This window comes from Chitinophaga sp. (assembly GCF_036569185.1).
Taxonomy (GTDB): domain Bacteria; phylum Bacteroidota; class Bacteroidia; order Chitinophagales; family Chitinophagaceae; genus Chitinophaga.
In genome coordinates this window covers 1-57,671 of sequence record NZ_DATCRD010000077.1, presented here as the reverse complement: position 1 = coordinate 57,671, position 57,671 = coordinate 1, and the positions used below count along the sequence as shown (strand labels likewise).

General features: G+C 45.5%; 51 protein-coding genes and 1 tRNA gene (1 of these 52 running past the window's edge). 32 read left to right on the top strand and 20 right to left on the bottom strand.

Annotated elements, in window-relative coordinates:
- Positions 1-179, top strand: the 3' portion of a protein-coding gene (locus tag VIM72_RS05995) for a thymidine kinase (protein WP_142685891.1). 391 nt of this gene lie to the left of the window's left edge; 179 of the gene's 570 nt are visible here — the last part of the coding sequence; the start codon falls outside the window, past its left edge; the stop codon is at positions 177-179.
- A 33-nt stretch (positions 180-212) separates the two neighbouring features.
- On the opposite strand, the gene VIM72_RS05990 is transcribed toward VIM72_RS05995, so the two are convergent.
- Entirely contained in the window at positions 213-695 is a 483-nt protein-coding gene (locus VIM72_RS05990) for a GtrA family protein (protein WP_209863133.1), read from the bottom strand.
- Between the two features lie 76 nt (positions 696-771).
- Positions 772-2,262 carry an acetyl-CoA carboxylase biotin carboxylase subunit gene (accC, locus tag VIM72_RS05985; protein ID WP_332001958.1) on the bottom strand — a complete coding sequence of 497 codons (1,491 nt, stop codon included), beginning with the start codon at positions 2,260-2,262 and terminating at the stop codon, positions 772-774.
- A gap of 128 nt (positions 2,263-2,390) precedes the next feature.
- Between accC and VIM72_RS05980 the strand changes: the two genes are divergently transcribed.
- The 4 genes from VIM72_RS05980 (at position 2,391) to VIM72_RS05965 (ending at position 5,564) form a co-directional block, all read left to right on the top strand.
- Positions 2,391-3,059 carry a heme exporter protein CcmB gene (locus VIM72_RS05980; RefSeq protein WP_332001957.1) on the top strand — a complete coding sequence of 223 codons (669 nt, stop codon included), beginning with the start codon at positions 2,391-2,393 and terminating at the stop codon, positions 3,057-3,059.
- 145 nt (positions 3,060-3,204) lie between these two features.
- On the top strand, positions 3,205-3,867 hold the full coding sequence (ccsA, locus tag VIM72_RS05975; protein ID WP_142685895.1) for a cytochrome c biogenesis protein CcsA: 663 nt from the start codon (positions 3,205-3,207) through the stop codon (positions 3,865-3,867).
- Between the two features lie 29 nt (positions 3,868-3,896).
- Positions 3,897-4,100, top strand: a complete 204-nt coding sequence (locus VIM72_RS05970) for a CcmD family protein (protein WP_332001956.1) — start codon at positions 3,897-3,899, stop codon at positions 4,098-4,100.
- Positions 4,101-4,145: 45 nt separating this feature from the next.
- Complete coding sequence (locus tag VIM72_RS05965) at positions 4,146-5,564, top strand: Glu/Leu/Phe/Val dehydrogenase (protein WP_332001955.1); 1,419 nt, start codon at positions 4,146-4,148, stop codon at positions 5,562-5,564.
- Positions 5,565-5,787: 223 nt separating this feature from the next.
- Here the strand turns inward: VIM72_RS05965 and VIM72_RS05960 are convergent, their stop codons facing one another.
- On the bottom strand, positions 5,788-6,192 hold the full coding sequence (locus VIM72_RS05960; RefSeq protein WP_332001954.1) for a type I restriction enzyme HsdR N-terminal domain-containing protein: 405 nt from the start codon (positions 6,190-6,192) through the stop codon (positions 5,788-5,790).
- A gap of 132 nt (positions 6,193-6,324) precedes the next feature.
- Between VIM72_RS05960 and VIM72_RS05955 the strand changes: the two genes are divergently transcribed.
- The 4 genes from VIM72_RS05955 to VIM72_RS05940 all read left to right on the top strand — a co-directional run bounded on the left by VIM72_RS05955 (position 6,325) and on the right by VIM72_RS05940 (position 10,757).
- Positions 6,325-7,095: an AMP nucleosidase gene (locus VIM72_RS05955; protein ID WP_332001953.1), complete on the top strand. Its 771-nt coding sequence runs from the start codon at positions 6,325-6,327 to the stop codon at positions 7,093-7,095.
- A gap of 20 nt (positions 7,096-7,115) precedes the next feature.
- Entirely contained in the window at positions 7,116-8,864 is a 1,749-nt protein-coding gene (locus tag VIM72_RS05950) for an ABC transporter ATP-binding protein (RefSeq protein WP_332001952.1), read from the top strand.
- A 98-nt stretch (positions 8,865-8,962) separates the two neighbouring features.
- Positions 8,963-10,012 carry a tRNA preQ1(34) S-adenosylmethionine ribosyltransferase-isomerase QueA gene (gene queA / locus VIM72_RS05945; RefSeq protein ID WP_079470851.1) on the top strand — a complete coding sequence of 350 codons (1,050 nt, stop codon included), beginning with the start codon at positions 8,963-8,965 and terminating at the stop codon, positions 10,010-10,012.
- A gap of 67 nt (positions 10,013-10,079) precedes the next feature.
- The gene (locus tag VIM72_RS05940; RefSeq protein WP_332001951.1) at positions 10,080-10,757 is read left to right on the top strand and encodes a 2-C-methyl-D-erythritol 4-phosphate cytidylyltransferase; all 678 of its coding nucleotides are present in this window, start codon (positions 10,080-10,082) and stop codon (positions 10,755-10,757) included.
- 31 nt (positions 10,758-10,788) lie between these two features.
- Here the strand turns inward: VIM72_RS05940 and VIM72_RS05935 are convergent, their stop codons facing one another.
- Genes VIM72_RS05935 through radC form a run of 3 tightly spaced genes read right to left on the bottom strand, consistent with a single transcriptional unit; the run spans position 10,789 to position 12,912 of the window.
- A complete protein-coding gene (locus VIM72_RS05935; RefSeq protein ID WP_332001950.1) occupies positions 10,789-11,115 on the bottom strand; it encodes a hypothetical protein in 327 nt (108 codons plus the stop codon).
- Positions 11,116-11,171: 56 nt separating this feature from the next.
- On the bottom strand, positions 11,172-12,158 hold the full coding sequence (locus VIM72_RS05930) for a Gfo/Idh/MocA family oxidoreductase (protein ID WP_332001949.1): 987 nt from the start codon (positions 12,156-12,158) through the stop codon (positions 11,172-11,174).
- 46 nt (positions 12,159-12,204) lie between these two features.
- Positions 12,205-12,912, bottom strand: a complete 708-nt coding sequence (gene radC, locus VIM72_RS05925; RefSeq protein ID WP_332001948.1) for a RadC family protein — start codon at positions 12,910-12,912, stop codon at positions 12,205-12,207.
- A 275-nt stretch (positions 12,913-13,187) separates the two neighbouring features.
- Here radC and VIM72_RS05920 point away from each other — a divergent pair, with 275 nt between their 5' ends.
- The 4 genes from VIM72_RS05920 (at position 13,188) to VIM72_RS05905 (ending at position 16,122) form a co-directional block, all read left to right on the top strand.
- Entirely contained in the window at positions 13,188-14,159 is a 972-nt protein-coding gene (locus tag VIM72_RS05920) for a ribose-phosphate pyrophosphokinase (protein ID WP_332001947.1), read from the top strand.
- Positions 14,160-14,196: 37 nt separating this feature from the next.
- Positions 14,197-14,787, top strand: a complete 591-nt coding sequence (locus tag VIM72_RS05915) for a 50S ribosomal protein L25 (RefSeq protein WP_332001946.1) — start codon at positions 14,197-14,199, stop codon at positions 14,785-14,787.
- A gap of 87 nt (positions 14,788-14,874) precedes the next feature.
- Positions 14,875-15,456: an aminoacyl-tRNA hydrolase gene (gene pth, locus VIM72_RS05910; RefSeq protein WP_209863117.1), complete on the top strand. Its 582-nt coding sequence runs from the start codon at positions 14,875-14,877 to the stop codon at positions 15,454-15,456.
- Positions 15,457-15,510: 54 nt separating this feature from the next.
- Positions 15,511-16,122 carry a fumarylacetoacetate hydrolase family protein gene (locus VIM72_RS05905; protein ID WP_332001945.1) on the top strand — a complete coding sequence of 204 codons (612 nt, stop codon included), beginning with the start codon at positions 15,511-15,513 and terminating at the stop codon, positions 16,120-16,122.
- A gap of 224 nt (positions 16,123-16,346) precedes the next feature.
- Here VIM72_RS05905 and VIM72_RS05900 read toward each other — a convergent pair whose 3' ends face one another.
- Positions 16,347-16,781, bottom strand: a complete 435-nt coding sequence (locus VIM72_RS05900) for a MarR family winged helix-turn-helix transcriptional regulator (RefSeq protein WP_332001944.1) — start codon at positions 16,779-16,781, stop codon at positions 16,347-16,349.
- Positions 16,782-16,860: 79 nt separating this feature from the next.
- Here VIM72_RS05900 and VIM72_RS05895 point away from each other — a divergent pair, with 79 nt between their 5' ends.
- Positions 16,861-18,990 carry an alpha-ketoacid dehydrogenase subunit alpha/beta gene (locus VIM72_RS05895; protein ID WP_332001943.1) on the top strand — a complete coding sequence of 710 codons (2,130 nt, stop codon included), beginning with the start codon at positions 16,861-16,863 and terminating at the stop codon, positions 18,988-18,990.
- A gap of 97 nt (positions 18,991-19,087) precedes the next feature.
- Here the strand turns inward: VIM72_RS05895 and VIM72_RS05890 are convergent, their stop codons facing one another.
- The 8 genes from VIM72_RS05890 to VIM72_RS05855 all read right to left on the bottom strand — a co-directional run bounded on the left by VIM72_RS05890 (position 19,088) and on the right by VIM72_RS05855 (position 30,439).
- Positions 19,088-20,719 carry a RagB/SusD family nutrient uptake outer membrane protein gene (locus tag VIM72_RS05890; RefSeq protein ID WP_332001942.1) on the bottom strand — a complete coding sequence of 544 codons (1,632 nt, stop codon included), beginning with the start codon at positions 20,717-20,719 and terminating at the stop codon, positions 19,088-19,090.
- A gap of 20 nt (positions 20,720-20,739) precedes the next feature.
- Positions 20,740-23,715, bottom strand: a complete 2,976-nt coding sequence (locus VIM72_RS05885) for a TonB-dependent receptor (protein ID WP_332001941.1) — start codon at positions 23,713-23,715, stop codon at positions 20,740-20,742.
- A 556-nt stretch (positions 23,716-24,271) separates the two neighbouring features.
- On the bottom strand, positions 24,272-25,669 hold the full coding sequence (locus tag VIM72_RS05880; RefSeq protein ID WP_332001940.1) for a hypothetical protein: 1,398 nt from the start codon (positions 25,667-25,669) through the stop codon (positions 24,272-24,274).
- A gap of 292 nt (positions 25,670-25,961) precedes the next feature.
- A complete protein-coding gene (yiaA, locus tag VIM72_RS05875) occupies positions 25,962-26,381 on the bottom strand; it encodes an inner membrane protein YiaA (RefSeq protein ID WP_332001939.1) in 420 nt (139 codons plus the stop codon).
- Between the two features lie 148 nt (positions 26,382-26,529).
- Positions 26,530-26,601, bottom strand: a tRNA-Met gene (locus tag VIM72_RS05870).
- A gap of 258 nt (positions 26,602-26,859) precedes the next feature.
- Positions 26,860-28,509, bottom strand: a complete 1,650-nt coding sequence (locus VIM72_RS05865; protein WP_332001938.1) for a family 2A encapsulin nanocompartment cargo protein cysteine desulfurase — start codon at positions 28,507-28,509, stop codon at positions 26,860-26,862.
- Positions 28,496-29,419: a family 2A encapsulin nanocompartment shell protein gene (locus tag VIM72_RS05860; RefSeq protein ID WP_332001937.1), complete on the bottom strand. Its 924-nt coding sequence runs from the start codon at positions 29,417-29,419 to the stop codon at positions 28,496-28,498. Before VIM72_RS05860 ends, VIM72_RS05865 begins: the two co-directional genes overlap by 14 nt.
- Before the next feature lie 249 nt (positions 29,420-29,668).
- The gene (locus tag VIM72_RS05855) at positions 29,669-30,439 is read right to left on the bottom strand and encodes an NIPSNAP family protein (RefSeq protein WP_332001936.1); all 771 of its coding nucleotides are present in this window, start codon (positions 30,437-30,439) and stop codon (positions 29,669-29,671) included.
- A gap of 98 nt (positions 30,440-30,537) precedes the next feature.
- On the opposite strand from VIM72_RS05855, the gene VIM72_RS05850 reads away from it, so the two are divergent.
- The 4 genes from VIM72_RS05850 (at position 30,538) to VIM72_RS05835 (ending at position 33,790) form a co-directional block, all read left to right on the top strand.
- Entirely contained in the window at positions 30,538-31,653 is a 1,116-nt protein-coding gene (locus tag VIM72_RS05850; RefSeq protein ID WP_332001935.1) for a suppressor of fused domain protein, read from the top strand.
- 144 nt (positions 31,654-31,797) lie between these two features.
- Positions 31,798-32,658, top strand: coding sequence for a TraB/GumN family protein (locus tag VIM72_RS05845; RefSeq protein ID WP_332001934.1), 861 nt, complete (start codon positions 31,798-31,800; stop codon positions 32,656-32,658).
- A 12-nt stretch (positions 32,659-32,670) separates the two neighbouring features.
- Positions 32,671-33,174, top strand: coding sequence for an RNA polymerase sigma factor (locus tag VIM72_RS05840; protein WP_332001933.1), 504 nt, complete (start codon positions 32,671-32,673; stop codon positions 33,172-33,174).
- Positions 33,164-33,790 carry a hypothetical protein gene (locus tag VIM72_RS05835; RefSeq protein ID WP_332001932.1) on the top strand — a complete coding sequence of 209 codons (627 nt, stop codon included), beginning with the start codon at positions 33,164-33,166 and terminating at the stop codon, positions 33,788-33,790. Before VIM72_RS05840 ends, VIM72_RS05835 begins: the two co-directional genes overlap by 11 nt.
- Before the next feature lie 31 nt (positions 33,791-33,821).
- On the opposite strand, the gene VIM72_RS05830 is transcribed toward VIM72_RS05835, so the two are convergent.
- Together VIM72_RS05830 and VIM72_RS05825 are read right to left on the bottom strand one after the other, a co-directional pair.
- Positions 33,822-34,718 (bottom strand): glycerophosphodiester phosphodiesterase family protein, encoded by an 897-nt coding sequence (locus tag VIM72_RS05830; protein WP_332001931.1) that lies wholly within the window; start codon positions 34,716-34,718, stop codon positions 33,822-33,824.
- A gap of 41 nt (positions 34,719-34,759) precedes the next feature.
- Positions 34,760-36,715 (bottom strand): glycoside hydrolase family 97 protein, encoded by a 1,956-nt coding sequence (locus VIM72_RS05825; protein WP_332001930.1) that lies wholly within the window; start codon positions 36,713-36,715, stop codon positions 34,760-34,762.
- Between the two features lie 1,028 nt (positions 36,716-37,743).
- On the opposite strand from VIM72_RS05825, the gene VIM72_RS05820 reads away from it, so the two are divergent.
- The 10 genes from VIM72_RS05820 to VIM72_RS05775 all read left to right on the top strand — a co-directional run bounded on the left by VIM72_RS05820 (position 37,744) and on the right by VIM72_RS05775 (position 51,224).
- Positions 37,744-39,522, top strand: a complete 1,779-nt coding sequence (locus tag VIM72_RS05820) for a type VI secretion system Vgr family protein (RefSeq protein WP_332001929.1) — start codon at positions 37,744-37,746, stop codon at positions 39,520-39,522.
- 20 nt (positions 39,523-39,542) lie between these two features.
- Complete coding sequence (locus VIM72_RS05815) at positions 39,543-41,042, top strand: zinc-dependent metalloprotease (protein ID WP_332001928.1); 1,500 nt, start codon at positions 39,543-39,545, stop codon at positions 41,040-41,042.
- A gap of 1 nt (position 41,043) precedes the next feature.
- Positions 41,044-41,529: a hypothetical protein gene (locus tag VIM72_RS05810; RefSeq protein ID WP_332001927.1), complete on the top strand. Its 486-nt coding sequence runs from the start codon at positions 41,044-41,046 to the stop codon at positions 41,527-41,529.
- 10 nt (positions 41,530-41,539) lie between these two features.
- Positions 41,540-42,487: a hypothetical protein gene (locus VIM72_RS05805; RefSeq protein WP_332001926.1), complete on the top strand. Its 948-nt coding sequence runs from the start codon at positions 41,540-41,542 to the stop codon at positions 42,485-42,487.
- Positions 42,488-42,493: 6 nt separating this feature from the next.
- Positions 42,494-42,976: a DUF4280 domain-containing protein gene (locus VIM72_RS05800; protein WP_332001925.1), complete on the top strand. Its 483-nt coding sequence runs from the start codon at positions 42,494-42,496 to the stop codon at positions 42,974-42,976.
- Between the two features lie 11 nt (positions 42,977-42,987).
- Positions 42,988-45,957 carry a hypothetical protein gene (locus tag VIM72_RS05795; protein ID WP_332001924.1) on the top strand — a complete coding sequence of 990 codons (2,970 nt, stop codon included), beginning with the start codon at positions 42,988-42,990 and terminating at the stop codon, positions 45,955-45,957.
- Positions 45,958-46,040: 83 nt separating this feature from the next.
- Positions 46,041-46,907 (top strand): hypothetical protein, encoded by an 867-nt coding sequence (locus VIM72_RS05790; RefSeq protein WP_332001923.1) that lies wholly within the window; start codon positions 46,041-46,043, stop codon positions 46,905-46,907.
- A 141-nt stretch (positions 46,908-47,048) separates the two neighbouring features.
- A complete protein-coding gene (locus VIM72_RS05785) occupies positions 47,049-47,516 on the top strand; it encodes a hypothetical protein (RefSeq protein ID WP_332001922.1) in 468 nt (155 codons plus the stop codon).
- A gap of 459 nt (positions 47,517-47,975) precedes the next feature.
- Entirely contained in the window at positions 47,976-48,536 is a 561-nt protein-coding gene (locus VIM72_RS05780; protein WP_332001921.1) for an RNA polymerase sigma factor, read from the top strand.
- Positions 48,537-48,869: 333 nt separating this feature from the next.
- Positions 48,870-51,224: a TonB-dependent receptor gene (locus VIM72_RS05775; protein ID WP_332001920.1), complete on the top strand. Its 2,355-nt coding sequence runs from the start codon at positions 48,870-48,872 to the stop codon at positions 51,222-51,224.
- A 46-nt stretch (positions 51,225-51,270) separates the two neighbouring features.
- Here VIM72_RS05775 and VIM72_RS05770 read toward each other — a convergent pair whose 3' ends face one another.
- The gene (locus VIM72_RS05770) at positions 51,271-51,621 is read right to left on the bottom strand and encodes a nuclear transport factor 2 family protein (RefSeq protein WP_332001919.1); all 351 of its coding nucleotides are present in this window, start codon (positions 51,619-51,621) and stop codon (positions 51,271-51,273) included.
- 150 nt (positions 51,622-51,771) lie between these two features.
- Between VIM72_RS05770 and VIM72_RS05765 the strand changes: the two genes are divergently transcribed.
- From VIM72_RS05765 to VIM72_RS05755, 3 genes are all read left to right on the top strand, one after another.
- A complete protein-coding gene (locus VIM72_RS05765; protein WP_332001918.1) occupies positions 51,772-51,936 on the top strand; it encodes a hypothetical protein in 165 nt (54 codons plus the stop codon).
- 32 nt (positions 51,937-51,968) lie between these two features.
- The gene (locus VIM72_RS05760) at positions 51,969-53,093 is read left to right on the top strand and encodes a DUF692 family multinuclear iron-containing protein (protein ID WP_332001917.1); all 1,125 of its coding nucleotides are present in this window, start codon (positions 51,969-51,971) and stop codon (positions 53,091-53,093) included.
- 151 nt (positions 53,094-53,244) lie between these two features.
- A complete protein-coding gene (locus VIM72_RS05755; RefSeq protein ID WP_332001916.1) occupies positions 53,245-55,620 on the top strand; it encodes an ABC transporter permease in 2,376 nt (791 codons plus the stop codon).
- 190 nt (positions 55,621-55,810) lie between these two features.
- On the opposite strand, the gene VIM72_RS05750 is transcribed toward VIM72_RS05755, so the two are convergent.
- Positions 55,811-56,170: a helix-turn-helix domain-containing protein gene (locus VIM72_RS05750; RefSeq protein WP_332001915.1), complete on the bottom strand. Its 360-nt coding sequence runs from the start codon at positions 56,168-56,170 to the stop codon at positions 55,811-55,813.
- An 88-nt stretch (positions 56,171-56,258) separates the two neighbouring features.
- Between VIM72_RS05750 and VIM72_RS05745 the strand changes: the two genes are divergently transcribed.
- Positions 56,259-57,140 (top strand): MBL fold metallo-hydrolase, encoded by an 882-nt coding sequence (locus VIM72_RS05745; protein ID WP_332001914.1) that lies wholly within the window; start codon positions 56,259-56,261, stop codon positions 57,138-57,140.
- Between the two features lie 31 nt (positions 57,141-57,171).
- Here the strand turns inward: VIM72_RS05745 and VIM72_RS05740 are convergent.
- A partial coding sequence (locus VIM72_RS05740; protein WP_332001913.1) for a hypothetical protein occupies positions 57,172-57,671 on the bottom strand: 500 nt, incomplete at its 5' end.

Genomic DNA, 57,671 nt, shown 5'->3' with positions numbered 1-57,671 from the left:
AGATGCCCTTCCTGCTGGCAAAGGCAGATTATATTACCAAGTTGCACGCTATTTGTGTAAAATGCGGGCATATTGCCAATTACTCTTACCGTAAATCGGCGTCTAAAGAAACATTGTTGTTGGGGGAGAAGGATTTGTATGAGCCAAGATGCAGGCATTGTTATTATGAAGAGGTATAAAGAAAAAGGAAGGTCACTGACCTTCCTTTTTCTTTATACCTGTTGTTTCACTTTAAAAGTAAATTTCTTCTGGGTAAGATAACTGAAAATTACTACCAGCGCGGTGGTAAATATTTTACCGATAGTAGGATAGAAGTGAAGCTGGTCCACAAATATCTTCATAAATAAATAGTTCAGCAGAATGCAGATGCCCACCAGCATGAAGTAGCGGAACAATTGTACGCGCCCCCGTAAATTGGATTCAGAGAACACCACATATTTACTGAGAAGGAAGCCGGTAGGAAACGTAACGGCCATTGCCATAAAGAGGGCGGCAATATGCGCGCTCATATCAATGGCGCCCAGGTGAACAATTTGCTTATGCAGCACCAGGTTATAACATATGGAATACAGCGCTATATCCAATACCGTATTGCCCCCGCCACATGCAAGGTAACGGAAGGTTTGCCAGGGCATTACCTTCGAAAAGGGCTGGTAAAAGAATTGCAGGATCTGTAAAATGATGTTACGTAACATAATTAAAATTGGCGCAAAGTTAGACGTTTTGGTGTTTTTTGGAAACACTTTAACGAAAGTTAACAACTGTTTGGGCTTATCTTAACATATTCCTTTTTTTCCAGGCCGATTCACGTGGATTACTGCTGACAGCCGCTTCCTGTAAATTTATATTGTTTTGCTGCCACACGTATGCAGCCAGTATGGCGGCCAGTTTACTCACGTCTTTTTCGTCTGTGAGCAGCGACTGTGGCGTAAAATATTTACTGATAAAATTAGTGTCGAAGTTGCCTTCGATGAAGGCTGGCTGCTGTAATGCCCAGTGGCCAAAAGGCAGCGTGGTTTTGATCCCCTTTACCTGGTATTCCTCAATGGCCCGGATCAGGCGGAGCCTTGCTTCCTCGCGGTTGCTGCCCCAGGCGATGAGCTTGGCAATCATAGGATCATAGTAGATAGGAATGTCCATGCCCTGTTCATATCCGTCATCAACTCTTACACCATAACCTTGCGGACGGATATAAGTTTCCAGTTTACCGGTATCCGGCAGGAAGTTATTGGCCGGATCTTCAGCACAGATGCGCAGTTCAATGGCATGGCCGTTTATTTTAAGGCTTTCCTGTGTAAAGGACAATTTTTCGCCACGGGCCACTTTTATCTGTTCTTTTACAAGGTCAAGGCCGGTGATCAGCTCTGTTACAGGGTGTTCCACCTGCAACCGGGTGTTCATTTCCAGAAAATAAAAGTTCAGCTGTTCATCCACCAGGAATTCCACCGTGCCGGCGCCATAATAATCACATGCCCGGGCTACGTCTACAGCACATTGTCCCATAGCCGCACGGATGGCCGGTGTTAAACAGGATGAGGGCGCTTCTTCGATCAATTTCTGGTGTCGCCTTTGAATAGAGCATTCCCTTTCAAATAAATACACACAATTACCATGGCGGTCGCCCAGTACCTGTATTTCTATATGGCGCGGAGAGCCCACATATTTTTCTATGAACACAGCATCGTCGCCAAAGGCGCTAAGGGCTTCACTTTTGGCCATCCTGATCTGTTCATCCAGTTCCTCCGGATTATTTACCACCCTCATTCCTTTACCTCCACCGCCGGCAGATGCTTTGATCAGGATAGGGAACCCTGTTTTCTTTACTACCTCCCGGGCTTCTTCCACGCTGCGTAAAGGCGTTTCAGTACCAGGCACCATGGGCACGCCGAATTTCTGGGCGGCCTGTTTTGCGGCCAGTTTGCTTCCCATTACCTCAATGGATGCCGCTGATGGGCCAATAAAAGTAATGCCGGCATCAGCTACCTGCTGCGCAAAGCGGGCGTTTTCACTAAGGAACCCATAGCCGGGGTGAATGCCATCTGCGCCTTTTTCAATGGCCACGGCAATGATTTTTTCACCCAGCAGGTACGACTGATTAGAAGGAGCAGGGCCAATGCAAACGGCTTCATCTGCATATTGTACAAAAGGCATGGTACGATCAGCTTCGGAATACACCGCCACTGTTTTTATCCCCATTTCACGCGCAGAACGCATGATGCGTAATGCAATCTCTCCCCTATTGGCAACCAGAATTTTCTTCATCGGCAGTTTGCTTTTAAAAAAGGCCCCTTTGCTATAAGGGACGTCATTTTTTTAATGAAGGGCTAAATATACTTAAAAATGAGTAACGGCTGAAAGCTGATTGCGAATAGCTATCTTTGCGCCTGATCATGAAAAAAAGTCATCCCATACATCAGACACTTACCCTTGTGAAAAAGGATCTAACACTGGAGCTCCGCCAGCAGTATGCTTTTTATGGGGTATTGCTCTATATCGTGTCTACCGTTTTTGTGATTAACCTGATGATGGGACGGCCGGACGATAAGGTATGGAATGCTCTTTTCTGGGTGATACAGCTGTTTGTAGCGGTAAACGCAGTGGCTAAAAGCTTTATGCAGGAAAGCCGCGGGCGGCTGCTGTATTTCTACTCCCTGGTGAATCCGCGTTGCTTTATTGCAGCAAAACTGATCTATAATGTGATCCTGATGACCCTCATGAGCATCATTGCGCTGGTTTGCAGTATTGCCTTCCTGGGGAATCCCATTATCAACCCTGTTTATTTTGTGGGGATGGTGCTGCTGGGCGGTACCAGCATCTCCCTGTTATTCACCATGCTGGCGGCTATTGCCGCTCAGGCCAACCACAATGCCGCGCTGATGGCAGTGATGGGGTTTCCGCTCATTATGCCTGTACTGATGCTGCTGGCCAACATCTCTTTATCTGCCTTCGTAACCGTATACCAGCCCGAACTTCCCAAAATGTTCCTGCTGCTCGGGGGGATGGATGTACTGGTTATAGCCCTGACAATGATCCTTTTCCCGTTTTTGTGGAAAGACTGATATTAGAAATATCAAACAAAAAGCTCACTTCTGTAAAGGATATTTAACAGGGAATTACAGCCGTTGGATAAACTTAAAATCCCCGAAAATCTTTGTGATTAGGTTTAAAACCTGTAGGTTTGCCCCCGAATATAGCTATTAAAAAATGGCCAGACATTGGTGGAAAGCATTAGCGATACTGCTTCTTTTATATGTAATTATCGCCGGGTTCACTGTTAAAATACCTATAATAGGAACCAACGGACAATCATCCCGCGGATTGTTCTTTCACGTACCGATGTGGATATGTATGTATACCATGTATACCATATCTCTCGTCAACTCGCTGCTTTATCTGTCGAAATATGATTTGAAGAAAGATGTTATCGCCTCCAGCGCTGCAGGAGTAGGCACTTTCTTTGGCGTGCTGGGATTTGCAACAGGTACCCTCTGGGCCACCTACACCTGGGGAGGAACGCTTACAGATGATCCGAAGCAGATGTGCACCGCCATTGCGATTCTTATCTATATGGCTTACCTGGTGCTACGCATATCCATACACGACCTGGACAAACGGGCACGGATATCCGCAGTCTTCAACATTTTTGCCTTTGCCTTGCTGATACCACTCACCTATATCATTCCCCGTATGGTGGATTCCCTGCACCCGGGAAGCGCTACCACACCCGGTTTTGCATCAAAAGATACCGATGGCTCCATGAAACTGGTATTGTATCCCGCCTTTATAGGCTGGACCCTGCTGAGTGTGTGGATATTCACGCTGGTAGTACGTTACAGGAAATTACAGCTTAAAAATATTTTTAAATGATCAACAGAGCGTTTTCATTTTGCCTGACCATGGTCTTGCTATTCATCTCGATACTGGCAAATGCACAACAGCAGAATACAGAGAAAGGACCGGTCAACGAATTCTTCCGCAGCAACGATAAAATTTATGTCATTGTCGGTGTTTTAGTGATCATCTTCTTAGGAATCGTGTTATTTCTTATCAATCTCGACAGGAAGATCGGTAAGCTGGAAGAAAAGGACAAACATAACTAACCCAAAAGCATTTAAAATCTAATCGTTATACCAAAACAATAATTTATGTCGCAAGATCAGCATTATAGCTTCTTCCAGAGTGTGGAGAAAAGCTTCGACAAAGCAGCTGCATTCACCAAATGGGATAAAGGTATCCTGGAGCAGATCAAAGCCTGCAACGCCGTTTACCAGATTAAATTCCCGGTGAGAATAGGCGATTCTGTACAGGTAATTGAAGCTTACCGCGTACAACATTCACATCATAAACTTCCCTGTAAAGGTGGTATCCGCTTCAGCGATGAAGTAAACCAGGATGAAGTAATGGCACTGGCATCCCTGATGACCTACAAATGCGCCATTGTAAACGTTCCTTTTGGTGGCGCCAAAGGCGGTTTGAAAATCAATCCCCGCAACTATACGCCTTTCCAGCTGGAAGCGATCACCCGTCGTTATACTGCGGAACTGGTAAAGAAAAACTTTATCGGCCCCGGTACAGATGTTCCCGCTCCTGATTATGGTACCGGTGAAAGAGAAATGAGCTGGATCCTGGATACCTATATGAGCTTACGTCCGGGTGAAATAGATGGCTATGGCTGCGTTACCGGTAAACCTGTATCACAGGGCGGTGTGCGTGGTCGTACGGAAGCAACCGGTTTAGGCGTGTTCTATGGTTTGCGCGAACTGTGCAATATCAAGGAAGATATGGACCGTCTTGGTCTTACTACCGGTATAGAAGGGAAAAGAGTCATTGTGCAGGGAATGGGTAACGTAGGTTATCATGCGGCCAAATACTTCCACGAAGCAGGCGCCAAAGTGATCTGCCTGATCGAGTGGGATGGCGCTATCTATAACGAGCAGGGTATGAACCCGGATGAAGTGCTGATGCACAAAAAAGCTACCGGCTCCATCGTCAATTTCGCCGGCGCTACCAACCTGAATAAAAATACAGATGGCCTGGAACTGGATTGCGAAATCCTGATCCCTGCGGCACTGGAAAATGTAATAGACAAGCACAATGCACCAAACGTTAAAGCCAAGATCATTGGTGAAGCCGCCAATGGTCCTTTAACACCGGAAGCAGACGAGATCCTGAATAAGAAAGGGGTGATTGTTGTGCCGGATATGTTCCTGAATGCCGGTGGTGTAACCGTATCTTATTTCGAATGGCTGAAAAACCTTAGCCATGTGCGTTATGGCCGTTTGGGCAAGCGCTTCGACGAAAATATGAACATTCACATCCTGCAAACCATTGAGGACCTGACCGGTAAAAAGGTATCCGATAAAGAACGGAAGTTTATTGCACATGGTGCCGATGAAGTAGACCTGGTATATTCCGGCCTGGAAGAAACCATGCACGCCGCGCTTCATGAAGTGCGCGATGTAATGATGGCCAACCCGCTGATCCATGATATGCGTACAGCCGCTTACGTAGTAGCTATTAACAAAGTGGGTGCTGCTTACGAGCAACTGGGCATTTTCCCTTGATGCGGAGGGAGCGCCTTCGGCGCTTGTCTTGGAACACTGATTACGCTGATTATAATGATTAGCTTGATTTAATTTGAAAATTTGAAAATAATTAAGGGGAGATAAAAGCGAATTTGCTGTTATCTCCCCTTATCTTTTCAAAAAAAATAAAATCAAAAAGTAAAAATCAAACTAATCATTATAATCAGCGTAATCAGTGTTCCAAGACAAGCGCCGAAGGCGCTCAAACAAACGCAGGCAGCTCGCGCAGGAACCGCCATTTGTTTTCAGGAGCCACATAATTGCCGCAGAAAGTGTTCACGCCGTTGGTAATCACCAGGTAGGTAGCCGGGATCACCATGTTATAGCGGATCACCTGTTGCATGGTATGCTCGGTAAGCGGCACGTTCATTTCTTTGCATTCCACCAACATCCAGGGTTGTGTTGCACGATTGTAGATAACGATGTCGTACCGCTTCTTCATCTCTCCCAAAAAAATTTCCTTTTCAATACCTATCAGGGAAGCCGGGTATTCCAGCACTTTTACCAGGTAATTCAGAAAGTTTTGTCTTACCCATTCTTCCGGCGTGAGCGCTACATATTTTTTACGGAAGCGGTCAAAGATGAGTTCTTTGTCGCCTTCTCTCATAATTTTAAAATCGGGTGGGGGGAAGCTGATAGCGATCAAGAGATTATTGCTTTTATACTGCTGCGAAGATAGTTACATTAGGATAATATTGGGGTTAGCGAACAAAACCTTATATTTGCTTGTCAAAAGGCTATGAAGACAAAAGACGAAATTGTAGCTAACTGGCTGCCCCGCTACACGGGTGAGAAACTGGATCGGTTCGGATCCCATATCCTCCTCACCAACTTCAGTAATTACGTAACAATGTTTGCCGAATGGAACAACGTGGAAATCGTTGGTGCAGGTAAGCCTATGCAATGCGCCACTGCAGGCGACATTACCATTATTAACTTCGGGATGGGAAGTCCTGGCGCCGCAACCGTAATGGACCTGCTGTCGGCCATCTCTCCCAATGCAGTATTGTTTCTCGGAAAATGTGGCGGTTTAAAAAAGAAGAATAATATCGGTGACCTGATATTGCCTATCGCTGCTATCCGTGGCGAAGGTACCAGCAACGATTATTTTCCGCCGGAAGTGCCCGCACTGCCTGCATTTGCTTTACAGAAGGCTATTTCCACCACTATCCGTGATTCGGGTTACGACTACTGGACCGGTACCTGCTATACCACCAACAGGCGGGTATGGGAGCATGACGCTACATTCAAACAATACCTGGAAAGGATAAGGGCTATGGCCGTAGATATGGAAACAGCCACCATCTTTTCTGTGGGCTTCTTTAACAAGATTCCAACCGGGGCTTTATTACTGGTTTCTGATCAGCCGATGGTGCCTGAAGGCGTAAAAACGGAAGAAAGCGACAAAAAGGTCACCAACAAGTTCGTGGAACGCCATCTCAAAATAGGAATCGACTCCTTACAGAAGTTGATTGAAAGCCACCAAACAGTGAAGCACCTGCGTTTTTAGAATTGTTGTATCTTCCGGGTATGCTTTCCACGCGGGTAGAGATACAGGACCTGGAGGTTACTTTCAGGTCAGGACAAACATCAACAACAGCTGTTAATCAGATTTCCCTTTCTATAGGCAAGGGTGAAATAGTGGGCGTAGTAGGAGAATCCGGTTCCGGAAAATCCGTTACCGCCCTCTCGCTCATGCGCCTGATTGATATGCCTGGCGCCATTTCCGGTGGGAAGATCCTTTACCAGGCTTCAGATGAAACAGTAGTAAACCTGCTGCAATTGCCCGACGCCACCATGCGGAGTTACCGGGGCAATGAAATTGCCATGATTTTCCAGGAACCCATGACGGCACTGAATCCCCTGTATACCTGCGGGGAGCAGATTACAGAAGCTATCCGTTTGCATACCGGCCTAAGCCGCCAGGATGCCCGGAAAGAAGTGATTTCCCTTTTCGAAAAAGTAAAATTGCCCGACCCTGCCGGCATGATGAACCGTTATCCCCATGAAATTTCCGGCGGACAAAAACAGCGGGTCATGATAGCAATGGCCATTTCCTGTCATCCCCGCCTGCTGATCGCCGATGAGCCTACCACGGCATTGGACGTGACCGTACAGAAGGCTATCCTCGAGTTACTCAGGGAACTGCAACAGCAGATGGATATGAGCGTTATTTTTATTACGCACGATTTAGGCGTGGTAGCAGAAATAGCAGAAAGGGTAGTGGTGATGTATAAAGGGAATATCGTGGAAGAGGGAACCGTGAAGGAGGTATTCCTCCATCCGAAGCATCCGTATACCAAGGGCTTGCTGGCTTGCCGGCCACCGCTGGATAAACGTTTGAGCAGGTTACCAGTGATCCGTGATTTTATGGAAACGGACTCACAGGGACAGATATACGAAAAAGCCGGTGCCATCCGTGATGTGATGCAGTCGCTGGTAATTCCCGAAGCAGTCCTGAAGCAACGGGAGCAACGGCTGGCCTTAGCGGTGCCATTACTCGAGGTGCATCAGCTGAAAACCTGGTTCCCGGTAAAGAGAAGTATTACCGGGAAGGTGCTGCAGTGGGCAAAGGCGGTAGACGATGTGAGTTTCCAGGTAATCACCGGTGAAACGATGGGCCTGGTAGGTGAATCCGGTTGCGGTAAAACTACCTTAGGGCGGTCGTTGTTAAGGCTTGCAGAACCAACTGCAGGAAGTATTGTTTATAAAGGACAGGATATACGGGGCCTGTCGGCCGCCGGAATGAGAGCGCTGCGGAAGGATATGCAGCTTATTTTCCAGGATCCGTATGCCTCCCTGAACCCCCGGAAAACCATTGGTGCCGCCATACTGGAGCCGATGATGGTACACGGGCTTCACAGCACGGAGCAACAGCGGAGAATCAGGGTGTTGGAATTACTGGATAAGGTAAACCTGTTGCCGGAGCATTTTGACCGTTATCCTCACGAGTTTTCCGGCGGGCAGCGGCAACGGGTGGTAATTGCCCGGGCGCTGGCGGTGGAGCCATCTTTTATAATCTGTGATGAATCCGTAGCTGCACTGGATGTGAGCGTGCAGGCACAGGTCCTTAACCTGCTGATCCGGTTGCGTGAGGAGCTGGGTTTTACCTGTATCTTTATCTCACACGATCTTTCTGTGGTGAGGTTTATCAGCGACCGGATGATGGTGATGCAAAAGGGGAAGATTGTAGAGCAGGGAGCAGCTGATAAGGTGTATAATCACCCGGAAAATCCTTATACCCAACAGTTGATAGCAGCTATTCCAAAAGGAATATAATATGTAACTATTTGATTATTATATTTTAAATATCATTTTTGATGATGTAGATAATAATCGGTAGCTTTGCACCTCTAAAAATTTATTCATACCGTAATATGAAACTATCACAGTTCAAATTCGATCTTCCTTTAAATCTGATCGCCCAGCACCCTACCAAGACAAGAGATGAATCACGTTTAATGGTGGTACATCGTAATACCGGCAAAATTGAGCACAAAGTATTCAAAGACATCCTTGGTTATTTTAACGATAAGGATGTAATGATTGTGAACAATACAAAGGTGTTTCCTGCAAGGTTATATGGCCGTAAAGAAAAGACAGGAGCAAAAATTGAAGTATTCCTGCTGCGTGAGCTGAACAAGCAAAACCGCTTATGGGATGTAATTGTTGACCCGGCGCGTAAAATCCGTGTAGGTAACAAATTGTATTTTGGCGACGATGAGACGTTGGTGGCAGAGGTGATTGACAACACTACTTCGAGAGGCCGTACAATCCGTTTTTTATTCGAAGGCAATGACGAGGAATTCAAACAGGTGCTTGATCAGCTGGGTGAAACTCCGTTGCCCAAGTATATCAAACGCAAACCGGAAGATGAAGATAAGGAACGTTACCAGACAGTGTATGCCAAGTACGAGGGCGCTGTAGCTGCACCCACTGCAGGTTTGCACTTTAGCCGTGAGTTGATCAAACGTCTGGAAATTAAAGGCGTTAAGTTTGCAGAAGTAACCCTGCACACAGGTTTAGGTACCTTCCGTCCTATTGAAGTGGAAGACCTGAGCAAGCACAAAATGGATGCGGAGTATTTTCATATCGAAGAACACGCTGTGAAAGTGGTGAACAAAGCAAAAGAGGAAAACCGCAAGATCTGTGCTATCGGAACTACTTCCGTACGTGCCGTCGAGTCTTCCGTAACTGCACAAAACCACCTGAAGGCTGCAGAAGGATGGACTAACACATTCATTCATCCTCCGTATGATTTTGCCATTCCCAATGCGTTGGTAACTAATTTCCACCTGCCTAAAACCAGCCTGCTCATCATGACCTGCGCTTTTGCAGGATATGACCTGATCATGGAGGCTTATCAGCAGGCAATTAAAGAGAAATACCGTTTCTTCAGCTATGGCGATGCCATGCTGATTGTTTAATTACAAAGCATTTTTCGGGGATTTTCTTATTCAGATAACTGGATAAGGAAATCCCCGATCTTTTTATATGGAATATAAAAAAGTGGCTATCATCGTTGCCGGCGGGTCCGGTACCCGGATGCAGAGCGCTGTTCCCAAGCAGTTCCTGGATCTGTCCGGCAAACCTGTATTATATCATACCATTGCTGCTTTTGCAGCGGCGTTTCCGGATATGGAAATTGTGCTGGTACTGCCTGAAGCCCATTTTACTTTTGCTAACCATCTGTTGCAGGCTTTTGATAAATTGCCGGGCATCACTATTACAAAAGGCGGGGACACACGTTTTCATTCTGTAAAGAACGGGTTACAGCTGGTAAAGCAACCTTCCGTGGTATTTGTGCACGACGGAGTGCGTCCGCTGGTATCCACTACGTTGATCCGTGCCTGTTATGATGCCGCCCTGGCCTATGGCAGCGCTGTTCCGGTGATTGATATGAAAGATAGTATCCGGGAGATATCAGCCGGTGGTAATGCCGCTGTGGACCGTGATCGTTTCAGAATTATCCAGACGCCGCAAACTTTCCTTTCTGAATTGATCCTGCCAGCTTTTGAACTGCCTTATGATCCGTTATTTACGGATGAAGCCACTGTGGTAGAACGTTTAGGGCATCCGGTGCATCTGTTGCCCGGAGAAGAATCCAATATTAAAATCACCCGCCCGCTGGACCTTGCCATTGCAGCTGTATTGCTAAAGGAGCGGGGATAGCCGGCTACGGTAACGGGCATATGAAATTATGTTACCTGCTGGTGAAGCCGGCTGCTCTTGCTTTTGCGGTGTCTGCCAGGATAATGTCTGCCTCAATCCGCCGGGTAGTAAGGGTATCACAGTTGGTGTGATTTGCCGCATCCGGAAATATTTTTCCCCGGATAGTTACATGTTCAAATTTGATTTTTTGTTTGGTAAGCCAGGCAGATACTGTATCGCTGTTGGTGGTGAGGGCTTTTCCCCAGGGATCATTGCAAAGGGTTTCGTAATACCACATGTAATGAGATATAACAGGAGGGTCATGGAAACAGGAAGTAATGAGCAACGCTGCTGTCAGTACAAAAAGAATTCGTTTCATAAATGCTTGTTGTGATATGGAAACGAACCGACAGCAGCGTTTGTTACAGGTGTTAATTATTTGGCGGAAGCCGTTTCAGACAGTCCCTTATTTATTTTAGCCAGGATCTGGTGGGCTACATCCATTGCCTGCAGGCCGTCTATGGCATTCACGGCTACCGGTTTATTTTGCAGGATGCTGTCGCGGAACATTTCCAGTTCCATACGGATCGCATTGGATTGTTTTATTTCCGGGTTATCGATAGCAATTGTTTTTTTACCGCTGTTGGTTTCAATATCCAGGGTGAATAAGCCTTCGTCTTCCGGTGTTTTGAGTTTAATAATCTCAGTTTTTTTATCGAGGAAGTCGATGCCGATGTAAGCATCCTTCTGGAAGAGGCGCATTTTGCGCATCTTTTTCAGGGAAATCCGGCTGGAAGTGAGATTGGCTACGCAGCCATTGCCAAATTCGATGCGTACATTGGCAATATCCGGGGTATCGCTCATTACGGCTACGCCGCTGGCGGAAATACGGCTAACGGTGGAGTTCACGATGCTGAGAACAATATCAATGTCATGAATCATGAGATCGAGAATAACACTCACATCTGTACCGCGGGGATTGAATTCAGCCAGGCGGTGTACTTCAATGAACATGGGCTTGAGGTCGTATCCTTTAAGGGCAAGATAAGCAGGATTAAACCTTTCCACATGGCCTACCTGGAATTTGATATTCGCTTCTTCCACCAGCTTCACCAGTGTTCTGGCTTCATCCATGGTATTGGTCATGGGTTTTTCCACGAATATGTGTTTACCATTGCGGATGGCCAGTTCACATAATTTGAAGTGCAGGGTGGTAGGGGCCACAATATCAATGGCATCTACCGACTGTATCAGTTCTTCCGCAGTGGTATACCGCGGAATATTATATTGCTCCGAGATGCTGGCTGCATTTGCATTGTTGGGATCATAGAAGCCTACTACTTCTACGTCTTTCATAGTGGCCAGTTGAGAGAGGTGTATCTTACCTAAATGTCCTACGCCGAAGAGTCCTATTTTGAGCATATGGAAAATGAATAAATATGTGCGAAAGTAAAACACATTTCGCGATTTATATCATCCCTTCTTCCGCAAGGCTGTAATAACCGGTTTCGGACACAATGATATGATCCATTACCTGTATATCGAAGAGCATTCCCATATCTTTTATCCTGCTGGTGATCCGGAGGTCTGCCTGGCTGGGGCGGAGGCTGCCGGAGGGATGGTTATGGCAAAGCAGTAACTTGGTGGCGCCTGTATCCAGCGCTTCCCGGAAAATGATACGTGGGTCTACTACGGTGCTGGTAATGCCGCCTGTACTAAGGTGGCGGTAATGAAGCACCTTATTGGCATGGCTGAGAAATAATACATGAAATGTTTCAAACGGCTTGTCTGCAAGCATGGGTTTGAAAAACAAGGCAGCGTCTGAACCACTGTTGATCACCGTTTTTTTATGAATGCTGCCTGCCTGCCTTCTGCGGGCCAGCTCCATAGCAGCCAGTATGGTAACGGCCTTGGCATAACCCACTCCGCGGAGCTTCTGTAATTTTTTCACAGTTATTTTTCCCAGTTCAGAAAGATTATTATCGGCCAGCCGCAGGATCTCTTTTGCCAGTTCCAGGGCTGATTTGCTTTTATGCCCGGTATGAAGCAGGATAGCCAGCAGTTCCGCATCACTTAGAGCGGATGCACCAATATTGACTAATTTTTCTCTGGGCTTTTCATTTTCAGGCCATTTATGAATAGCCAGGTGGGGAGCCGGGTTAACATTAACAAACATACTTATTCCATTTATCCAAATATACGAACCTATCATGAGCCTTTCGCACCCAAACTACATTTTTCTTTCCTTATACCAACAGATCATTATAAAATCATTATATTCGGTACCGATCGTTATGGGAATTTTTCGGGACCTGTTACCTTTTTAAACGTTATGATAATGTGGTATTTATAGTTGATTTTTAACAGCTATGTAATTCGTATTTGAAAAAAAATCAGGCTGGTACTCCCAAAAATCCTAGTTTTGCAACCTCTTTTCCACTAGTATCTAGTATGCAACCTTCAGTAAAAATTTTCACAGGCAACAGTAATCCTGCATTGGCCGAGAAAATTGCCAAGAAATATGGCAAGGGTCTTAATGGCGGTCTTGGCAAAGTAAAAATTCAGAAGTTCAGCGATGGCGAAATTCAGCCGGTATTCCTGGAAAGTATCCGGGGCGATTATGTTTTCCTGATCCAGGGAACCAGTGCCCCTTCGGATAACCTGCTGGAACTGCTGTTGATGATAGATGCCGCCAAACGTGCTTCTGCCGGCTATATAACTGCTGTAATTCCCTATTTCGGGTATGCGCGCCAGGATAGAAAAGATAAGCCCCGCGTGGCCATCGGATCTAAACTGGTAGCCAATTTACTTACCTCTGCAGGGGCTAACAGGGTGATAACCATGGATTTACATGCACCGCAGATCCAGGGTTTCTTTGATATCCCGGTAGACCACCTGGATAGTTCAGCTATTTTTATTCCTTATATAGAGAATTTAAGGCTGGAAAACCTTACCTTTGCGTCCCCTGACGTAGGAAGTACCAATAGGGTACGTGAGGTAGCGTCTTACTTTAATGCTGAGATGGTTATTTGCGACAAACATCGTAAACGTGCCAATGAAATAGCATCTATGGTAGTGATAGGAGATGTGACTAACAGGGATATCGTGCTCATTGATGATATTTGCGATACCGCAGGAACGCTTTCCAAAGCCGCTAACCTGTTAAAGGAAAAAGGCGCCAGGAGTGTACGTGCATTTTGTACTCACCCCGTTTTCAGCGGAAATGCGTACGAAAATATCGAGAAATCAGTACTGGAGGAGGTAGTAGTATGTGATACTATTCCTATCAAACCACAGGGAGCCGGTTCCAAGATCAAAGTGATATCTGTTGCAGAGCTTTTTGCGGTAGCCATCCGCAATATGCATGAAAACAAGTCCATCACCAGCCTGTTTATTCACAGCCATCGCCGGGGAGAAGCCTGATAAGTATTTTTAATCATCAATATAAATTGTCTAAACAATGAACACAATAACCATCGAAGGACAACTCAGGAGCGAATTCGGCAAAAAAGCCACCCGCCAGATCCGTTCTGAGGAGCAAGTGCCTTGCGTTATTTATGGGGGTGCAGAAACTGTTAATTTTTCAGCTCCTGCCAAAGCATTCAAATCACTGGTTTACACTGCAGCTTTCCAGATTGCAGAAATTAAACTGGGTGCTAAAACTTACAGATGCGTATTGAAAGATCTTCAGTTCGACGTAGTTACTGATGCTCTCGCTCATGTCGATTTTATGGAGCTGGTGGAAGACAAACAGGTATCTGTTACTATTCCAATCAAACTGGTAGGTTCTTCTGTAGGTGTTAAAGCCGGTGGTAAACTGGTTAGCAAACTGAAAGCACTGAAAGTAAAAGCGTTACCTAAGCACCTGGTTGAAAATATCGAAGTTAATATCGAGAACCTGGAACTGAACGCTAACATCCGTGTAGAAGACGTGAAACTGGAAGGTATTGAAATTACCAACTCTCCGCGTATTCCTATCGCTTCAGTGGTAATGACCCGTCAGCTGCGTCAGGAAGAAGCAACTGCTGAAAAAGATGCTAAAAAGAAATAATCTTTTAGATATATTTTTCCAAAAAGCCTCTCTACTTTTAGAGGGGCTTTTTAATTTTGGAAATCTCCAGGTCCGAAAACGACGCTTATGAAATACTTAATAGCAGGATTAGGCAATATTGGCGACGAATACAAGCATACCCGTCATAATATAGGCTTTGATGTGGTTGATGATTTTGTGGCCAGGCATAAGGCTACCTTCAGGAACGACCGCCTGGCCGATGTGGCGGAATGTAAATGGAAAGGCAAAACATTTATTGTTATTAAGCCCACCACTTATATGAACCTGAGCGGAAAGGCCATTAAATACTGGCTGGATAAAGAAAAGATTCCCGTGGAAAACCTGCTCGTAATCCTGGACGACCTGGCCCTGCCGCTGGATGTGCTCCGCTTACGCCCCGGCGGAAGCGATGCCGGACATAACGGGTTGAAAAGCATCCAGGAATCCCTTGGCACCAATCAGTACCCCCGCCTGCGCTTCGGCGTGGGAAACAACTATCCCAAAGGCCGGCAGGTGGAATTTGTGCTCAGTAAATGGAAAAATACGGAAGAACGGATAGTGGAAGAGAAAATATGGAAATGTTCGGATATCATTGAAAGTTTTGCCAGTATCGGCATTGCCCGTACTATGAACGACAGTAATAAACTGACTTTCCCTTCTGTGAAATAAATTTGTTCATCTGATCCCTATCTCCTTTTTTTATACCTTAAAAACAAACGCATTATGAAAATTATTTGCGTAGGCAGGAATTATGCCGACCATGCCAGGGAATTAAAGAATGAAGTACCCACAGAACCCGTGTTATTTATGAAACCAAAGAATGCGTTGCTGCAAAACGGCCACCCATTCTATTACCCGGAATTTACCACCAACCTGCATTACGAATGTGAACTGGTGCTCAGGGTGAGTAAAAACGGTAAACATATCCAGGAAAAATTTGCAGATAAATATTATGATCATATCTCTGTAGGTATCGACTTCACCGCGAGGGACCTGCAGGATAAACAAAAGGCAAAGGGATTACCCTGGGAAATAGCCAAAGCTTTCGACAACTCCGCTGTGGTAGGGAACTTTATACCTATCACCCCGGAAATGGATAAAAAAGACATTAACTTCTGTTTGTATAAAAATAAAACACTGGCCCAATCAGGAAACACACAGGATCTCTTGTTTACCTTCGATTTCCTGGTAGCGTATATTTCCCGCTTCTTTACCCTGAATATAGGCGATCTCATTTTTACCGGTACGCCTGCAGGTGTAGGACCAACAGAAATAGGAGACAGCTTCGAAGCCTTTATTGAAAATGACAGCCTGCTGGAATTTTCTGTTAAGTAGGGGATCGCCTTCGGCGATGAAATTGTCTTGGCTCAGGATTAAACTGATTAATCGTGATTATCAGGATTTGATTACCAGAGATTTTAAACGATTTTGGGAGATAAAAGCGAGTATTTACGCTTTTTTCTCCCAAAATCGTTTAAAAAATCCAAAGAGTAAAAATCAGGCTAATCAGTAAAATCAGTTTAATCCTGAGCCAAGACAATTTCATCGCCGAAGGCGATCTACGGAATATTTGCATAAATCGTGTCCAGGATCCGTGTTAATTCCGCGTAATCAGCCTCAGTAAGGGTTTTCCACCCGATCTTCCGCATATCGTATACCAGCGACTTCACATCCTTATATTTTTCTACTCCTTCGGGGGTAAGCTGTAAATATACCTTACGACGGTCGTGTACATCAGCCTCCCTTTTTACCAGCCCCTTTTTTACCAGTAGTTCGATAATGCGGGAAATGGTGGTAATATCTTTCGAAGTATTACGGGCCAGCTCGTTATGCGTGGTTTTTTTATGTTTATATAAATTCTCTATCAGCAGCCATTGATCCACTGTAATGTCCTTCTGTTGGGCATCAAACGTTTTTTGCCAGTAGTTGCGCAGTTTTTTGAGCGTAGCATCCAACTTAAAAAAAGAGGGATTACTGACGAAAGTATCAGTCATATTAATTAATTTGCATTAGCAACTGTTGCTATGGCAACTATTGTTTTTAATTTACCATCATCACCAAAACAGTCTTACTGTGTTTAAAGATAGCACAAGCGTTTCAACTTTAAAAACGCCCGCCTCCAATACAGGTGGTAATGCCGGCGAACTGACTGAATTACTAACAGCCTGGCGACTGATGTGTGAAGCCGGCAGTATGGCCGCTACCTATGAGGCAAACAGATCCATCTGCAAATATGTTCACTCCACTTCCCGTGGTCATGAGGCCATACAAATAGCCACGGGACTGCAATTACGGCCCTGGGATTTTGTAAGTCCCTATTACCGTGATGAGAGCATGCTCCTCGCTATGGGCTTTACTCCCTATGAATTAATGCTCCAGCTACTGGCAAAAGCGGATGATCCTTTTTCCGCCGGAAGATCGTATTACAGTCACCCTAACAGTAAAGAGGCAAATAAACCGCAGATTCCCCACCAGAGCAGCGCTACAGGGATGCAGGTAATCCCCGCTACCGGCATCGCCCAGGGAGTGCAATACCTGGAGCAAATCCGCTCTCCCCTGCTGAAAACCGGCCCGGACGGGGAATTGCCCATTGTACTGTGCTCACTCGGAGATGGCAGCGTTACAGAAGGAGAAGTGAGCGAAGCCCTGCAATTTGCTGTACTGAAACAGCTACCGGTGATTTACCTGATACAGGACAACGACTGGGGCATTTCGGCTACTGCAGCAGAGGTAAGAACAATGGATGCATATGAATACGCCGCCGGCTTCAAAGGGCTGGAGCGTATGCGGGTAGATGGCAGCGATTTTACGGCCAGCTATGCCGCTATGGAAACAGCTATTAGTTATGTAAGGCATGAACGGCGCCCGATATTGGTACAGGCAAACGTTCCCCTGCTTGGACACCATACGTCGGGAGTGCGGAAAGAATGGTACCGCACGGCGGAAGATCTGCAGAAGCACGCTGCCAATGACCCGGTTCCCAAACTGAAAGCACTTTTATTGAAACACGGGGTAAGCGCTTCAGAACTGGATGAAATTGAAAAAGCGGCTGCCTGTGATATACAGGTTGCCTTCAATAAGGCAGTACAGGCGCCGGAGCCGGCACCTGAAACAGTGCAGGAGCACGTGTTTGCACCGGCTGCGGTAACAACAGAAAGCGGCGCCCGTATGCCGGCCGGCAAATCCAAAGTTGTAATGGTGGATGCCGCCCTGCATGCGGTGGAAGAAATTATGCAGCAATACCCGGAAGCTATTTTGTTTGGGCAGGATGTGGGTGTAAGACTGGGAGGCGTTTTCCGGGAAGCGGCCACACTGGGGGAAAAATTCGGGCCACACCGCGTATATAACACCGCGATACAGGAAGCGTATATAATAGGGGCTACTGCCGGCCTGTCTGCCGCAGGCGTAAAACCGATAGTGGAAGTGCAGTTTGCCGATTATATTTACCCGGGGTTTAACCAGCTGGTAACGGAAATTTCAAAATCGTGTTACCTGAGCAATGGTAAATTCCCGGTACAAACCCTTATCCGTGTACCTATCGGGGCATACGGCGGCGGAGGACCCTATCATTCGGGCAGTGTAGAAACTACGCTGCTAAGCATCAAGGGAATTAAAGTGGTATACCCCTCCAATGCTGCGGATATGAAGGGCCTCATGAAGGCGGCGTTCCTTGACCCCAACCCGGTTGTAATGCTGGAACATAAGGGACTATACTGGAGCAAAGTGCCGGGCACACTGGATGCCATGACAATTGAGCCTGCAGCAGATTATGTATTGCCATTGGGTAAAGGAAATATTATACAACGCGCGCATCCCAAAGATACCGTGCAGGGAAATGCACTTTGCATTATCACGTATGGTATGGGGGTATATTGGGCAAAAGCGGCTGCTCAAAGTTACCCGGGGCAGGTAAGTATTGTAGATCTGCGCACGCTTTTCCCATTGGATGAAGAACTGGTATTTGAAATGGTGAAACAACATGGCAAATGCCTGATCCTTACAGAAGAACAACTGAATAACTCTTTTGCACAGGCGCTGGCCGGGCGTATACAACAAACATGTTTCCGGTTCCTTGACGCCCCGGTATTTACACTGGGAGCGCTGGACCTGCCGGCTGTACCGCTGAATACCGGCCTGGAGGCAGCAATGTTGCCAACACCTGCAAAAGTAGCCGCAGCTATCGGTGAATTACTTGCTTATTAAATGCAAAAAGAAAACGGCCATCTCAGTGAAGAGACGGCCGTTGGGTTTTCCGCATCCGGGGTTGAAGCCGTTTACTGCTTCACACCCAATCAGTTTATTAGTAACCAGGATTTTGAACCAGGTTAGGATTAATACTTGTTTGTTTAAACGGAATAGGGAACAGCTTGTACTTATCAGCAGATGGTTGATGATCCCACCAGCTGCCGGTAGTGAATTTGCCAAAACGGATCAGGTCTGACCGGCGTTTGCCTTCAAATATGAACTCACGGCCTCTTTCAGCGAGAAGCTCGTTCATGGTAAGGCTGGTAGTTGTATATGCTTCAGCGGCCCAGTCTTCCGGCTTAAATGCCCGTTTCTTACAGGTGTTGATAAGGTCAACAGCATCCTGTGTGGCAATGCCGTTATTTTTTCTCATCAATGCTTCTGCTTTATTGAAATAGATTTCTGTTAAGCGATACAATACAAAGTCGTTGCCCCAGTAGTTAGGATCATCTTGTTTGCCGGGTACATATTTGGCGAAACGTGCGCCACTGTTTTCTTCTCCCTGCGTCATACCACCTGCGCCGCTTTCTCCCTCAGTATTCCTGCGGATCTCTTTTACAAAAACAAGCGGTTTACCGTTGTATTCTTCTGTGCCGAGTACCAGGCTGTCGCCAACGCTGGTGCGTAGTGCCGGATCTTTTTTCTGGGGACCGATCAACATCCAGTTTTGCTTGCGGAGGTCATTGTCTTTGTACGCATCATAAGCAGTAGGAATAACAACGATACTGTTGTTCCCATCTACATCAGCGTTATAGATCTGGCGTTGACGGTAGTGCCAGAAATCGCCTTGCCATCCAAAGCGGGAATTACCGGCTCTGAGGTCATAGGCAAGCTGGAACAGGTTTTCCGGAGAAGTATTGTTGTTGTTGGCAAAAGCACGGAAAATATCCGGTTCCAGTGCAGGCACAGCACCGCTCAGGGAGCCGCCGTCGCCGGCAATGATCTTATTGCAGTAGGTGATACAATCGTCCCAGCGCGGAGTACCTGTCCATTCCTGTGCGTTCAGATATAGTTCTACCAGCATTGCATAGCCGCCGGCTTTGGTAGCGCGGCCCACCATATCTGCAGACAGTGGCTTCAGCAGCTCCACATTTTCTTTGAGCTCTTTTTCAACGAACTCAAATACTTCCTTGCGGGTTTTGGTAGGAGGAGAGGTAGGTTCACCTACTTCTGTTACGATGGGAATGTTGCCATACAGGTCCATCAGTTTCAGGTAATGCCAGGCGCGCACTACTTTTGTTTCGGCAATAAATGAGGCTTTGTCTTCATTGGTCATACCAATTTTGGAGAAGTCCATAGCCGCCAGGTCTTTCAGCGTATTGTTACAAAAACCCGCTCCCCAGAACATCAGTCGCCAAGGATTCCAGGCATTGTCTTCATTTGCAATCCAGGTATGGTTATGCAGGCGGATCCAGTTACCGCCATCATAGCCGTGCTTACCTTTCTGCGGCCATGCCAGCTGATCGGCTGAAAGTTCCTGCAGGCGCCAGTAGCCGGTTTGACCGGTAGGCGCCGCCCATGCGCCGGCATGCGTAAATGGGCGCAGTACGGCAGACAGTACTTCTTCTTTATTACTATAAAAATTATCTGAAATAATTTCACTGTATGGTTTTTCATCGAGCTTGGTGCAGGCGCTCAACCCGAGAGCCAGCAGGGCTGCGCTGATATATGCATTACTTTTTTTCATACGTTACAATTTTGCTGCTTTTAAAATCCAAGGTTCAATCCGATAGTATAGGAGCGGGTGCGCGGATAAAATCCTCTTCCATCTATACCGGAATCCAGCGCAGTATCCTGCAGTTCAGGATCAAGACCGCTGTATTTGGTGATGGTGGCGATGTTACGACCGCTGGCATATACGCGCAGGTTGCGGATATATTTGGTTTTCAGTTTGAAATTATAACCGAGGGTGATGTTATCCAGTTTTACAAAATCTCCTTTTTCCAGGTAGTAGTCTGAGAACTGGGGATCGTCGTTCAGCTTATCATTTTTACCGATAGCAGATGATAACATATTATTCGGTTTCCATTTTTTGTTACCGAAGTACATGTCCTGCAGGTTCAGGATATCGAAACCGAATTTGCCGCGGAAGAAAATGCTCAGGTCAAAGTTTTTGTAGCGGAAAGTATTGTTCCAGGAAGCCATGTACTTGGGAATACCATTTCCGATCACTGTTTTATCGTCCGGATTGATTTCAGAAGTAGTGGCTTTGCTGCCGTCTTTTTTGTAGAACAGCCATTTACCATCGTCGGTAAGACCAGCATAGCGGTAGCCATAGAAAGTACCCAGTGGACCGCCTTCTACTACACGGATGGCCTGGCCCAGGTTACCCGGGGAAGGAAGATCTCCATAAAACTGTTCAGTGGCTTTATAAATATCGTTGGAGAATGACACCATCTTATTCCGCTGGGAGTTGAAGGCGATATCACTGTTCCAGGAGAAATCCTTTGTTTTCACCGGTACGGTATTGATCACTATTTCCACCCCGTTGTTGGAGATTTCACCTACGTTGGTAAAGATATTATCCAGGATGTTGGAAGGCAGCTGTGCTGTGTAGTTGAATAACAGGTCTTTTGTTCTGCGGCTGTACACATCAACGGAACCGCCGATCCTGTTTTGCAGCAGGGAGAAGTCAACACCTACGTTGAACTCTTTCTTTTTTTCCCATCTCAGGTCCGGGTTTGGATTTTTATTAGGTCCGTAAGTCTGGATCCATTTACCATACTGGAGGTAAGCGCCACCTGTTCCCAATGTGATGAGCGATTGGTAGTTGGGAATACCCTGGTTACCGGTGATACCATAGCCTGCACGGAGTTTCAGGTTATTGATCACAGTGATGTCCTGCATAAAGGCTTCTTTTGAAATCACCCATCCTGCAGATACAGCGGGAAAATTACCCCACTTGTAATTGGCTCCGAAGCGGGAAGAGCCTTCATGACGCAGGATAGCCTGCAGCATGTATTTCTGTTTGTAGTTATAGTTCAACCTGCCGAAGAATGCGATGAGGGTATTATCTACCTTGTTGCTGCTCTGTGAAGGGCGGGGAAGTTTGGGATCATTTAATGCGTTACCTGCAGAAATGTTCCAGTCTTCAAACGCATCGGTGAGGAAGCCATTGTTATCCATGGAATACTTTTCCAAGGTACTGTATTGATAGCTGTAACCGCCGAGCACGTTGAATGTATGATCTGAGGCGACTGTTTTCGTGTAGTCGACCGTAGCTTCAAAAGTTTTGTCCATAGCGGCAGAATTGGCTTTATACGCATAACCGCCACCCTGGAAGTCCTGGATGGAAGAGCGGGAAGCCTTCATTTTATACTGGCGGTCAGTATATTCGTCGCGCACAATAGCGCCGAAGGCAGAAAATTTCAGATCACGTATGGGCTCCAGCGTTAGCCGTACATCTCCTGAATAGGTTTTCTGATCCCTGTCGTATAGTTCCTGCCGTAAACGGGCCAGCGGGTTATAGTTATTATAACCGTTTGTTTCCACATATTTGCCATCGGGCCCAAAGATGGGGGCCGTAGGGTTGCGTTGTACTGCCTGTTCGAAATCGGCGCCTGCGTTACCGGCTTTGTTATCGCCGCCACCGCTGTTTCCACCGTTTAAGTTGGCTTTACTGAAATTACCTGCCAGGTTGAATTGCATGGTGAGCAGGCCCTGTAAACCGGTCTGGTTTACATTCACCCTTCCTCCATATTGTTTACGGCCGTTTTCAATGGCAATACCGTTGGCATCGTTGTAATAAAGGGATGCGCGGTAGTTGCTGGTTGCAGTACCACCAGAGGCGGAGAAGTTGTGATAATGACTGAGGTTGTTTTTATTGAGCAGGAGATCATACATATCTACATCTGCGCCCTGGTCGTTGGTGGCGCCGGCTACTTTTACATATTCCGCCGCGCTCAGGATGCTGGGCCTTTTAGCCACTGCTTCGCGCTGCAGGTAAGTAGAGTAGGTGTATTGCGGATCGCCGGCTTTACCTTTTTTGGTGGTGATGAGAATTACCCCATTGTTACCACGTGTACCATAAATAGCGGCGGCGGAACCATCTTTCAGTACATCAAAGGTAGCAATGTCGTCCTGTTGTAACAGGTCCAGGTTACCGCCGGGAATACCATCAATGACGATCAGCGGGTTCATATCGCCGGATATGGAGCTGATACCCCTGATTTGTATGGAAGCGCCGCTGTTCGGGTTGTTACCCTGTGTCCTGGTAACAGATAAGCCGGCCACTTTACCCTGGATCAGATCCATAGGAGAGCGGGAACCACCCTGGTTAAAGTTTTCTGCTTTTACGGTAGCCACTGAAGTAGTTACTTCATTTCTTTTTTGTGTACCGTAACCCACTACTACTACATCTTGCAGCGACTTCACCGATGCCGCCAGTTTAACGTTCATGGCAGAGGTTGACGCAGGCACTTCCTGTGGAAGATAACCAACGAAGGTGAAGATCAGCACAGCGTTTTCAGGCGCCTGTAAGCTAAAGGTACCGTCGGCTTTGGTGATGGTACCGGTGCTGGTGCCCTTGATCTGGACAGATACGCCGGGAATAGCCGTATTGTCATTGGCATCCGTTACTTTTCCGGATACGTTTTTGCCCTGTGAGAAGGCGAACAGCGAGAAGAGCATCAGTACCATACCGGCAAAGCAGGTCCGTGCCCAAAACGTGGATCGTTTGTGCATATAAGTTAATTGAAGTTGGTTAATAAAGAAAAGCCGGTTACGCTTATTGAAAAAACGATTTAGCAATAAGCCTGCAGGCTATTTTTTAAAATTTTTCAGATGCTGGTTTACTCATTTAATTGTGAAAAATATCTTCTGCTGAAGATGCTGCCCGGTTTCCGGTCGGACAGGCAATGGTTCCCTTATATTCGCATAAGCAAAATGTACGATTCCTTACAGTACTTATTTATACAGTAGTATATCGATTTAGCAAACAATCAAAATAACAAGTTTTCAATTAGCCTTTTACCTGGAATACATTTCAATTACTATATTTTTTTCTTCATACGCGGGTGTGTCATACATGGATTTCCCCGTGTTTATCATCGTTCTCATTAAAAAATCGATTTAGCAATAGGTTCCAAAAAAAAGATTCGCGGGAATCTTTACTGAATTAACAAGTCAGATTATACCACACATGTTCTCCTGTCACGGAATAAAAGTAATATTTATTTGTATTAAATGAAATCATTTTTAACATTTTTTTTGAAAGGAGGGAAAATGAATGTCGCAGGAATTAATCGCCGCTATACATTTCACTGATATCTTTCAGGATCTCATAAACAGTTTGCTGGTTCCCCTCATTGTACCGCCGCGCCCAGAAGGAAACCAGCCAAACCGCCATCCGGCGCGCATTCAGATCGCTGTTATTAAGAGATGGATCTACCCGGTCCATATTATCCATCACCAGTTTCACATCTTTTATAAAATCTTCTGATGCAGTATAATCAGTAACCACGGCCATTTTGGTATAGAGTTTTTCCAATCGTTCAGCTACATTTTCTTTTGCCTGCAGGGCGCTGTAGGTTAGAAGCAGTTTATCTACATAGTAATGTGCGGCAGAACGCTGGTAGGTATTATATGGCAGTATGTCGTGAAGAAGTTTTTTATAGTTGTTAAATGTTTCGCGCAGCCGGGCAGAATCGCGGCCCATCCAGCTACATTGACGGATAATTATCTCCAGTCCCCGGTTTTCCGTATATGCAAGCGTGCTGTAAGGATCTTCATCTTCCCCTTCATAGTACAGCGGTTGCACATACCTGTGCCACATCACGGCAAGATCAGAGGTGGATCGTTTTTTGGCAACACTGCTGTCTATTTCCAGCTGCTCATACAGCAAATAAGCAACACCTTCACGGAGTTCAGGAGCACTGAGTGGAAAATCAGCAGCTGCCTGCGTATCATAGGCTACTATATCTGTTGTTGCTGTGGTATCTGCCGTTGCCGAAGCCGACGGGAACACGGCGCTATCGGAAGCATAGTTGTGACGATCACTTTTACGCACCGTTTGTACCGCAATAAAAATAACCACCAACGCCGAAACACCGGCAGTGCTTGCAATAATAATGGCAAAGAGCCGGTTGCGTGCCCATAGCTTCTCCGCCAGCCACCACATGGTGCCCAGCAGGAAAGAACAAGAGATGGTTAACCCCAGTACTACCATATATAAAAGGTAGTTTTCGCCGGTGTCGCCATCGGTATCATGTTTATTTAACAGGAAGATAAACGTAAATGCAACCAGGGAAATAAGCAGGTCGGATAAAAATATTTTTTTCCAGTATTCGCTTCCCTGTGCAGGAGGAGTTGTACTTTTTTTCCTGGTGAGTGATATCAACCCGTAAAAGATACCGCACCACATACTGCAGGTGAGCAGGAAAATAACGGGTGTCAGAAATACATCGGCCATAGAACCGTTGCTGTAGTGGAGCGGAACAATATTCGTAAACCTGTCGAGCTCATACAGCAAACCAAAAGGAAGGGTCACTAAACCGGCATTTTTTAAGATATCATTGGTCCATCTTTCAAAGCCTTCGGGTGCTGCAATGTTAACCTGGGAAAGGAATAAAGGGGAAAACAGCAATATAACCACCAATATTTTTACAATTATAATATACTTATAGATGTTGTTTCCCATGGGATAAAAAGGTTAACTGCCAACAAATATATTATAATATGCCGCAAAAAAAAGTGATTAACAGGAGACCGGTTAATCACTTTGCAGATATATTACCAGGGTGTCATGGATAGATGGATATTATGTATGTGAAGGCACTTAGAAGTAACTCAGTGCCACACAGCGGGGTTGATGCAAATGTAGCATCTCATCAACCCGGTCTGGAATCAATTCAGGAAAAGTATTTATGGAATCCGGAAAAAAGAGAGAGGGAAAACAGGAAGGCTGTCTGGCAACCTTCCTGTTGAAGAAATTATTGAATATCGCCTGGTGTGTTGGAGGCTTTTGCCGCCTGGGTATCGCGGGTATTTTTCTGAACGGTAATGGCGCCGAAAACGCTCAGCAGAAATGCAAAGGCGTAGAAACCTTTTTCACTTGGTGCAAGGGTGGCATTCCATAAGCCGATGGTGAGCAGCAGGATAGTGAGCAGCATTGATATCCAGCTCAGGCCATAGTAGATGTCTGTTACTGGAACGCCTTCGAGCCTGTCGCGCACACATTTCTGAACAGACACCGCGGAAAATAAACCGTACATCAACACGGTGAAATAGTATCCTTTTTCATTTAGCTGCATAGTGGATGCATTCCATAAACCAATAATAAAGCCGAGGATACCTGCAAATACGGCCACCCAGGAGGCGGCAACAAATGCCATTGAAGGTTTTTGTTTCATTGAAGATAAAATTTTATTTAGGGATTGGGTTAATGGCTAACAAAACTGCTTTCAGTATATTGATGGCCTGTTGTAATAATACTATTTATTTTTGATCTGCTGACCTATAAAAAAAGTCCTGCACTTCTGTACAGGACTTTCATTTTTGTAGCGAGGAGCGGATTCGAACCACTGACCTTCGGGTTATGAGCCCGACGAGCTACCTCTGCTCTACCTCGCAATGTGAGGTGCAAATGTAGGTAAATAATTTAAACCGCAAAATTTAAATGTTGTTTTTTGTGAGCACAGCCGCATGTTTCAGAGGAGTGATGTTTTTTTAAAGAAAATTAAAATGAGTGTAACCTTGTGCTGTGGCTTGTTTGGGAAGATTATGGTGTTGTTGTTTTTTTCTTTCTGTGTGATGAATTTTTTTTGAAGAAGAGATGATCAGCTGTTTTAAAATAAGCGAACAACCGGTCATCTCTTCTTACAAAAGAAATTATATCCTGCTCCTGCGTAATCTCAACAGGGTATTTACGAGGATATCTATGTCTGCGCAGCTGTTGTAAAACGCCAGCGACGGCCTCACGGTGCTTTCCACGCCAAACCTGCGAAGAATAGGCTGGGCGCAGTGATGGCCTGATCTTACAGCGATCCCTTCCTGGTTGAGCGCAGCTCCTACCTGTTCGGTAGTGAAATCTTTAAATACAAAAGACAATACGCTCGTTTTATCGGGAGCGGTACCTATTAAGCGCAGCCCGGGCACCTCCTTCAGCAGCTGGGTGGCATATACCAGCAGGTAATGTTCATACTGGTATATAACATCAATGCCTATATGATTTACATAATCGATGGCAGCGCCAAGTCCTACAGCATCGGCTATATTACCGGTGCCGGCTTCAAAGCGTCCGGGGGCTGCATGGTACTGCGTATGTTCAAAGGTTACATCCTTGATCATATTGCCGCCGCCCTGCCAGGGTTGTGTTTCATTCAGCAATGCTTCCTTGCCGTACAATACGCCGATCCCTGTGGGGCCAAAAACCTTATGCCCGGAAAACACGTACCAGTCGCAGTTAAGCCGCTGCACATCTGCACGCATATGCGATACCGCCTGGGCGCCGTCTACCAGCACCTTAGCGCCGGCCTGATGGGCCAGTTCCACAATTTGCTGCGCAGGGGTAACAGTACCCAGTGCATTAGACACCTGTGTGAAAGATACCAGCTTTGTTTTTGTGCTTAACAGTTTTTGATATTCAGATAATATGATCTGCCCATCGTCATCCACCGGGATTACCTTTATCTGTAACCCTTTTTTGGCGGCCAGCTGTTGCCAGGGTACAATATTGGCATGATGCTCCAGGTGGCTCAGAATAATTTCATCGCCTGCCTGCAGGAACTGCTCTCCCCAGCTTTTAGCTACCAGGTTGATAGCTTCTGTAGCGCCGCGCACAAATACAATTTCATTGGCGGATGCCGCATTCAGGAAAGCCCTTACTTTTTCGCGGGCGCCTTCATAGGCATCTGTAGCGCGTGCAGCCAGTTCGTGAGCGGCCCTGTGGATATTTGAGTTTTCGTGTTCATAAAAATAACTGATCCGATCAATCACACTCCGGGGCTTTTGCGTGGTGGCGGCGTTATCCAGCCATATCAGCCGGTGGCCGTTCACATGTTCCTGCAATACCGGGAAGTCAGCTCTTACGCGGTTGATATCCAGCGGTGGTTGGGCTACACCGGTGATACCGGCTGTTTTTTCCGGTAAAAAGTAATAGGAAGTGCCTGCGGAGGGCAGCTGCGACGTATAAGACGATGAAGGTATACTTTTCAGCGCGCGTTGCAGCTCCTGTTCAAAAGACGGATCGTAGGCCGTTGCCGGCTGTTGGAGTGCAGACGGTGAAATACCGCTGCCTGCCACGGAAGCGGGAATGCCGCCATTGCCGGAAAAATGAGGATCCGGCAAGCTGGTAGGCGCCTGCGTAACATCGGTTACGCTTCCCTGCTGTAGTAGCGGGTCCTGGATGGGGGCAGCTGATGTATAGCCTGTGGAAGGCACATCATTACCGGATTGCAGAGAGGAGAACAACTGGTTGGCCAGTTTTTCCAGTGCCGCAATATCCGGTAATCCATCTGGTTGGAAATTATTTGTATTCATGGTACTTGCCTATTTCTACATCATCCAAAACAGCAATGGCATCGTCTACCAATACTGCCAGTGAACAGTACAGGGATACGAGATAAGAAGCAATGGCCTGATGGTTAATGCCCATAAAGCGTACGGATAAACCGGGCGACTGTTCACCGGGAAGATTAGGTTGATATAACCCAACTACTCCCTGCCTGCTTTCGCCGGTGCGCAGCAGTATGATCTTTGATTTGCCGTTTTCAATGGGCACTTTATCGGACGGGATCAGGGGGATGCCACGCCATGTGATGAATTGGGAACCAAACAGGGAAACAGTGGGCGGTGGCACGCCCCGCCGGGTACATTCACGGCCAAAGGCGGCAATGGTAAGCGGGTGCAGTAAAAAGAACCCCGGCTCCTTCCATACTTTGGTGATGAGCTCATCCAGGTCGTCTGGGGTTGGTGCGCCGGTGCGGGTTTTAATACGCTGCGACGCCACTACGCTATTCAGCAGGCCGTACTCCTTATTATTAATTAGTTCGCTTTCCTGGCGTTCCTTAATTGTTTCAATGATCAGTCGTAACTGTTCGCTGATCTGGTTGTAAGGTTTGCTGTAGAGGTCTGATACCCGGGTGTGCACATCCAGTACCGTGTTTACGGCGCTCAGGTTGTACTCGCGGGGATTGTCAATGTAATCCACATAGGTTTGGGGAAGCTCCCGTTCATCCCTTCCGGAACAATCTACGGTTACATTGCTTTCGTCTTTTACTTTGTTAAGCCTGTATACGCCCGATTCTACGGGGATCCAGCTCATTAACCGGGTTAGCCAGCGGGGAGTGATGCTGGACATCTGTGGTACCGTGCGGGTGGCAATTGCCAGTTGTCTTGCGGCAACGTCGCCAAGAGCAGTCTGCACTTTCTGTTGAGTTTCATCAGCCATGGGGGATCAGTTTTTGAATTTTTAAAAATGTAGTCTTGTTTGCCGGGATGAAAAATGTGTGGTGGCTCATTTTCCTTCCTGCTGGTGGGTATAATGAAAGTTAAATTAAGTCTTTTTGTTTAATTATTGAGCCGGATTTTTTAACCGGGGTTGTGTGGAGTGGGTTAAATTTTGAAGCGATGAGGGAGATGTTGGGGAAATAACATCATAAAACGGCGTGGCTGGTATGTTGCCCGCCACGCTGTTTTATTAAAGGTCTGAATAATCTGTTGGCCGGAGGAACAGGATATCGGACTTTGATACATTGTGACTGTATTCTTCCATTGCGGAAAGGGCTTTCCATTTTGGATCTGCACTAAATGCCTTCCAGTGCGCATCCCGGTCTTCCTTATTATTGAAGGTGGTCATATACATCAGGTTAGGCATGCGGGAACCTGAAATAACAGTAGCATAAAATACGGCATTAAAATGAAGGTCCCGGAAAATGCCGATTTCATCGCCGGTATTAAACATCTTTACTTTGTTGATATGGTATTTTTCCGAAGGACTTTCGTAACTGCGTAATTCGTATACCCGTTCATTTTTGGGAGCCGTTAAGGAAGGCGCCTGTAATACGGGCATCCCGGGAAACGCCTGTAGCAGGATAGATTCTATACGGGTGTACGGAATATTGTTCCAGGCGGCATCTGCATAATCTTTCCCGTTGGCGCTGAAGGATTTGTTGGAGGCCAGGGTTTTATCCAGGTTAACAAATTGTTCGAGCGACTGGAACGGGATCAGTACATAGATCCGGAGATCGGCCGTATCTGGTGTAACCGGTTTGAAAACGCCGGCCTGTTTAATACCCGCCTGGTGCAGCGCCGGAAGAAATGCTTTCTCCAGGTAATTATCTACCAGGGCTTCCTGCTCTTGGGTTTTCAGATGATAGATTTTGATCTGGTAAAATTGTCTTTCTTTGGCCGTGAGAGTAGCGGAACAAAGCATCAGGAGTGCCATTAGCAAAGTGGAATATATCTTCATAAAAAATTAATTGTATACCAGGCAAAATACAGCAAATAGGGCAGGAATTATAGTGATGCTTCAGAATACCGTATTTTGCAGACTTAAAAAATGTACTTATGTCTGAGCCGGTAATGTTGATAGAACAGCCTAATAACAGAGGAACTTTATACGCCGTAGTAGAACAGGACGACAGGGTAGCTTATTTTTACCTTTATCCTTCGGAATTACTCACCACTAAATATTCCCCGCGCCCGTGCTGGCTGCGGAACCTCGGCCCTGCACCGGAAAAAAGAGATGTGGCCGCTATGAAAGAAGGGATGGCGCCTATGCTGGAAGCGGCCTACTGCAGGCATCCGCAAGGTAGTGAACCGCTGGAAAAAGAACGGATCACCATTGTATGGATGGAAGAGGGAGATGGGGCAGCGGTATTATACGACAACGAAATACTGGGTGTAATACCCGGCTGGAGCCTTTATAATGATGAACATGCCGTAGCCTATGCTGCGGATTGCATAGGTGCCGGCGACAACGACCGGCTGATGCCACTCGGGAAGCGTGGCGCCAATGCTATGTACGAACGGGTAGACCAGGCCATCGCTTTCTGGAAAGACTGGGAAGATGAAGCCAGCCAGACCTGGAGCATTTTGCAGGATCAGTATATAAAGGCCTATGAGGCGGTATTCGGGCCCATTCAGCAGTATTATGCCATTGATGGCGGGCAATGGCCTCCAATGGCACTTGGCAAATTTGAAAAAGACGACGTGGTATACCTCCTTACCCTGGGAATAAGCATCCGCCCAATGCCCTGGGTAGAACTGTTGTACAGCGACCGCTCCCCGGGATTCCGCCGTATGGAGCTGGCGATGGCAGTAAGCAAGAAAGATTTTACAGATAAAGAGATCATGGCCATGGCGGGCCTGATGTCCGGTATGGCCGACAGGCCCTGGAAACAGATCACCTGGCTGGGGGAAGGGCATACGGTAAGCTCGGATGAATTGCCGGCGCCTTTCGAAAGCGTAGTGGTATCATCGGCTTTATATAATGGGCCCGCTATAGGACTGCCGGAGGTATATGGCGATAAAGTGAACCTGTACTGGCTGGCGCCTATTACCAAACTGGAAAGGGAATATGCCCATTCACGGCCCAATGCGGGCTACGACCTGCTGGAGAAAATGATTCAACATAACCTGAATCACCTCGTTACCCGGCGGTCGGAACTGCCGTCTGATTAACGAAACTTCTTTTTTTACACGCGACAGCCTGCTGAAAAGCAGGCTTTTTCTTTACCGGTGGCTGGAGATTCTAAAAAAAAGTTGAAATATTTTGTAACGAAATGATTTCATGGTCTACTAATCTGAAAAGAAAATCAAAAGCATATGAAAAACATCTTCAGAAATATTACAGCAGCTATATTGGTAATCACCGGCTTATTTGCAGGTAAAACATCTGCGCAGGATAAATCATTATTGTGGGAAATCAGCGGCAACGGGCTGACTAAACCCTCCTATTTATATGGCACTATTCATATGATCTGTGAAAATGATTTTAAAATAACGGAGAAAACAAAAAAGGCGTTACACCAATCAGAACAACTGGTCATTGAAGCGAATATTCTTGATCCCGATATTAATACGATTATGGCCAAAGCAATGGCCACTGATGTGCCCTTAAGTAAAAGGTTGTCTGCCGCCGATTATCATATTGTGGATTCCATTATGAAAGCGAAATGTGGGGTACCATTGGCACCGTTTGAAAACTACCAGCTGGTGGCAGCTATTTCATTACTGGCCATGAAATCATTTCCATGTAAGGAACTGAAGTCTTATGAAACTGCTTTTATTGAAATGGCGCAGGCAGATAAAAAGCATATCGGTTACCTGGAAGGACTGGAAGAACAGGTGGGTTACCTGTTGAAATCCTACACCGACAAGCAGGTGGTAGACCAGGTAAAGGCTTTCGACAGTAGCAACATCAACACCAATAAACTGGTAACAGCTTATAAAGCAGAGAACCTGGGCGATATGTACGCGCTCCTTACCGCGCCTGATCAGATGGATGAAAATGCCATTCACTGGATGCTGGAAGTAAGGAATAAAAACTGGGTGGAAAAAGTGCCCGCTATGATGAAACAGGAAAGTACTTTCTTTGCGGTAGGTGGCGCGCACCTGGGAGGCCCTATAGGATTGATTAAATTATTAAGAGAGAAAGGATATACTGTTAAACCTATTTTGAACTAAAGCTATCACCTTTTGAAAAGCAAGGAAAAAGAATTTCTTGAATTGGTAGAAGCCCACAAAGGAATTATTCATAAGATTTCCAGGATGTATATGGATGCTGAAGATGATCAGCAGGATCTTGCACAGGAAATCATTTACCAGCTATGGAAATCTTATGACTCCTTTCAGCATCAGAGCCGTTTCTCTACCTGGATGTACAGGGTTGCCCTGAACACCGCCCTGGTGTTCTTCAAAAAAGAGAAAAGAAAGGTGAGCGTTACAGATGCTATTCCTGAACACATTGCCATGGAAGAAAATGTAACCGCCACCAAAGAATTACAGCTGGCGCACTTTTACAGGGCCGTGCAAAAACTGGAAAGATTAGAAAAGGCACTCGTTTTTCTTCATCTCGAAAATTATTCTCATAAAGAAATCGGGGAAAACCTGGGTATCTCGGAAGGAAATGCAAGAATTAAGCTCAGCAGGGCAAAAGACAAATTAAAAGAACTGATTAAAAATCAAGGCTATGAATTTTGATGATATAAAATCCGCGTGGAATAACGATAATGAAGGAGATAAAGTGGTGGTTCCTTCCAGCGTTGACCAGCTGAAAACATTGCAGCTGCCGGTGGAAAAACTTCGGAAAACAATGCGGCTGGAGTTTTATGTGCAGCTTGCCTGCCTGGCAATGGTCGCTTTTTTACCAGTAATTTTCCCGTTGAATGATGTGATGGTAATTCCCTTTTATGCAATATACCTGGTAGTAATAGTCATCTCTGTTCTGTACTATTATAAATTCAGGACTTTTTATAATAGTATTGGCACAAATACACTTAGTTCAAAAGATAATTTATATGCTTTATATTATGAGGCGAAGCTGAATATTGAAATATATAGAGCATGCACCTATATTATGTCTCCTTTTGCGATGGTTATTGGTGTGATGTACGCGGTAAGTAACAAAAGCAGCGATATTGGTACTTTGTTGACAAAGGCCATTGATCATAAAGGATTTGCACTGGTAGTGGCGGCAGCATTCGTGGCCCTGCTATTGCTGATAATCACTATGATGGAAGCCTGGATCAAAGAAACATATGGAAAATACTTGTTGCAGATAGGGACAGTGCTGGAGCAATTTAAGGAAAGTGAATAGCGGATTTTGTCTGACTCAGACAAAATCCGCTTTACTGCTGGTAGCTGCCCGCCAGTTTTACCAGTTTATCGGGCGCATTGGAAATAATCCCATCTACTTCCCAGGAGATCAGTTTTTTTAATTCGCTTTCATCATCTACTGTCCAGGGAATTACTGCTACCTTTTTATTGTGAGCTTCCTTTACCAGGTCTGGTGTTACCAGTTGATAGTTGGGGCTGTAGATAGTTGGTATAAAACCAAGTTTTTCAAGATTAGCGCTAAAGCTGTCTTTATTGCCGATCAGCAAAGCCGTTTTCTGAGCGGGATAGCTGCGGTGCAATTCCTGGAGGGTACGGATGTCGAACGATTGAATAATAACGCGTGGGGTTATTTTTTTCCTGTTGATCACTTCCATTACCCGGGCTACAAATTCTGCCGGGCCGGGGTTGTAGATACCATCGCCATCGGGGGAACTTTTGGTTTCCATGTTATAAAACACCGGCTTGAGATGATGCGCCTGTACATACGCTTCCACGCTGTCTATCAGGTCGGTGAGCAGTGGCCGGTGAACCATCATTTTTTCCTGTTGCGGAAAACGTGGATGAGGTTTGGTACCTGCGTCATATTTCCGGATACTGTCGTAAGACATTTTATATAACGCCAGACTTTTTTCTTCCTCTTTGGTGATATCCGAGCCATCCGGCTTACGCATAAATTCGGCCGACATATAGGCATCATGCGACACCACTACCTGCTGATCTGCGGTGATGATACAATCCAGTTCCAGTGTTTTTGCACCCAGTTTCACTGCATTGATCATGGCGGGGATGGTATTTTCCGGCATCAGCGCCATTCCCCCGCGATGTGCCTGTACATCTATTGATTGTTGTGCTGCTGCATTACTGGTAAACAGGCCTCCCAGGATAGCTAAGAATAAAGTACGGTTCATGGTTGCAAAGTGAATATAATTGGTTTATCAGCAATGTTATTTTATTGTTGCTTCACAATCCTTGCTGCCCATCCGCCGCCAATGTTCATTACTACAGGCACCTTTGAATTTTTGTCAACGGTAATCTGTTCCATTTTATAATCCTGTGCATTCCTGTCGGCGTTAATACCATCTTTCCAGATATGCATGGTATAGCTGCCATCCGGCAGGAAGGAGCAATCCAGCGTTAAGGTTCGTGGTGTAAAGTTGGTCATGCCCCCTACGTACCAGTCGCCGGTAGCGGCTTTGCGTGCGGTAAGTATATAATTGCCCACGCTGGCCTGCAGGGCAATGGTAGTATCCCATACGCTGGGAACTGCCTGCAGGAATTGCATACATTCCGGTTCTTTGTAGTAGTGGGTTGGGTTATCTGCCAGCATTTGCAGCGGGCTTTCGTATACCACGTACATGGCCAGCTGATGGCAACGGGTACCGATGCTCATAGGGTTACTGAAATGAGGCGCCCAGTCTCCCTTTTGTGCATTCAGCATAGCGCCGGGTGTATAATCTGCCGGGCCCGCGGTCATGCGGATAAAGGGGAAAGTAACATTATGGTCCGGTGCAATGGATTTACTTTGGTCGCCCTTGCTTTGTTCCAATCCGTATACGCCTTCAAAGGAAATAACGTTGGGGTATGTACGTTGTAGTCCGGCTGGCTTATGTGCCCCATGAAAATCGACCAGCATTTTATGTGCGGCAGCGGCTTTAGCCACGCGTTCATAATACTGTACCATCTGCTGATCGTCGCGTTGCATGAAATCAACTTTGATCCCTTTGATATTCCATTTGGCAAAGAGGTCCAGTGCCGCATCCAGCTGCTGATCCAGCGCCAGCCAGGTTGTCCACAGGATGATGCCTACATTTTTGGAGGCCGCATAGTGCGATAGTTCCTCCATATCAATGTCAGGTACCGTTTTAAGAAGATTGCGTGTATCGCTCCAGCCTTCGTCCAGCACTACGTATTCGAGGTTGTATTTAGCGGCGAAGTCGATATAGTATTTGTAGGTGGCGGTATTGATGCCGGCCCGGAAATCGACCTGGTAAATATTATTATCATTCCACCAGTCCCAGATGGCCTTACCGGGTTTCACCCAGCTGTAGTCGCCGGTAGACGGCTCTGCAAGTTGATAGGGGAGCTCATTTACCAACAGGTCTTTATCTTCCGGTGCAATCATCACAATACGCCAGGGCAGTTGAGAAGGGCCTTCTTTTCTGGCGATAAAGTTTTCCCTGCTTTCCACTTCCTCGTCGCGGTCGGAAGTGATCTTTTTATGAATAGGGTAGTGAGGGAACACTGCCTCCAGGGTATTGCTGCCATTGCCTTGCAGCCACATGCCGGCATAGTTTAACAGGGCGGTTTCCGTGATCAGTATTTTGATGCCATTTATATTGAACAATGCCGGGAGGCTGGCCAGGCTTTTTTCCCCACGGATGCTATCTATGGTCAGCCTTTTATAGAGACGCTCGTTATGAGAAAAGAACCCGTTTTCTACCGGGTACCAGGCGCTGTCTTTTGCCCGGAAGCCAAAGCCGGCCTGCTCATTCATTACCCGCCAGCTGCCTTTGTTGTTGATAAGCCAGCGCCATGCAATACCATTGTTGTATGCCCGCCACTGCAGCGAAGTATGGTTTTTAAAATTGATCTGCAACTGGGTATAACGGTCTTCAATAAACGCGCTTTTTTGCCTTACCACGGGACGGAGGGTTTGTGTTACAGCCGATGTTTTGGTACCAGCCACTTTCCATTTGCCGTCTGGATCAACGGAGGTAGCTATACTAACGACAGCCGGTTGCAGTAACGGTTTCCCGTTGTACAACAAAGAATACTGTATACTATCCTTTACGGATATACGTACAATAGCTTTACCATCGGGGGAGCGTAAGGTAAAATCCTGTGCCGCCGCCGTAATACCAGCTGTGATGGCTATCCAGGCGAGCATCCATCGTTTCAGATTCATTATTCAGTTTTTATAAAAGTTACCGGATGATTCCCGGCATATCGGGTCCGGGAAAGAGGGAAGTAAATTAGTCGTTATTTTATAAACTTTACATGATAAATTACGGATGGTCGTTCCATGGCCGTATAGTTGATAAGTAGCCATGTTTTCAGGGGTATGGATTTCCCTTTAGAAGTTTGCTATGCTGATAACTTTTTTTCTGCCGGTGTTTCAATCTGCAGAATGGATGTAATCAGGAGGAGCAGGCAGGTCTGTTTGCAATCTGTATTTACAACACGGAGTTTTCTCCCAAGGCATACATAGTCTATCTCCCAACTTATAAAAAGCCGTTTACATATAGCCGGTGAATCAAATTTGTGGCTGTTCGTGAAGCTGTTTGTATGCTGGATAAGTTGCCCGTTGTTACGGATTATTCACCTGACATCATAATGAAAGTATTTACTATAGAGGATTTCATAGCTTTAAAGTGGAGTAGCCGGTATCGGAGGAATATGTCTGTTGTAATTGTTTTGCTTGATAAGTTGATCCGTTGCAGCTGGTTTATTGACCTGGTACCATATGAGGGCTTTATCCATAGCGGGTTTCAGTTCCGGGACTGAAGTAGTTCACCTTGGAAACCGGAGCTTTATACCTGGAATGCACTAACTGTTTCCAGGCAGGACCAACAGGCATGCTTCTTATTAAAACTGCGATTCCTGCAGTCAGAGCGGAAGAAGCGTGAAACCGGCAACGGGCATATGTAAGATTTTTGGAGCCGTAACATTAGGCGTCCTATTCATGCTATTTAACGGCAGAGCTCCTTTGTTCTGCTGTATGGTGGCGTTATTTTTTTGCCGGGGGGTGATTGAAATTCTGACACTTGTTGTATATTAGTTCCTGATAATAAAGCCATGTTTATCTACTGTTGCGTGTTTAACCCGTTAATGGCAATAGCAGATATTAATTCCAAATTTCAGAAGTAGTTACCCAATATCATTCCTGAATGATAAAAAGGTAGTAACCATATTTAAAACCGTAAAAGCTGCGAAATGTCATTGTATACGCACACCTCATTTACTATTGGTGATCACCAGTTTACTTCTTTTCATTCCCTTGCCCTGCATCAGACAATCCGCGGCCATCATAGCTTTGAGATCATGATCGGGTACGACTGGCTCACTAAACTGGGGAAAGGATTGTTTAATGCCGGTAAGGAGTTCCTGGGTAAGGAAATTTCTATCTCTGTAAAACCTGTTGAATCAAACGCAGTATACAAGCCGCTGAATTTTAACGGTATTGTTGATGGCATCAGCATGGGAAAAGAGAGTGATGGCACACATGGTTTTTGTGTGATCAAAGGACATAGTGTTACCATCCTGCTGGAAGATGATGAAAATATAGCCTGTTATGAGCAAAAAAATTTGTCGGCCATAGTAACTGAAGCCTTGAAGGGATGCGGGCCTTATGCCAAATCGCCTGCGGTGGATCCGGCACATACAGATACACTGAAATACATTGTACAGTATAAAGAAACTACTTACCAGTTTATAGAGCGGCTTGCCGCCCGTTTCGGGGAATGGTTTTTTTATGATGGGGAAAAGGTGGTATTCGGCAACTACCGGCCGCAGAAAACAACACTTACACACCAGGTAGACCTGATCGGGTTTAACCTTGATCTTACTGTGAAATCGAATAACAGCCGTTTTCACGGATACGATTACCGGCAAAACCAGGCAGTAAGCAATGATACGCTGTCGGTACCGGCGGGTAACCCGGACGTATATACGAGCCACCTGAAAGAAGTAAGTGAACGTCTTTATAAAAAAACATCACAATATAAGCTGAACCAGTCGTTCGGTACGGGCGTAAAATCGCAGCTGGATAAATATACGCAGGCGCAGAAAAAGGGAAGGCTTTCCCGGATGGCAGTGCTCAAAGGCACCAGCCAGCAGAGCGCATTGCGCATTGGCGATATCATCACCGTGAACGAATCGGTGCTTTCCAATGAGCATCATGGTGAATTTGTGGTAACCGAACTTGTACATCACTGTACGGAAAACGGGTTATATAAAAATACATTTGAAGCCATTCCTGCGGCGGCGGCCATGCCTGTGGTGGATTTATACAGCACGCCTTTCTGTGAGGCCCAAAGCGCTGTGGTAACAGATAACAACGATCCCAAAGGACTGGGCCGGGTACGGGTAAAATTCCAATGGCAGCAACAAGGCTCCACTCCCTGGCTGCGGCTGGTGTCTCCGCATGGGGGCGCCGACAAAGGTTTTTATTTTATACCTGAAAACGGAGAGGAAGTGTGGGTGGATTTTGAAGGCGGCAACCCGGAAGTACCGGTGGTACTTGGCACCGTATATAACGGGAACGCCAAAACGGGTTTCGGTGATGCGCAAAATAACCTGAAGGTGATTAAAACCCGCAGCGGGCATCTCATCCGGCTGGACGATACCGATGGGGCGGAAAGTATTACCATCACCGATAAATCCGGGAATATTGTAACGATGGATACCAGCGCCCAGAGTATCAACATCGCCGCAATGGAAAATATTACTATCAATGCTAAGAACATCAGTTTTACAGCAAAAGAAAATATACAGGTAAGCGCCGGTAAAAACCTGTCGCAAACTGCAGTGAAAGACTTTAGCCTGCTTGCTGCCAATATTAAAGAAGTAGCTGATGATACACTTCAGCGTACCGCTAAAAGTATAGAAAAAACAGCAGAGAAAGTAAGTATGAACAGTACCAGGGAAAATATTGAAATGCATAGCGCCAAACAAATCGTGAATAAGAGCGGCGATAAAGCAAAAATGTTTTAACCCCACATAACCAACCACAGATGGGAAGTATCATCTCAATAGCAAAATCAATTGTTGAAAGCTCTGAGCTGTCAACTACCTATGCTACCAACGGAGATATCAGTTTGAATGCCGCCAGCCAGGTAAAGCTACGGAGCACAGAAAAAATTATTTATGACAAGTATAAAGCGCCGGAAACAAAAGAAAAGGAACTGAAAAAGTTCCTGGTGCATTTCAGGCGGCCGGCGGGATATAAAGGAGAATATGGGTTCGACTGGCTCAGGGACGAATACATTTATGCGCTCAATTACATTGAACGCGATAACAATAACCAGCCCTGTAACAGTACAGTGCCGCTGGTAAACGATGTAGCCGCTGCCAAAAGCGAGTACCTGAAAGATGTAAAGAATCCTGTGAAACCATACGGCGTTGACTATTACCCCGCATGGTTGTCATTATTTCCTTACACTACTTCGCAACAGTTCAAGTATGGTTCTTCCATGAATAAAGATGGCGCCCAGCTGGATCTTGAACTGGAAGAAATAGAAGAAGTGATCAGTGATGGCACAGAGATCATCTTCGAATCAAAAAATCCAAATCTCAAAATAACCCCCCAGAAAATAAATATTGCCGCAGTAATGGGAAGCGGATTGCAAACCCGTTACCGGCCAGGAGGTGTGAAAGTTAAATATTATACGCTAAAAGGCGCTGTGAATGTAGTAAATACCAATGCTCCCCTGCAACAGCATGAAGAAATAAAAGTATTTGCAAAGTTGGGAGATAAGAAAGAAGAAGTGGGCAAGCTGATGGTATACAACAATCACATCATTCCGAAAATGGAATTGATCCTGGTGAAAGTGGGTACGCAGGCCAACAGCGTTCCTTCAATAGATCAGCAGCTGGTGAAAGACATGGAATACCAGTTCAAAAGGGCTTCCTATAACCAGGCCCTTATCCGGGCTGAACTTAAAACAGACACTGTGTTCGAAACAGGGGTACTTCCTTTTACCGATAGCACGGTTACCAGTTACTGGAATAATGTATTGGGAGGATCTGCATCGTTTAATGAACAACAGTTTCTGGAAGATGTAATTAAGCTGTATGAAAGATATGGACAGCACAAACCCAATGGAGGCCGTATTAATGCCGACGCCAATAAACGTACCTATATTTTTCTTACGGATTTACCTGCCAGCTTTAACGGCCTTACTGCCGCCGATAATGGAGATGTGATGAAGGAATTTGTATGGGGAAATGCTTTTGTAGTATTCCTGAGCGGGTTGAATCAGCGGCGTACCCTGTTGCATGAAGCGGGCCATTCGCTGGGCCTGCAGCATACATTCAGCGCAGGGGCGCCTATGGCCGGGCTTAAGCCGCCACCTTATACTTTCTACCAGGGGCATACCGACAATATCATGGATTACACCTGGCAAACAAACGGTAACCTGAACCCGTACAATGCCAAAGACAATATGCGTTCTTTCTTCAAGTTCCAGTGGGACATCATGAGACAGGACCGGAGCTTAATTTTAAATTATTAGTATGCGAGGCAGTTGGCTCACCCTTTTGTTGATAATAATGGTAATGGATATACTACCGGCACAAACGAAGTCGCCCTCCACCACGGTGGCCTGGGTGCATTTTGGTGTTTTTTCCAATAGCGCCCGGGTGAAATACCGCATCACTCCCGGTGCCCTGGAGCGCTACTGGCTGGATACCACCGGTACGAAAATCGATTCTTCCATACAGCAGTTATCAGATGCACAATGGCAACGGAGCCGTTTTGTACTGGACTCCATCCCGTCCCTGCTGTTAACTGCCGGTACTACTACCTATAGCTGGGGTTGCCTCTATTGTGGCGAACAACCGGTAGTAATAGTGGATATCGGGTTCGCTGATAAAAGACCGGCATTCTCATACCAGATAGATGGGGATACCAGCCGTATTCCTGAGGGAATCAGGCATTACGTAAAAAATGTGAGGAAGGCAGTCGCACTGCTGATTGCAGAGGAAAGAAAAAAACAGTAGCCATACCGATATGAATAATCGTTCCTTCCGGTTTAACCCGGTACATCTCAACAGAACCTATGGTGTAACCTATGTTATTCAGTCGGCAGGCGTAGAGCAGGTGATCAGTTACGAGATAACTGTTAGTTGCACTAAAAGACTGCCCGGCGATATGTTCCTGTTTGAAATAAATAAAGGACAGGTGTACATCAACAACCAGGCGCCTGAAAAGATGATCGATAAACTTACAGAACAATGCGGAAAAGTGTTGTACCCGTTGCAGATAAGGGTAAACAGCGCCGGACAGTTTTCCGGCATTGTTAACCAGGCGCAGATAGCAGCTGCCTGGGAAGGTGTTAAACCCGCGCTGCAGCAATATTACACTGGTGAAATTACGGAGCAGATCATGTCCTATATGGATCTTGCGGTAAGCAGTGAGCCGCATATTTACCGGTCGCTTTGCCGTGATTGGTTTATGGCGCTTTATTTTGCAGACCTCTACCAACCTGGCAGCGATATTATGAAGCGTAGCCTTACTGCGGCATTGCCGGTAATACCGTATACAACGCCGGTGTTGTTTAACGTTACCCAGCAACCGGTGCAGCATAATACGGCGAGCGGTAGCCTGGTATTACAGCAAAGAGGAAATTGCAGCGATCCGCGTAGCGTGGAAGATATTGTGGCAGGAAAAGAAATTCCGTTGTCGCAACAGCTGCATGGTATTCACACGCCTTTAAAAGGGCAGGTAGATATCAGCTATAAACTATATCAAACGGATTATTCTATCAATGCCATAACAGGGGAATGCAGTTTACAGCTTGCACCCGGTGAAGATAAAAAAGTAACGTTCACTGTTTATCATTTACGGGAGAAAGACAAAGCGCAGGCCCCGGTTATACCGGTGCTGGCGGAGGAACAGGAACCGGCCGGCAAAAAGAAAAAGCGTTTTTCCTTCTTTTTCAACAGTGGAGAAAATTAAAAGGATATGAGTGAAAAACATCTGGTTTGCCAGGGCGCTCTTTGTAAGTGCCAGTTTGGTACCACCCCCGATAAGCTGAAAGTGAAGAGCCAGCAGATACATTATATCAACGATAAAGATGGGGCGGAAAAGCCATTGGCAAATACCAAAGACATTGGGCAGCCTTTTGAAGCCAATACATTTGGCAGTTGCAGTAAAAAGAATAACAACCCCTGTACGCCATCTGTTACGGAATGGAGCGGCTTTTATGACAAGGTGGTATTACCGGGAGATGCCTACATTTTACTGGAAGACAGTAAAGCGACCTGCGCTACCGGAGGAAAAGATTGCATCTCCATCACTTTTCACGGGCAAACAGCTGATATGACAAAGAAAGATGCAGAGAAAGCCGATAAAGAGGTGCAAACACACCTGAACCCCATGATGGATGTACAAAAAGTAGAAGAAGATTTATTTCTGATCCGGTTTCCACAGGGACAACCGTTTTAAAAATAGTTGCCATGTCTCACAATAAAAAGCTGGTAGTCACTATCCCGGCTGCAAAAGGATCAGTAGATGCGAAAACGTCTACTGCAGTATTGAATGAAGCCGGAACCGTGCGGGCGGAGATGAAACGTATTACTACCATGGTGGAAAAGGCGCCTGCGCCCGTAAAGGTCACCATTCCCATGAAAGCCCCGGAGGCCGATCAAACACCTTATCGCTGGATCTGGTCCATGTTGCGCACGCTTACATTTAAGAAAACAGATGTAAACGACACATTGAAAGGGCCGCTGGTGTATCCCAACTTTCCGAAAATAGTGGAAGGCGGCGGCCTGGGCTGGCTGGAGCCTGTGCTGGAAGGACAGGAGCCAACTAACTCCGCAGCACATGGCTACTTTATTGCAGCCCGTGGGAAGCCGGCCGTCCTATCGGCAGAGTGGCGCGAATTTTCCGCTAACAACGATGGCAAAATAATTACCGGTGGCAGCAAAAAGTTCAGGGAAAGCGTGCAGCTGCATATCTATACCCGTGCTATGTACGGACAGGAATTGAGGATTTTCCTGATGGACAATGACACCGCCAGCGCCGATGATGATCTGCCACCCTGGGAACGTACCGCCGGAGTGGCCCAGATAGAAAAAGGAAAACAAACCCCTGATGATGCCATCAAGTATTTTACCCGGCAGGTAAAAATAATGCCTATCCTGCAGGATGAAACCACCCGTGGAGAAGCTTTGCAGGTAAGTGATTACGTGGTAAAGGATAAATCAGGGAAAGATATGAAAGTAGCCGCCGGTTCTATCCATTACCAGGCTTTTGTGCAGAAAATAGTGGTAGACGTTTTTCTGGACGACCTCTGGAAGCCGGGCGCAGGCGAAGTGCTGGAAATATATCCCATCATAAAATCGAGAGATGGAAAGATCACTAAAACATTATCAAAGTGTTTTCTCAGTGTAAAAGAAGATCCTGCCGTAAAAGAATCCCCCTTGCTGTATGGCGGTAACAAACCGGTACTGGCCGGCGATATTCCAACTAATACGCGGAAATTCCAGCCATGCAAATATGGTATGATCACTGTGGAAGACAAAGACGGTGTGCAAACCATATTTGATGAGAATGTGCTCGATTTCCAGCCCCCGGAAAATCTTACCTATAACATAGTAGCCGGAAGTGAAACGGCCAAGAAAACCATCAAGCTCAGCGTACAAAGCCTGGTGACCCATGAGGATGAATGTACCGCAACGCCCAAACACAAAGATCATGTAATTGACATCAGCAGCTTTGGCGCCAAAGGATATAAAAAAGAGGATACCAAAGCCGGTGTAAAACGGGAACCGGAGAAGGAAAGCGCCGCCAAAGGCAAGTTTGAAATAAAAGCCAATAACTATAAATTCAAAAGGGATACCAATGCTTCTTTTTCCGGTGTGGTAAAAGTATCTGATGAAGAGCTGGAATTTGACGCACAGTATAAATATTCCTTCTTTGATGAAAATAATCACATCCTTTTCAAACGCATACTTGGCTACCTGTGGATTCCCGAAGCACAGGCCGATCATTTCCCGGTAACTATCCAAACCTGCCGCTGGAAACATGTGATCGATTTTGCCGTGTATCCTGATATCAAATGGACGGCAGCCCTGGCCTTTAACATGGAAAAAGCCGATTTTGATGCGTTGAAAGCCAAATTTGCGGAAGCCAATAATGGTAAGGGAATCAAGAACGCCCTGCAACGCTTTACCATGAACCGCCTGGAAAACGTAGAAAAAATTGGAGAGGCCGCAAAAGGTCGCTGGAGCAAACCTACGCCTACGCTGGACCGGCATAACGAAGAGCTGGGCACTGAGATCGGTGAAGTGTTCGCGCTGCCAAAAGATAAAAAGGCGGCTCCAACACCTGTAAAAACCAAAGGGAAGTTTGCAGAGCTGCTGGAACTGCTCAAGGAATTCGATTTTTCCATCAAGGTGGAATGGAATAATGATACCGAGAGCGTGGATCCTGTTGAAGATATGATTGGCAAATACTACAACGTATTAAAGGCAGGCTGGAACCTGGTAAAGGAGTTCAGGAACATTATTCATGGCGACCACACTACCAAAGCAGATACCTCCGGTGATGACGGAAAAAATCCCGATGAGTTTATCAATAAGAACAAAACGAATCCCGATAAGAACATCCAGGGCCTCATTCAGCGGATGCAGCGCAAGCCGTTTGATTATGAGCTGCAGTTCCCCAAGCTGGGGCTGGCCGCATCCTGGTATTATGAAACCATGCCGCCTAAGAACGGCGACAGCAAATTGTGGGGAGCCGGCAGAACCGTACTGATAAAGCTGGACGCCAAACCGTTGGTTGGTATTGATCTTAAATGGGATTTCCTGGAACTGCTTTGCCGCAGGCATCCGATCGCCTATGCTATTCTGAAAGCTGTGGATGCACTGCTGTATATATGTGCCGACGACGACAGTAAAGTGGATGTTAGTGTAACCATTTCCGGTAAAATAGACCTGGAAGCCACTTTTAAGCATAATACGGTAGGAGGAAATGTGTTTACCCGCACAGCCGGCGCTTCAGAAAAGAAAGAAGACCTGATAAAAGGTGGCGCTGCGGTATCGGTGAAGCTGGAATGTAAACTGTACCTGAGTAAATCAGCTACTGCGTTTAAAGTGAAAGTGGTGGTGGCGCTGGGAATAGGGCTGGAAGGAAGTTCCGGCCTGGGACTACAGGCCAGGATTGGTTCTGATGAGGCTGGACTGTTTGTAGGATTTGACCTGATCTTTGAAGGCATAAAAATTGAAGGGTATGTGGAAGCAAAAGTGAATGTTGGAGAAAAAACGAAGGAAGTGAAGCGGAAAAAGGGAGAACCGGAAAAACCGGCAGAATATAATAAATTGGTAGAAGCCAATCCCAAAGCGTCTTTTGAGATCGGTATCGATGAGAAAAAAATCTCTCTGAAAAAAATATACTTAACGAAAAAAGAATCCGACGGATGAGTAAACCGGGAGTTATCATCTTATTAATTCTAATGATTGGCCTGCACAGTTGCGGGCAGGGAACAACTGCAAAAAAAGAAAGCATGAATCAGGACATTAAGGAAAAATATCTGAACAGTTATAAACTGGTGAAGAAATACGACTATAATCCACGGTTTATCCTGGATTTTAACAGCTACAATTGCACTTATGAGATCCTGATCAATGATATGCCGGCCTATTCAGACTTTGGCAGCGGTAACCAGGGCGGTGCTGTATGGCCTGTATCTCCCAATATCCTGAAAAGCGGTAAACAAACCATTACTATCAGGGTATTTCCCAAAGTAAATGATGATGATAAGATGGATTCATTTTTACTGGCGAAGAACTGTGGCCTCGAAGTAAAAGTGATGAGCGGCGATGAAGAAAAGGAAAAGCCAAAGGCATATAAGCAACTGTTTTATTATAAGATGCCTGAAATAAGTCTGGATAATGTACCTTACCTGGAGTTTAAAGGCGTTTTTGAAGCTACCACGCCTTACCAGCTGAAAGGATGGAGCCAGAGCCAGGATCTGCGGAAAGAAGATAAGGCAAAGCTTACAAAAGAAGTACTGGCCTTTTATAACCAGTACCGCAAACTGATGGCAGATGGTAATATGAATGCAGTGGCGGAACAGATCTATAACCGGGAGCTTGAAACCGAACAGGCCTATTTTCAGAACAAGCCTGCTGATGCAGCAGAAACCTGGAACCGGTTTGACCAGATTAAAGCATATCACCTGGAGATGCTGCCGCTGGAGCATTATGAGCTGCGTTTTTTTGGTGATGGCAGGGTAGTAGGACTGGTCCGGACGGATGATGAACTGAGAGGGGAGCCGGCCCTTATAGGCATTACAGATAATAAGTACAAGATATACAACCTGTTGCTGCACAAACCGGTGGGCAGCGATCAGCTGCAGGTGATCCGGTAACAGAAGAAGTTCATAGGAAAGGGGGCGACACATGTAGGTTGCTCCTTTTTTTATTTTACAGGGTCTTTAAAAATCAACATCTTTTTATTAACCTTGTGAAGTAGTACCGCCCTGGAATTTTCAATCAGATAACTAAACGTTATGAATATACGAATACCTGCCTTTATTGGTATTATTGCATGGACTGCTGTTTCGTGCGCAGATACGAAATCTCCCGGAACCGCTGCCGACCTGTCTTTAACCGGTACCTGGAAGCTGGCTTACAGCAAGATGATCAAAAACGGAGATACCACTGATACTTACCCGGTAAAGGGACAGGAAATGATTAAGATCTTTAATGGCAGTCACTTTGCTTTTTTTCAGCATGATGTTTCAAAAGGGAGCGACAGCAGTACTGCTATATTTGGATCTGGCGCGGGTACGTACGTGCTGTCGGGCAACAAATACGAAGAACATTTACAATATTGCAGTTTCCGTAGCTGGGAAGATAAGCACTTCACTTTTTCGCTCAGTTTGCAGCACGATACGCTGATCCAGCGTGGTATAGAAAAGATTGACAGTTTAAACGTAAATCATGAAATTATAGAAGCGTATATCCGTTTGCGTTAGATGTTTACCATGGGTATAAATATTCCTTTACAAACGATCGGCTGGTTATTGATTCCGGAAGCAACGCATCCCGGAAAAGAAGGTACTGCCTGGTGGCAAACCCTTATAATCCGCATTTTTTTAGTTAAGCCCCTCTATTGCTTCCCCTGTTATTAAAGCATCCGCTAACACTCTTTTGGCGGTAACCATTCGGTTACATTTTTATGATTTTTCTTAATATGTTTTTCCCCGTAGAACCGCTATGGCATTGAATCTTCCCACTTCTAAAACATTCGTGCTTAACAAGAGATTAACCACTCCTGATGTTTTATAGCGTTACTTTTAATCCAGATTTCAAGAAAGGGAATGCAAAATAAATCCACTTTCAACCGCCGTGTTAAACCATAGAAAATTTGATTTTTCTAACACCGGAACGTCAATATTTTTTTCCTAAACCAGTCTCTCAAAAAGGAAATGAGAATGCAACAAAACAACCAAGATGCCGTCCTGCTGGAGCTGCTCAAAAAAGGTAGTACCGATGCTTTTACAACAGTGTACAACAAGTACAACCGCATCCTGATGATGCTGGCAGCAGACATGCTGAAGGACGAAGACAAAGCACAGGATGTTCTCCAGGAATTTTTTCTGGATTTCTGGCAGAAGAAGTTATTCCTGAAAATTGATGCTAACTACCAAAACCGCGACAGTACCTGTATTATGAAGAGTTATCTTTACGCCAGTGTACGCAACCGCTGCCTTAACAAAATTACCCGCGAAAGGAAATTTTCCTGTGTAATTCCGGATGAGGCTTTTTTACCAGATGATCCGCTGGAAAGTAAAGAGATCTACTGCCAGGTAAATATTGCGCTGAAAAAGAAAGTGCCGCCTAAATCATCTACTGCCTTCCGTTTAAGGCATTATGAACAGAAAAGCCATAAAGAAATAGCTGAGGAAATGAATACAAGTATTCAAACAGTGAAAAACCAGATTGGCACTGCCGTGAAGATTTTACGCGGTTACTTCGCTCCTGCCCACCTGTAATCCCGGAACCCTGCCTTAATCAAATGGATGCTTGTTGCCCGGATCCCTTTAATGGGTAGCAGCAGAGATTTGTCTAATATGGTCATCCTGGTGGACCTTTATTGGCTCACCAGGAGGCGTTTTTACCGGGAACGGCGGAGGGGTTTATTTTTGCTTTTTGAAGACAAAAAAACCGCATACCATTGCTGGTAAAGGCTTGTAGCCGCCTTCCGGCAGAAAGGTTGCCACTATGGGGAAATAATTATTTCCCGATCTCGTAAATCGTTTTCCCGATACGGTAGATAACTTGGCCTTTTCTGACTGCAACTTTGCAGCGTAAATGATAAGACCAACATGACAAGGGCATACCTTTTTCTTACTTTTTTTCTGCTTCCGTTTACCTTCATATATGCCGGCGTGCCGGACGAAGGAGCCAACAATACTATCCAGGGCGTTATTACTACATCAGATGGGCATCCGGCTACAAACGTAACCGTTGTCCTGAAAGGTATTGCCAAAGGAATGATCACCAATCAAAGCGGAGAATTCCTCTTCAAAAATATTCCTGATGGTAACTATGAGCTGGAAGTATCTATGGTAGGGTTTGAAACCATCAGGCGAAGTGTGGCTATGGTAAATGGCAAAAGTGTTATCCTGCAAATAGAACTGAAAACATCTTCCCAGAACCTTGAAGAAGTAGTGGTGGCTACGGGGGGAAACCGTTTCGCCAAAAAAGAAAGCGAAGATGTATCCAAGCTGCCGCTGAGGAACCTGGAAAATCCACAGGTATACAGCGTAGTAGGAAAGGAACTGATGAAAGAACAGCTGGTTACGGATTATAACAGCGCCTTTAAAAATATTCCCGGGGCAGGTATTCCTATTGTATACAACCAGGGAAGAAGCTCCGCTACTTCAAGAGGCTTTACTACGGCTAACCTGGTACGCAATGGCGTGGGGAGCTTTGTATACTCCAATGTGGATCCCGCCAACCTGGAACGTATAGAAGTGATCAAAGGCCCCTCAGCCACACTGTTTGGCAGCACCCTCTCTTCTTTTGGCGGCTTGTTTAACCGCGTTACCAAAAAACCATTCGACAGTTTCAAGGGCGAAGTATCGTATTCCGGCGGTAGCTGGGATCTTAACCGTCTTACCCTGGATATCAACACCCCGGTGAATGAACAAAAAACAGCGCTGTTCCGTTTCAACGGCGCTATTCACAGTGAACGCAGCTTCCAGGATGCAGGGTTCAGTAAAAACTACCTGCTGGCGCCCAGTTTCTCCTATAAGGTAAATGACCGGCTCACTATTTTACTGGATGTGGAAATGAGCGGTTATAAAGCCACTTCCCCCACAAGGTTAAGCCCTTATACCAAAGGAAAAGCGCACAGCGTTGAGGAACTGGGAATACCCTATAAACTTTCCTTCGCCAATAACTCTATGTATTATACCAGCCAGCAGATGAATGTTTTTGGGCAGATAAAATATAAGTTGTCGGACAAATGGACGTCGCAAACCGTGTTCTCCCGTACCCGGTCTACTTCCGACGGGTTCACTACACAACTGAATATGCTGAGCGACAGTACCCTTCGACAGTCCGTTACTTCTCAAACCTATCCTTATTATGGTACAGATATCCAGCAAAATTTTATCGGTGATTTCCACATAGGTAAAATGCGTAACCGGCTGGTGATAGGCGTGGACTTTTACAGCCTGCGCGCTTCCCGCAATGATACCATCGTAAATATGCCGGCCCTGAATTACAGGAACCCGGGCGACGCCTACTACAATTTCAATAGGGACAATGTAACACCAATGTTCGCCAAACTGAAGTTCCTGGCCTTCGACAGCAACCGTGAAAATACTTACAGCGCCTATTTTTCAGACGTTATCAATATCACGGAGCAGTTACTGGTGATGGCCAGCTTAAGACTGGATAATTATCATAATCTTGGTGCCTATTATCCTGCCAGAGATCTTACTGTAGGTAACTATACACAAACCGCCTTATCGCCCAAATTTGGTATCGTATACCAGGTGATTAAAGACAGGATGTCGCTCTTTGCTAATTACATGAATGGGTTCCAGAACCAGTCGGGCTCCGACTTTGACGGCAATACTTTTAAACCGCAACAGGCCAACCAGATTGAAGGGGGGATTAAAGCAGATCTTTTCAATGAAAAATTAAATGCTACCCTGAGCTACTATGATATCTCTGTTACCAATTCTGTATACGATGACCCTGCGCACAGCGGGTTCTCTCTTCAAAATGGCACCCAGCTCAGCAGGGGCTTTGAAGCAGAAGTAATTGCCAACCCGGTTCCGGGATTAAATATCATTGCAGGTTACGCCTATAATGAAAGTAAAATGGATAAGGCCGATGCCAAGTTCCAGGGGCTACGGCCGTCGGCAGCAGGACCGGCCACCACTGCTAATCTTTGGGTGAGCTATCGCCTTGTGCGTGGTGAGGCGAAAGGACTTGGTCTTGCTTTTGGCGGCAACTACGGCAGCCAGTCGTTCCAAACCAACACGAATACCTTTGCATTCACCATACCTTCCTATACCGTGCTGGATGCGTCCCTGTTCTACGACAGGCCCGTATACCGTTTTGGATTGAAAGTGGATAATATCACCAATGAAAAGTACTGGTCGAACCGCCTGGCGGCACAAAATCCAACCAGGGTAACCGCCAATCTTACTATTAAGTTTTAAGCATTAACTGCAGGAGAAGTGGTCTCTCCTGCAGTTATTTATCTTCCTACAGGCTATATAAATGTTGCTCTTTTATAATCTTCCCATTTTTCCAGTGTGCCACAGAGATCTGCTGGTAATTTAAGGCGCCCATTTTAGAATGGATAAACCGGTAATGCCATTCTGCCACCGAATAACCCCTGATCGCCATACTGTTTTTCAACGCTATTTTTAAATCGCTGGTGTTATCGAGAAACCCGCCGACAGCCTTTCGCATTGCTTCCAGCCCGTTAATAGCGGGGCCATCGTTATCAGAAGAGCTTATATTGTCGTCATAATATTTATCCAGCGCTTCAAGAAATTTTCCTTCGCTGATAAGACGATGAAATCCGGTTACTACTGCTTCAAAATTTTCCATGTTTTTTGTTCAAATTAAAAGAATAAATCTGAAGATGATGACATCAAGATAAGTATTGCAGAAGTTGGGTAGTGCTGCGGTAACTTTTCAACATTCTCCCCGTTTAACAAACAGAACACTGTAGAACTTTTCATCCCTAAAATATAACAAATGAAACTTCCAAAATCATTACTCGGCGCCATCCTGATTGGCATTACCGTTCAAACAACCACCTCCTGTAATAAGGATAAATCCGTTAAACCCAAAGAGAAGAAGGAAGAAGTGAAAAAGCCATATCCTTATAAAGACGGTTGTCCTGCCTGTGGAATGGGTTGATCGCTTTTATAATTTACATTTAATTCCAAGAGGTGCCGGAAATTTTATCAGCAGCCGCCTGTAACCTGGACGCCAATATACTGGCTGCCTGTTTCCCATTAATGGAAGAATCCAGACTGGAAGCCATTGAATGGTCGTTTGATGCCTTATACAAAGTAGAGGAGATACCATCCTGGTTCCTTGAATTACTGGCTGCTTACAGTAATGAAAAACGACTTATTGGTCATGGTGTATTCTTTTCCCTTTTTTCCGGCAGATGGCGCCAGGAACAGGCTGAATGGCTTTCTCACCTTAAAAAGATCAGTAAGGAATTCCGGTTTGATCATGTTACGGAGCATTTCGGCTTCATGACGGGTAAAGATTTTCATCACGGGGCTCCCCTGAATATACCTTATACGAAATCTACACTTGATATCGGGAGGGACAGGCTGAAACGCATCTATGAGGCATGTGAATGCCCGGTAGGACTGGAAAACCTGGCCTTTTCCTATTCTCCTGACGAAGTAAAACGCCATGGCGATTTCCTGGAGCAGCTCCTGGAACCCGTTAATGGCTTTATTATCCTCGATTTGCATAATCTCTATTGCCAGATCCATAATTTCAATATTCCTTTTGAAGAAATAATAACCAGTTATCCGCTGAATAAAGTAAGGGAAATACATATTTCCGGTGGTAGTTGGGAAGATGCACCTAACAGCCCGGTGAGAAAGATAAGAAGGGATACGCATGACGATGCTGTTCCTGAAGAAGTATTTTATTTACTGGAAAATACAATACCACGTTGCCCGCATCTTAAGTATGTGGTACTGGAACAATTGGGGAATGCGCTTGCCACCGATGAAAGCAGGACTGTGTTTTATAATGATTTTGGAAAGATGGAAGCCATTGTAAAAAAGAAAAACACACCGGGCGCATCATCTTTCCTTCATCCATTTTCTCCTTTATCTCCTGTAATAACAGGGGCAATAATTGAAGACGACGCCTTATACCATCAGCAGCTGGAGCTCTCTGCCATACTGGAGTCGGCTGTCTCCTGTACGGAAGCTATCCACTTATTGAATCAGTCGTCTCTCGCACACACAGCCTGGCATATTGAAAGCTGGGAACCTTACATGATAGATACCGCTATGCGGATTGCACAGAAATGGAAGAAATAATTTCTTCTAAAGTTGTCCGTTCGCAATTGAACAGTTATTTGTACCAAAAATGAACAAAGAATGTAATTTCATCTGTGTAATTTACTGTGGTTAAGATGATTGGAAACTGGTATGTTGTTTTCTGCACTACGGAAGTCAAAGACTTTGAACTATGTTTGAAAACTATTTTAAAGTGGCATGGCGGAATCTTATCCGGAACAAAGCCTTCTCTGTTATTAATATCCTGGGGCTCACCATTGGCCTGGCCTGCAGCCTGCTGATATTATTGTGGGTGTGGGATGAACGCAGCGTCGATAATTTCCACGAACAGGGCAACCGGCTTTACCTGGTATATGAGCGCCAGTTTGTAAATAAGGAAGTATTTGCCAGTTATAAAACTCCTGGTATGCTGGCGAATGAAATGAAGCGTACTATCCCCGAAATAGCGTATGCTTCCAATTTTTCATGGATAGATGACAGCCCCGACAGGTTTGTTTTTGAGGGAAATAATAAAAGTGCGAAGTTCGATGCATGCTATGCAGACTCCGACTATTTTAAAATGATGAGCTATCCTTTGGTAGAAGGCGACGCTGCTACAGCGCTCAATATGCACGGTAGTGTATGCATTTCCGAAAAGATGGCAAAAGCATTTTTTGGCAGCGCAGATGCTGCCATGGGAAAACCTCTTCGTTATGATAACAGGAATAACCTGGTCGTTACCGGGGTATTTAAAGACCTGCCGCAAAATGTTTCCGCAAAGTTTGATTGCCTTATCGACTGGTCCAGTTTCCTGCGTGAAAATAGCTGGGCAAAAGATTGGGGAAATGTAGGGCCCAATACAATTATTTTACTTCATGAAGATGCTTCTCCTCAAAAGGTTGCAGCTAAGATTAAAAATTTTCTGGCTAAATATAATAATAATGCCAATTACCGCGCGGAGCTGGAGCTACAGCGTTATGGTGATAGCTACCTGCATGCAAACTTCAAAGCCGGCTACTTGTCGGGCGGCAGGATAGAATATGTAAAATTATTCAGCATAGTAGCGGTTTTTATTTTGCTGATCGCCTGCATAAATTTCATGAATCTAACAACAGCCCGTTCCGCTAAGCGGGCAAAGGAAATCGGTATCCGTAAAGTGGCCGGGGCTGCACGCCCGGTGCTGCTACAGCAGTTTCTGAGCGAAGCAATGCTGGTTACGGTATTGTCGGTGCTGCTGGCATTGGCGCTTGTTTATATACTGTTGCCTTTTTTTAATCAGCTCAGCGGTAAGCAGATTGTGTTTCCCATTTCAAATATTTATTTCTGGTGCATCCTGGTGGGACTAACGATTATTACCGGCCTGGCCGCCGGTAGCTACCCTGCTGTTTTTCTTTCTTCTTTCAAGCCGCTAACTGTTTTAAAAGGCACCCTGAAATCCGGAAGCCGTGATATCAGTTTACGGAAAGGGCTGGTGGTATTCCAGTTTACTTTGTCTATCCTCTTTATCACAGGAACCATTGTTGTTTCCAGGCAGGTAAAATATATACAGCAAACAAACCTGGGCTACAACAGGGAAAATCTGGTTTATCTGCCTATCGAGGGAGAGCTGGCCGCCAGGTACCCGGTATTTAAGCAGGAGGCTTTGAATGCACCCGGTATTAAAATGGTATCGCGTACACAGGAAGCGCCTACTTCAATAGGTAGCAGTACCTGGGGCGTTGATTGGGACGGCAAAATACCCGGTAATAACCAGATGTTTACCCAAACGGGTGTGGGATATGATTTTGTGAAAACCCTCAATTTAAAAATGATTGCCGGCAGGGAGCTGTCTGAAGATTTTGCATCAGATTCTGCAGGTTACCTGGTGAATGAGGCCGCATTACGAATAATTGGATATAAAGACCCTGTGGGTAAACCGCTGACTATGTGGGGAAAGAAAGGCACTATAGTGGGCGTATTAAAAGATTTCCATTTTTCTTCATTGCACGATCCTATTCATCCTCTCATTGTATGGAATGGAGAGAAAAGCGATTATGGAAATATACTGGTCCGCACGGAAGCAGGTAAAACAAAGGAGGCATTAGCCAGCCTGGAAAGGATCTGCAAAACGTTGAATCCTAAGTTTCCATTTACCTATACTTTTTCAGATGATGCCTATCAGAAAACATATAACAGTGAAACCATAGTTAATAAGCTTTCTACCTGTTTTTCGCTCCTTACCATTTTCATATCCTGTCTTGGACTATTGGGGCTGGCCATGTTTACAGCCGAGCATCGAACCAGGGAAATTGGCATCCGGAAAGTATTAGGCGCTGGTGTCGTTTCCCTGTTCACCCTACTATCAAAGGAGTTTATTGCGCTTATAATCATATCATTCCTTATAGCATCGCCACTGGCATGGTGGATAATGAACAAGTGGTTGCAGGGTTTTTCGTATAAAATAGACATAGAGTGGTGGATGTTTCTATTGTCCATTTTACTGATCATTGGAATTGCTTTACTGACAATAAGCTATCAAACTATGAAGGCGATATTAATGAACCCGGTAAAAAGTTTAAAAGGGGAGTAGCGCCGTTTTATAGGCATCCGCAAATGCTTTGCTGCGGATGCTTTTTATTGGTCATCATGAGCCGCAGAAACAAACAAGGTTTATCAGAGATGAATACCGCGTGCAATTAATGTTTGCGTAAAAAATCTTTTGTTTTTAGTGATAAAAAAAGTGAATTATCTGACCAGGTATTACATGATTCAATGACTTTTTATTCTTTTGGAGTACTTATATTTTCCATTTGTTCCCGTCCCCATACTTTCATTGCATCAATGATGGGTAACAACGTATTTCCAAACGGTGTTATCCGGTATTCTACCCGGGGAGGTACTTCTGCATAAACAATTCTTTCAATAACCCCATCCACTTCCAGCTCTCGTAACTGATTAGTGAGTGTTTGTTTACTCGCTTCGGGAATACCTCTTTGCATCTGGCTGTATCGTGTGGAATTATTTCGAATGAGATGTATAATAACAGGTTTCCATTTTCCCCCTATGATATTCAAACAATACGTTACAGCACAGTTTGTAGGGTTAAAATCCTTTGTCTTTCTAACACTTGTCTTTGCCATTGGTCTGAAATTTTAGCCTATGCCCCAAATTTTAGCCTGATCCGGTATTTGGGAGCAAAGAAGTTATTTGCAGCAAATTTATGAAACTATGCTACAATCTTTAACAAGCCCGCTGCCCGATGGCGTCAGCGCTTTTCGTGCAGGTAATATGGATATCTATGTAATTTCTGATGGTGAAGTACCTTATAATAAAAGTTGCTTTGCACCTGGTATTTCCAGGAATGATCTGAATGTTGTTAGCGGAAGTACAGCTGAGTATATTAAATTAACACATAATATCATGGTGTTCGTCAGAAACAACCGGACGATACTCATTGATGCCGGCAATGGGAGTACAGATACTGCCGGAGGCGGACATTTAATTAGTAATCTGAAAACAATTGGTATTGCACCTGAAGATGTAACAGATATAGTGCTTACGCATGCCCATCCCGATCATCTTGGCGGTTTGACAGATATGAATCAACAGCTGACATTTCCTATGGCTTCTATCTATATCTCAAAGGCTGAATACGACTTCTGGCAATCCGATACCTCCGATTTCAGTAAAAGTAAAAATACGCCACAGGCGTTAATGAAGATCCGGAAAAATATTCAACAGGTACTGATGGTGATAAAAGATAAACTTCAGTTTTTTGATGAACCTGATTTATTATTTGGCTTTTTACAACCTATGGCGGCCAAAGGGCATACCCCCGGGCATTTTATGTTTACAATAAATATTGGGAACGAAAAATTTGTGCACATGGCAGACATCTGTCATGAAGATACGGTGTTGTTTAACAGACCAGAATGGGGGACAATTTTTGATATTGATTTTGATCTTGCAGCGAAAACCCGGTTCAATGTTATTAATGGCTTTGCAACATCAAAGGAATTAGTATTTGGTTATCACATGCCATGGCCGGGATTTGGTAAAGTAATGCGAAAGGGTAGCGGTTTTATGTGGGAGCCTTGTAGTTTTTCGTAGCGGAATTGTAATTATGGTCCTGAAATTCCGGTTATATTTTGAGGAACTTTTTTAGCCGCGCTATCAGCACTAACTGATCCTGGTAGTCTGCCAGCACCTGTGCATCCAGCCTGTGAATAGCATCTAACATCCCGATAATATACAAAGGGTCTTCCGATTTCAGGTAATAAATCACCTGGAGCAGCAGGGCTGTGCAGTCTGCAAGCTGCTTTTTATCTTCATCCGCCACTTTACTTTTTCTGGAAAATTTGCTACGTGCAGTGGTTAACTCCTTTTGGCATTGATCGATAACATGCGGCCTCGGAGCATGGAGGTCGTTCCCTGCTATACTTAGTACATCCACGGTCAGTTCCAAAAGATGCTGATACGGTGAATATTTGGCAGAAGCAAGCGGGACTTTAACCGAAGCCAATGCGTTCCTGGCAACCATTGCGCCAAGGCGCAGCAGTCGCTGGGGATCGAGGTCGGCGTATTCGCTGGCAAGCATCGCCTGGTATTCAAAAAAATGCTGTGTTCTACCCATAGTATATG

What these genes read in the sequence shown, in the direction of transcription:
- VIM72_RS05850 (WP_332001935.1), top strand. Translation starts at nt 30,538, where the DNA reads ATGTCTGAGCCGGTAATGTTGATAGAACAGCCTAATAACAGAGGAACT.
- yiaA (WP_332001939.1), bottom strand. Translation starts at nt 26,381, where the DNA reads ATGAAACAAAAACCTTCAATGGCATTTGTTGCCGCCTCCTGGGTGGCC.
- VIM72_RS05795 (WP_332001924.1), top strand. Translation starts at nt 42,988, where the DNA reads ATGTCTCACAATAAAAAGCTGGTAGTCACTATCCCGGCTGCAAAAGGA.
- VIM72_RS05780 (WP_332001921.1), top strand. Translation starts at nt 47,976, where the DNA reads ATGCAACAAAACAACCAAGATGCCGTCCTGCTGGAGCTGCTCAAAAAA.
- VIM72_RS05810 (WP_332001927.1), top strand. Translation starts at nt 41,044, where the DNA reads ATGCGAGGCAGTTGGCTCACCCTTTTGTTGATAATAATGGTAATGGAT.
- VIM72_RS05990 (WP_209863133.1), bottom strand. Translation starts at nt 695, where the DNA reads ATGTTACGTAACATCATTTTACAGATCCTGCAATTCTTTTACCAGCCC.
- radC (WP_332001948.1), bottom strand. Translation starts at nt 12,912, where the DNA reads ATGTTTGTTAATGTTAACCCGGCTCCCCACCTGGCTATTCATAAATGG.
- VIM72_RS05765 (WP_332001918.1), top strand. Translation starts at nt 51,772, where the DNA reads ATGAAACTTCCAAAATCATTACTCGGCGCCATCCTGATTGGCATTACC.
- VIM72_RS05915 (WP_332001946.1), top strand. Translation starts at nt 14,197, where the DNA reads ATGAACACAATAACCATCGAAGGACAACTCAGGAGCGAATTCGGCAAA.
- VIM72_RS05880 (WP_332001940.1), bottom strand. Translation starts at nt 25,669, where the DNA reads ATGGGAAACAACATCTATAAGTATATTATAATTGTAAAAATATTGGTG.
- VIM72_RS05825 (WP_332001930.1), bottom strand. Translation starts at nt 36,715, where the DNA reads ATGAATCTGAAACGATGGATGCTCGCCTGGATAGCCATCACAGCTGGT.
- VIM72_RS05885 (WP_332001941.1), bottom strand. Translation starts at nt 23,715, where the DNA reads ATGCACAAACGATCCACGTTTTGGGCACGGACCTGCTTTGCCGGTATG.
- VIM72_RS05805 (WP_332001926.1), top strand. Translation starts at nt 41,540, where the DNA reads ATGAATAATCGTTCCTTCCGGTTTAACCCGGTACATCTCAACAGAACC.
- VIM72_RS05770 (WP_332001919.1), bottom strand. Translation starts at nt 51,621, where the DNA reads ATGGAAAATTTTGAAGCAGTAGTAACCGGATTTCATCGTCTTATCAGC.
- VIM72_RS05775 (WP_332001920.1), top strand. Translation starts at nt 48,870, where the DNA reads ATGACAAGGGCATACCTTTTTCTTACTTTTTTTCTGCTTCCGTTTACC.
- VIM72_RS05970 (WP_332001956.1), top strand. Translation starts at nt 3,897, where the DNA reads ATGGTCTTGCTATTCATCTCGATACTGGCAAATGCACAACAGCAGAAT.
- queA (WP_079470851.1), top strand. Translation starts at nt 8,963, where the DNA reads ATGAAACTATCACAGTTCAAATTCGATCTTCCTTTAAATCTGATCGCC.
- VIM72_RS05865 (WP_332001938.1), bottom strand. Translation starts at nt 28,509, where the DNA reads ATGAATACAAATAATTTCCAACCAGATGGATTACCGGATATTGCGGCA.
- VIM72_RS05830 (WP_332001931.1), bottom strand. Translation starts at nt 34,718, where the DNA reads ATGAACCGTACTTTATTCTTAGCTATCCTGGGAGGCCTGTTTACCAGT.
- VIM72_RS05920 (WP_332001947.1), top strand. Translation starts at nt 13,188, where the DNA reads ATGCAACCTTCAGTAAAAATTTTCACAGGCAACAGTAATCCTGCATTG.
- VIM72_RS05900 (WP_332001944.1), bottom strand. Translation starts at nt 16,781, where the DNA reads ATGACTGATACTTTCGTCAGTAATCCCTCTTTTTTTAAGTTGGATGCT.
- VIM72_RS05785 (WP_332001922.1), top strand. Translation starts at nt 47,049, where the DNA reads ATGAATATACGAATACCTGCCTTTATTGGTATTATTGCATGGACTGCT.
- VIM72_RS05835 (WP_332001932.1), top strand. Translation starts at nt 33,164, where the DNA reads ATGAATTTTGATGATATAAAATCCGCGTGGAATAACGATAATGAAGGA.
- VIM72_RS05855 (WP_332001936.1), bottom strand. Translation starts at nt 30,439, where the DNA reads ATGAAGATATATTCCACTTTGCTAATGGCACTCCTGATGCTTTGTTCC.
- VIM72_RS05960 (WP_332001954.1), bottom strand. Translation starts at nt 6,192, where the DNA reads ATGAGAGAAGGCGACAAAGAACTCATCTTTGACCGCTTCCGTAAAAAA.
- VIM72_RS05935 (WP_332001950.1), bottom strand. Translation starts at nt 11,115, where the DNA reads ATGAAACGAATTCTTTTTGTACTGACAGCAGCGTTGCTCATTACTTCC.
- VIM72_RS05965 (WP_332001955.1), top strand. Translation starts at nt 4,146, where the DNA reads ATGTCGCAAGATCAGCATTATAGCTTCTTCCAGAGTGTGGAGAAAAGC.
- VIM72_RS05905 (WP_332001945.1), top strand. Translation starts at nt 15,511, where the DNA reads ATGAAAATTATTTGCGTAGGCAGGAATTATGCCGACCATGCCAGGGAA.
- VIM72_RS05750 (WP_332001915.1), bottom strand. Translation starts at nt 56,170, where the DNA reads ATGGCAAAGACAAGTGTTAGAAAGACAAAGGATTTTAACCCTACAAAC.
- VIM72_RS05845 (WP_332001934.1), top strand. Translation starts at nt 31,798, where the DNA reads ATGAAAAACATCTTCAGAAATATTACAGCAGCTATATTGGTAATCACC.
- VIM72_RS05950 (WP_332001952.1), top strand. Translation starts at nt 7,116, where the DNA reads ATGCTTTCCACGCGGGTAGAGATACAGGACCTGGAGGTTACTTTCAGG.
- pth (WP_209863117.1), top strand. Translation starts at nt 14,875, where the DNA reads ATGAAATACTTAATAGCAGGATTAGGCAATATTGGCGACGAATACAAG.
- VIM72_RS05790 (WP_332001923.1), top strand. Translation starts at nt 46,041, where the DNA reads ATGAATCAGGACATTAAGGAAAAATATCTGAACAGTTATAAACTGGTG.
- VIM72_RS05755 (WP_332001916.1), top strand. Translation starts at nt 53,245, where the DNA reads ATGTTTGAAAACTATTTTAAAGTGGCATGGCGGAATCTTATCCGGAAC.
- VIM72_RS05820 (WP_332001929.1), top strand. Translation starts at nt 37,744, where the DNA reads ATGTCATTGTATACGCACACCTCATTTACTATTGGTGATCACCAGTTT.
- VIM72_RS05980 (WP_332001957.1), top strand. Translation starts at nt 2,391, where the DNA reads ATGAAAAAAAGTCATCCCATACATCAGACACTTACCCTTGTGAAAAAG.
- VIM72_RS05890 (WP_332001942.1), bottom strand. Translation starts at nt 20,719, where the DNA reads ATGAAAAAAAGTAATGCATATATCAGCGCAGCCCTGCTGGCTCTCGGG.
- VIM72_RS05955 (WP_332001953.1), top strand. Translation starts at nt 6,325, where the DNA reads ATGAAGACAAAAGACGAAATTGTAGCTAACTGGCTGCCCCGCTACACG.
- VIM72_RS05940 (WP_332001951.1), top strand. Translation starts at nt 10,080, where the DNA reads ATGGAATATAAAAAAGTGGCTATCATCGTTGCCGGCGGGTCCGGTACC.
- VIM72_RS05815 (WP_332001928.1), top strand. Translation starts at nt 39,543, where the DNA reads ATGGGAAGTATCATCTCAATAGCAAAATCAATTGTTGAAAGCTCTGAG.
- VIM72_RS05930 (WP_332001949.1), bottom strand. Translation starts at nt 12,158, where the DNA reads ATGCTCAAAATAGGACTCTTCGGCGTAGGACATTTAGGTAAGATACAC.
- accC (WP_332001958.1), bottom strand. Translation starts at nt 2,262, where the DNA reads ATGAAGAAAATTCTGGTTGCCAATAGGGGAGAGATTGCATTACGCATC.
- ccsA (WP_142685895.1), top strand. Translation starts at nt 3,205, where the DNA reads ATGGCCAGACATTGGTGGAAAGCATTAGCGATACTGCTTCTTTTATAT.
- VIM72_RS05800 (WP_332001925.1), top strand. Translation starts at nt 42,494, where the DNA reads ATGAGTGAAAAACATCTGGTTTGCCAGGGCGCTCTTTGTAAGTGCCAG.
- VIM72_RS05745 (WP_332001914.1), top strand. Translation starts at nt 56,259, where the DNA reads ATGCTACAATCTTTAACAAGCCCGCTGCCCGATGGCGTCAGCGCTTTT.
- VIM72_RS05860 (WP_332001937.1), bottom strand. Translation starts at nt 29,419, where the DNA reads ATGGCTGATGAAACTCAACAGAAAGTGCAGACTGCTCTTGGCGACGTT.